30 protein-coding genes and 1 pseudogene (1 of these 31 running past the window's edge) are annotated in these 57,671 nt (G+C 73.5%); 17 read left to right on the forward strand and 14 right to left on the reverse strand.

Going from position 1 to position 57,671, the window contains the following annotated elements; all coding sequences use genetic code 11:
• The 4 genes from AB0927_RS09875 to AB0927_RS09890 all read left to right on the forward strand — a co-directional run.
• A protein-coding gene (locus AB0927_RS09875) for an amino acid adenylation domain-containing protein (protein ID WP_366667024.1) crosses the window boundary here: on the forward strand, positions 1-5,459 show its 3' portion. It extends 3,202 nt beyond the left edge of the window; only the last 5,459 of its 8,661 coding nucleotides appear in the window; its start codon lies off the left edge, out of view; it ends in the stop codon at positions 5,457-5,459.
• A 109-nt stretch (positions 5,460-5,568) separates the two neighbouring features.
• Positions 5,569-11,169, forward strand: coding sequence for an SDR family NAD(P)-dependent oxidoreductase (locus tag AB0927_RS09880; protein WP_366667025.1), 5,601 nt, complete (start codon positions 5,569-5,571; stop codon positions 11,167-11,169).
• Entirely contained in the window at positions 11,166-14,288 is a 3,123-nt protein-coding gene (locus tag AB0927_RS09885; RefSeq protein WP_366667026.1) for an amino acid adenylation domain-containing protein, read from the forward strand. Before AB0927_RS09880 ends, AB0927_RS09885 begins: the two co-directional genes overlap by 4 nt.
• Positions 14,289-14,309: 21 nt before the next feature.
• Complete coding sequence (locus AB0927_RS09890; protein ID WP_366667027.1) at positions 14,310-16,121, forward strand: non-ribosomal peptide synthetase; 1,812 nt, start codon at positions 14,310-14,312, stop codon at positions 16,119-16,121.
• 135 nt (positions 16,122-16,256) lie between these two features.
• Here AB0927_RS09890 and AB0927_RS09895 read toward each other — a convergent pair whose 3' ends face one another.
• From AB0927_RS09895 to AB0927_RS09905, 3 genes are all read right to left on the reverse strand, one after another.
• A complete protein-coding gene (locus tag AB0927_RS09895; protein WP_366667028.1) occupies positions 16,257-17,651 on the reverse strand; it encodes an acyl-CoA reductase in 1,395 nt (464 codons plus the stop codon).
• Complete coding sequence (locus tag AB0927_RS09900; RefSeq protein WP_366667029.1) at positions 17,648-18,856, reverse strand: acyl-protein synthase; 1,209 nt, start codon at positions 18,854-18,856, stop codon at positions 17,648-17,650. The genes AB0927_RS09895 and AB0927_RS09900 overlap by 4 nt, the downstream gene beginning before the upstream one ends.
• Before the next feature lie 244 nt (positions 18,857-19,100).
• Positions 19,101-20,327 carry an MFS transporter gene (locus AB0927_RS09905; RefSeq protein ID WP_366667030.1) on the reverse strand — a complete coding sequence of 409 codons (1,227 nt, stop codon included), beginning with the start codon at positions 20,325-20,327 and terminating at the stop codon, positions 19,101-19,103.
• Between the two features lie 199 nt (positions 20,328-20,526).
• On the opposite strand from AB0927_RS09905, the gene AB0927_RS09910 reads away from it, so the two are divergent.
• Positions 20,527-20,688 carry a hypothetical protein gene (locus AB0927_RS09910; protein ID WP_366667031.1) on the forward strand — a complete coding sequence of 54 codons (162 nt, stop codon included), beginning with the start codon at positions 20,527-20,529 and terminating at the stop codon, positions 20,686-20,688.
• Positions 20,689-20,776: 88 nt separating this feature from the next.
• Positions 20,777-22,018: a helix-turn-helix domain-containing protein gene (locus AB0927_RS09915; RefSeq protein WP_366667032.1), complete on the forward strand. Its 1,242-nt coding sequence runs from the start codon at positions 20,777-20,779 to the stop codon at positions 22,016-22,018.
• A gap of 45 nt (positions 22,019-22,063) precedes the next feature.
• On the opposite strand, the gene AB0927_RS09920 is transcribed toward AB0927_RS09915, so the two are convergent.
• The 7 genes from AB0927_RS09920 to dpgA are packed head-to-tail and all read right to left on the reverse strand — an operon-like array spanning position 22,064 to position 29,114.
• Complete coding sequence (locus AB0927_RS09920) at positions 22,064-23,203, reverse strand: glycine amidinotransferase (protein ID WP_366667033.1); 1,140 nt, start codon at positions 23,201-23,203, stop codon at positions 22,064-22,066.
• A 34-nt stretch (positions 23,204-23,237) separates the two neighbouring features.
• Positions 23,238-23,447 (reverse strand): ferredoxin, encoded by a 210-nt coding sequence (locus AB0927_RS09925; protein ID WP_366667034.1) that lies wholly within the window; start codon positions 23,445-23,447, stop codon positions 23,238-23,240.
• A gap of 12 nt (positions 23,448-23,459) precedes the next feature.
• Complete coding sequence (locus AB0927_RS09930; protein ID WP_366667035.1) at positions 23,460-24,644, reverse strand: cytochrome P450; 1,185 nt, start codon at positions 24,642-24,644, stop codon at positions 23,460-23,462.
• Complete coding sequence (locus AB0927_RS09935) at positions 24,641-25,939, reverse strand: PLP-dependent aminotransferase family protein (protein ID WP_366667036.1); 1,299 nt, start codon at positions 25,937-25,939, stop codon at positions 24,641-24,643. Before AB0927_RS09935 ends, AB0927_RS09930 begins: the two co-directional genes overlap by 4 nt.
• Before the next feature lie 6 nt (positions 25,940-25,945).
• Positions 25,946-27,298, reverse strand: coding sequence for a (3,5-dihydroxyphenyl)acetyl-CoA 1,2-dioxygenase DpgC (gene dpgC / locus AB0927_RS09940; protein ID WP_366667037.1), 1,353 nt, complete (start codon positions 27,296-27,298; stop codon positions 25,946-25,948).
• Entirely contained in the window at positions 27,295-27,969 is a 675-nt protein-coding gene (gene dpgB, locus AB0927_RS09945; protein WP_366667038.1) for an enoyl-CoA-hydratase DpgB, read from the reverse strand. Before dpgB ends, dpgC begins: the two co-directional genes overlap by 4 nt.
• A gap of 20 nt (positions 27,970-27,989) precedes the next feature.
• Positions 27,990-29,114: a 3,5-dihydroxyphenylacetyl-CoA synthase DpgA gene (gene dpgA / locus AB0927_RS09950; RefSeq protein WP_366667112.1), complete on the reverse strand. Its 1,125-nt coding sequence runs from the start codon at positions 29,112-29,114 to the stop codon at positions 27,990-27,992.
• Positions 29,115-29,160: 46 nt separating this feature from the next.
• Here dpgA and dpgD point away from each other — a divergent pair, with 46 nt between their 5' ends.
• Positions 29,161-29,964 carry an enoyl-CoA-hydratase DpgD gene (gene dpgD, locus AB0927_RS09955; RefSeq protein WP_366667039.1) on the forward strand — a complete coding sequence of 268 codons (804 nt, stop codon included), beginning with the start codon at positions 29,161-29,163 and terminating at the stop codon, positions 29,962-29,964.
• A 36-nt stretch (positions 29,965-30,000) separates the two neighbouring features.
• Here dpgD and AB0927_RS09960 read toward each other — a convergent pair whose 3' ends face one another.
• Entirely contained in the window at positions 30,001-31,161 is a 1,161-nt protein-coding gene (locus AB0927_RS09960) for a glycine amidinotransferase (protein WP_366667040.1), read from the reverse strand.
• 198 nt (positions 31,162-31,359) lie between these two features.
• Between AB0927_RS09960 and AB0927_RS09965 the strand changes: the two genes are divergently transcribed.
• The 8 genes from AB0927_RS09965 (at position 31,360) to AB0927_RS10000 (ending at position 53,807) form a co-directional block, all read left to right on the forward strand.
• The gene (locus AB0927_RS09965) at positions 31,360-32,397 is read left to right on the forward strand and encodes a methyltransferase (RefSeq protein ID WP_366667041.1); all 1,038 of its coding nucleotides are present in this window, start codon (positions 31,360-31,362) and stop codon (positions 32,395-32,397) included.
• A gap of 50 nt (positions 32,398-32,447) precedes the next feature.
• The gene (locus AB0927_RS09970; RefSeq protein ID WP_366667042.1) at positions 32,448-32,663 is read left to right on the forward strand and encodes an MbtH family protein; all 216 of its coding nucleotides are present in this window, start codon (positions 32,448-32,450) and stop codon (positions 32,661-32,663) included.
• 58 nt (positions 32,664-32,721) lie between these two features.
• Positions 32,722-47,943, forward strand: coding sequence for a non-ribosomal peptide synthase/polyketide synthase (locus tag AB0927_RS09975; RefSeq protein ID WP_366667113.1), 15,222 nt, complete (start codon positions 32,722-32,724; stop codon positions 47,941-47,943).
• A 69-nt stretch (positions 47,944-48,012) separates the two neighbouring features.
• Positions 48,013-49,092: a glutamate 5-kinase gene (proB, locus tag AB0927_RS09980; RefSeq protein WP_366667043.1), complete on the forward strand. Its 1,080-nt coding sequence runs from the start codon at positions 48,013-48,015 to the stop codon at positions 49,090-49,092.
• Between the two features lies 1 nt (position 49,093).
• Positions 49,094-50,368 (forward strand): glutamate-5-semialdehyde dehydrogenase, encoded by a 1,275-nt coding sequence (locus AB0927_RS09985; RefSeq protein ID WP_366667044.1) that lies wholly within the window; start codon positions 49,094-49,096, stop codon positions 50,366-50,368.
• 73 nt (positions 50,369-50,441) lie between these two features.
• Entirely contained in the window at positions 50,442-51,602 is a 1,161-nt protein-coding gene (locus AB0927_RS09990; RefSeq protein WP_366667045.1) for a pyridoxal phosphate-dependent aminotransferase, read from the forward strand.
• Positions 51,599-52,408, forward strand: coding sequence for a pyrroline-5-carboxylate reductase dimerization domain-containing protein (locus AB0927_RS09995; RefSeq protein ID WP_366667047.1), 810 nt, complete (start codon positions 51,599-51,601; stop codon positions 52,406-52,408). The genes AB0927_RS09990 and AB0927_RS09995 overlap by 4 nt, the downstream gene beginning before the upstream one ends.
• Before the next feature lie 82 nt (positions 52,409-52,490).
• The gene (locus AB0927_RS10000; protein ID WP_366667048.1) at positions 52,491-53,807 is read left to right on the forward strand and encodes an MFS transporter; all 1,317 of its coding nucleotides are present in this window, start codon (positions 52,491-52,493) and stop codon (positions 53,805-53,807) included.
• 65 nt (positions 53,808-53,872) lie between these two features.
• On the opposite strand, the gene AB0927_RS10005 is transcribed toward AB0927_RS10000, so the two are convergent.
• On the reverse strand, positions 53,873-54,526 hold the full coding sequence (locus tag AB0927_RS10005) for a hypothetical protein (RefSeq protein WP_366667050.1): 654 nt from the start codon (positions 54,524-54,526) through the stop codon (positions 53,873-53,875).
• 229 nt (positions 54,527-54,755) lie between these two features.
• Between AB0927_RS10005 and AB0927_RS10010 the strand changes: the two genes are divergently transcribed.
• Complete coding sequence (locus tag AB0927_RS10010; protein ID WP_366667051.1) at positions 54,756-56,012, forward strand: helix-turn-helix transcriptional regulator; 1,257 nt, start codon at positions 54,756-54,758, stop codon at positions 56,010-56,012.
• Between the two features lie 74 nt (positions 56,013-56,086).
• Here the strand turns inward: AB0927_RS10010 and AB0927_RS10015 are convergent, their stop codons facing one another.
• Entirely contained in the window at positions 56,087-57,124 is a 1,038-nt protein-coding gene (locus tag AB0927_RS10015; protein ID WP_366667052.1) for a hypothetical protein, read from the reverse strand.
• Positions 57,125-57,164: 40 nt separating this feature from the next.
• On the opposite strand from AB0927_RS10015, the gene AB0927_RS10020 reads away from it, so the two are divergent.
• Complete coding sequence (locus AB0927_RS10020; protein WP_366667053.1) at positions 57,165-57,515, forward strand: DUF6882 domain-containing protein; 351 nt, start codon at positions 57,165-57,167, stop codon at positions 57,513-57,515.
• Between the two features lie 61 nt (positions 57,516-57,576).
• On the opposite strand, the pseudogene AB0927_RS10025 reads toward AB0927_RS10020, so the two are convergent.
• Positions 57,577-57,671, reverse strand: a pseudogene (locus tag AB0927_RS10025).

Genomic DNA, 57,671 nt, shown 5'->3' on the forward strand with positions numbered 1-57,671 from the left:
TCGTCCGGCGCCTGACCGAGGCGGGCGTGGACGAACTCGCCTGCCTGGTCGACTTCGGCGTCGACGCGGACGCCGCCGCGGCGGCCTGGCCCGCGCTGGCGGAACTGAGGTCCCGCGCCGCCACGGAGCCCGGCACCCCGGCGGATGCGGACCCCTCCAGGGCGGCCACGGGCCTCACCGCCCTGATCCGCGCGCACGGCGTGACCCACCTCCAGTGCACGCCCTCCCAGGCCCGGACCCTCCTCGACGAGGAGGACACCGCCGCCCTCGGCACCCTGCGCGAACTGCTCCTCGGCGGCGAACCCCTCGACGCCGACCTCGTGCGCGCCCTCGCCGGGCACCTGCGCGGCACGCTCCGCAACATGTACGGGCCGACCGAGACCACGGTGTGGTCCACCACCGACACCGTCGACCCGGCCGAGGGCACCGTCACCATCGGCCGGCCCATCGCCGGCACCACCGTCCGCGTCCTGGACCCGCACGGACGCCGCGTCCCCCGCGGCGTCCCCGGCGAACTGCACATCAGCGGCGCCGGGGTGAGCGCCGGCTACCTCGGCCGGCCCGAACTGACCGCCGAACGCTTCGTCACCGCGGACGGAGGCGAACTCCTCTACCGCACCGGCGACATCGTGCGGGTCCGCCCCGACGGCAGGCTCCAGTACCTCTCCCGCAACGACAACCAGCTCAAGATCCGGGGCTTCCGCATCGAGGCCGGGGAGGTCGAGGCCGCGCTCACCGCGCTGCCGTCCGTGCGCCAGTGCGTCGTCACCGCCCATGCGCCGGGCACCTCCCGGGCCGCGCTCGCCGCCTACGTCGTACCCGCCGAACCCGGACAGCCGCCTGTGCCCGCCGAGTTGCGCGCCGAACTGGCCCGCCGTCTGCCCGGGTTCCTCGTCCCCTCGCACTACGTGCTGCTCGACGCGCTGCCGCTGACCGGCAACGGCAAGATCGACCGCGGCGCACTGCCCGCACCCGGCCCGCTCGGACGCGCGGACGGCGCCGACTTCACGGCCCCCGCCACGCCCACCGAGGAAGCGATCGCACAGGTGTGGCGCGAGGCGCTGGACGCCGAACGCGTGGGCGTGCACGACGACTTCTTCGAGCTGGGCGGCCACTCGCTGCTCGCCACCCAGGTCGTCGCCGGCATCCGCCGCGCCCTCGGGGTCCGGCTGCCGCTGCGCACCCTCTTCGAGGCACCCACCGTCGCGGCCCTCGCCCGCGCCGTGGACGGCACCGTTGCCGCCGGCGCCGTGCGGCAGGACACCGGGGCCTCGGCCGGGCTCCGCCCCGATCCCGGGCACCGCCACGACCCGTTCCCGCTCACCGAGGTGCAGCGCGCCTACTGGATCGGCCGCAGCGGCGCCGTCGGCGGCGACGTCTCCTGCCATCTCTATGTCGAACTCGACATCGACGACGTCGACTTGAACCGCCTGGAGACCTCCTGGCAGTCGCTCGTCCGGCGCCACGACGCGCTGCGCATCGTGGTGGACGAGGACGGCGAACAGCGCGTCCTCGCGGACGTCCCCGCCTACCGGATCGACGCCGAGGACCTGCGCGACCTGGCCGCGGCCGAACGGGAACGGCGCCTGGCGGCGACCCGCCAGGCCATGTCCCACCAGGTGCTGCCCTCCGACACCTGGCCCCTGTTCGACATCCGCGCCAGCCGCACCACCGGCAGCGCCGTCCGCCTGCACCTCGGCATCGACACCCTGATCGCCGACGGCGGCAGCGTGCAGATCCTGCTGCGCGAACTCCTCTCCGTCTACCGGGGCGAACTCGACCCGCAGCCACTGGAGTTGTCGTTCCGGGACTACGTCGTCGCCGAGCGCGCCCGCCGCGAGGGACCGGAACGCGAACGCGACCTCGCCTACTGGCGCGACCGCCTCGACACCCTGCCGCCCGCACCGCCGCTGCCGCTGGCCCAGCGCCCCGACCAGCTCACCGAGACCCGCTTCCGGCGCCGCGAGGCCCACCTCGACGCCGGCCTGTGGGCCCGGCTGAAGGAACGGGCCGCCGCGGCCCGCATCACCCCGTCCGCGCTCGCCCTGGCCGCCTACGCCACCGTCCTCGGCGCCTGGTCCGGCACCGACCGCTTCACCCTCAACCTCACCCTCTTCAACCGCGTCGGCGACCACTCCGAACTCGCCTCGCTCGTCGGCGACTTCACGGCGCTGACCATGCTGGAGATCGACGGCGCCACCGCGGACGCGTTCGAGGCACGGGCCCGCCGCATCCAGGACCGGCTCTGGAACGACCTCGACCACCAACTCGTCAGCGGCGTATGGGTCGCCGGTGAACTCGCCCGCCGCCGCGGCGTGGCCGAGGCCGTCATGCCCGTCGTCTTCACCAGCGAACTCGGCGCAGCCGACGCCGGCGCGACACCCCCGGCCGGGCTCGGCGCGCGGGTCGCCTACACCATCACCCAGACGCCCCAGGTCTGGCTCGACCACCAGATCGCCGAGGACGGCGGCCGGCTCCGGCTCACCTGGGACGCCGTGGAGGCGCTCTTCGCGCCCGGCACGCTCGACGACATGTTCGACGCGTACACGGCCCTGCTCACCGCGCTCGCGCAGGAGCCCGTCGCCTGGTCCGACCCGCACCGCGAGATCCTGCCGCCGAAGCAGGCCGCCCGCTACGCCGCGCTCAACGCCACCGACGGCCCGCTCCCGGCCGGACTGCTGCACGAGCCGTTCCTGGAGCGCGCCCGGCGCACCCCGGACAGCACCGCCGTCGTCTCCGCCACCGGCACCGTCACCTACGGCGAACTGGACCGGGCCTCCCTGGCTGTCGCCCGCACCCTGTGCGAGAAGGGCGTCCGGGGCGGCGAACTCGTCGGAGTCCTCGCCCACCGGGGCTGGGAACAGGTCGCCTCCGCCCTCGGCGTGCTGCGCGCCGGCGCCGCCTACCTGCCGCTCGACAGCGGACTGCCGCCCGCCCGGGTGGCCCGCTCCCTCGAACACGCCGGGGCGGTCGCCCTGCTCGTGCCGGAGGCCGCGCCCGCCGAGCACGCGGCCCCCGAGGGCGTCGCCGTGCTGCGGTTCGCCGAGGCCGTCGCCCACGGCACCGCCCTCGGCGCGCAGCACGACCCGCGCCCCGCCACCGCCCCCGGCGACCTGGCGTACGTCATCTACACCTCCGGCTCCACCGGCGACCCCAAGGGCGTGATGACCGATCACCGGGGCGCCCTCAACACCGTCATCGACATCAACGAACGCTTCGAAGTCCACGCCAAGGACCGGGTGTTCGCCCTCTCCTCGCTCGGCTTCGACCTGTCCGTGTACGACATCTTCGGCACCCTCGCGGCAGGCGCCGCGCTCGTCCTGCCCGGCCCGGGAGAGGAACGCGACCCGGTCCGCTGGGCCCGGCTCCTCGCCGACCACGGGGTCACCGTGTGGAACTCCGTGCCGGCCCTGATGGAGATCCTGCTCGTGCACGCCGCCGGCAACCCGGCCGTCGACGTGAGCGGACTGCGCCTGGTCATGCTCAGCGGCGACTGGATCCCCGTCAGCCTGCCCGACCGCATCCGCGCGATCGCCCCCAAGGCCGACGTGATCAGCCTCGGCGGCGCCACGGAGGCGTCGATCTGGTCGGTGCTGCACCCGATCGGCACCGTCGACCCGGAGCGGCCGAGCATCCCGTACGGCCGCCCCATGCGCAACCAGCGCATGTACGTCCTCGACGACGCCCTCCGGCTGCGCCCCACCGGCGTGCCCGGCGCCCTGTTCATCGGGGGAGCGGGCCTCGCCGTCGGCTACCGCAACGCACCCGACCTCACCGACCGCGCCTTCCCCGTCCACCCCGGCACCGGCGAACGCCTCTACCGCACCGGCGACCTGGCCCGCCTCATGCCGGACGGCGACCTGGAGTTCCTCGGCCGCGCCGACTCCCAGGTCAAGGTGCGCGGCATGCGCATCGAACTGGGCGAGATCGAGGCGACGTTGCTCCGCGCGGAGGGCGTGCGCGCGGCGGCCGCCCTGGTCGAGGGCTCGGGGATGACCGCGCAGTTGACGGCGTACGTGGTGCGGGACGCGGCCTCCGGCCGGGCGGACACGGCCCCGGCCACGTCACATCCGGCAGCCATGGGAACGGCGGCCCCCGCCGCCCTCGACGCCACGCGGGTGCGCCGGCTGGAGACCCGGCTGCGCCAGCCCGGCCGCCGCACGGATCTCGTCGGCCGAGAGATCGTCCCCATCGCCCTGCCCGCCGACAGCGGACAGCTGCGCGCCACGTCCGCGGCGTGGAGCGCCGCGACCGGCTTCGGCACGGGGGCGGTCACCGCCGCCGACCTGTACGCGCTGCTCACCGTGCTCGCCCGGCAGGACGACGACGGCGTCCCCCGTTACGCCTACGGCTCGGCCGGGGGCCTCTACCCCGTCCAGACGTACGTCGCGGTCGCGCCGGGTGGTATCGACGACATCCCCGCCGGCACCTACTACCTCGACCCGGCCGGCCCCGCCCTGGTCGCGCTGGACGGTCCCGACGGCGCCGGACGCGCCCTGGAGCCGCTGCTGTTCGACGAGTCCAACCGGGCCCTGGCGGGCGCGGCGGGCTTCGCCGTCCACCTCGTGGCCCGGAACGCGGCCGTGACCCCGGTCTACGGCGAACTCGCGGGGAAGTTCGGGCTGTTGGAGGCCGGAGCCATGGCCCAACTGCTGCGGCAGCGCGCCGGCGCCTGCCGGATCGGCCTGTGCCCGATCGGGGACGTGTACCCCGAGCCGCTGCACGAGGCGCTGCGCCTGGAGGACGACCAGACGGTGCTGCACACCCTCCTGGGCGGCCCCCTCGCGGGCACGGTCACCGACGCCGGTCCGACGCCGTGGGAGGAGACGCTGCGCGCCGGACTGGCCCGGCAGCTCCCCGCCTACATGGTCCCCCGGCACATCCGGGTCGCCGACGCGTTGCCGCTGTCGGCCAACGGCAAGGTGGACCGCAAGGCGCTGGCCCGCCTGGGCGAGCCCGCCCAGGCCGCCCCGGTGACGGCCGCCGCCCCGGTGACGGCCCCTGACCCCGGGCCGGTCGCGGCTTCTGTGCCCGCCGCGCCCGCCCCGTCCGGGTCCGCCGTGGAACGGCTCACCGCCCTCTGGCGGGAGGTGATGGACGGCCGGGAACTCGCCCTCGACACGAACTTCTTCGACGCGGGCGCCACCTCCCTCCACCTCGTGCGGGTCCAGCGACGGATCACCGAGGAGTTCGGCACCGAACTGTCCGTCGTGGACATGTTCGACCGCCCGACGCTGCGACGCCTCGCCGAGCTGCTCGACGGCACCGCCCCCGCCCCGGCCGCTCCCGCCCCGGCCGCCCCCGTCACCCCGGCCACTGCCGTCACCCCGGCCGCGGCCCCCGAGCCCGGGGACGCGCCGTCCCAGGGCACGGCAGCGGCCGCGGACCGGCGCAGGCACCACGAGCGGCGGCGCGCCGTGCGCCGCTCCGGCGGCCCCGGAGCCCCGTCCGCCGACTGAGGCCACCGCGCGGGCGGGACGGCGTACCGCCCGCCCGCGCGGACCTCGACCCGCGGCCCGCATCGCCGTGCCCCGCGGCCTGTACCGCCCCGATAGGAGAAAGACTTCGATGACCAGTCAGGACACCGGGTACGGTCCCGACGCCTCGGCGGACCTGCCGGACGCGATCGCCGTGACCGGGCTCGCCTGCCGGTTCCCCGGCGCGCCCGACGCCACGGCCTTCTGGGACAACCTGCTGGCCGGCCGCGACAGCATCACCTTCCGCGACCACGACGAGCTGGCCGCCCTCGGCGTGAGCGCCGAACGCCTCGCGGACCCCCGGTTCGTGCCCGCCGGGGGAGTGCTGGAGGGCATCGACGAGTTCGACGCCGAGTACTTCGGCATCACTCCCGCCGACGCCGCGCTGATGGACCCCCAGCAGCGGCTGTTCCTCCAGTGCGCCGTGACCGCGCTGGAGGACGCCGGGCAGCGCACCCGCAACATGGCGGGCGACGTGGCGGTCTACGCGTCGGCCGGCTTCAACTCGTACCTGACCCACCATCTGCTGCCGCACGCCGCGCAGCTCGGCCACCGCGCCGACGTGCAGTGGCTGGCCGGGGGCGACAAGGACTACCTGGCCACGCAGACCTCGTACCGGCTCGGTCTGACCGGTCCGAGCCTCAGCGTGCAGACCGCCTGCTCCTCCGCGCTGGTGGCGGTCCATCTCGCCGCGGAGGCGCTGCTCAGCGGCGAGTGCGACCTCGCCCTCGCGGGAGCGGTGTCCGCGGGCGTCGCCCAGGGGCTCGGCTATCTGCACACCGAGGGCGGCATCCTGTCGGCGGACGGCCACTGCCGCCCCTTCGACGCCGCCGCGACCGGCACGGTCTTCGGCAGCGGCGTCGGCGTCGTCGTCCTCAAGCGGCTCGCGGACGCCGTGCGCGACGGCGACACGGTACGGGCCGTACTGCTCGGCTCCGCGCTCAACAACGACGGCGACCGCAAGGTTGGCTTCACCGCGCCCGGCCTGGACGGGCAGGTCCGGGTCATCACCGCGGCGCAGGCCGTCGCCGGGGTGGAACCCGCCGACATCTCCTGCGTCGAGGCGCACGGCACCGGCACGGCCCTGGGCGACCGCATCGAACTCGCCGCACTGAACCGGGTGTTCGCCAACGCCCCGGACGACCGCCGCGTCCTCGGCGCGGTCAAGTCCAACGTCGGCCACCTGGACACCTGCGCGGGGATGGCCGCACTCGTCAAGACGGTGCTCGCCCTCCACCACCGCACGCTGCTGCCCACCGCGCACTTCGAGAAGCCGAGCCAGGACCTGGACCCGCGACGCTTCCGCGTCCTCACCGAACCCGAACCCTGGCCCGGTGCGGACGGCACCCGCACCGCGGGCGTCAGCTCCTTCGGCATCGGCGGTACGAACGCCCACGTGATCCTCCAGGACGCCCCGCCGGCCGCCCGCCCCGCCCCGCGCGCCGACCGTACGGGCACCTGGCAGGTGCTGCCCCTGTCCGCCCGCGCCCCCGAGGCCCTGGACCGCCTCACCGACCGCTTCCGGGAGACACTGGCCGGCTCCGGCGCCCCCGACCTGGCCGACGCCGCCCACACCGTGCAGACGGGCCGCGAGCCGCACCCGTGGCGCCGGGCTCTCGTGGTCGGGGCCGGTTCCGCGGCGCCGAGTACGACGGACGCGCTCGGCGCCGACCGGTCCGGCGCGCCCGTACGCGCGGCGGACACCTTCCCCGGGGTGGCCCTGCTCTACCCCGGCCAGGGGGCCGGAAGCCCCGGCATGGCCGCCGAACCGTACGCCCACGAACCGGTCTTCCGCGCGGCCCTCGACCGCTGCCTGGACGCCCTGCGGCCCTGGACCGACGCCCCGCTGCGCGAGATCCTGCTGGACCCCGCGCACCCCGGCGGCCTCGAACGCACCGAGGTGGCCCAGCCCGCCCTGTTCGCCGTCGGGCACGCGCTGACCGAGTGGTGGACTGCGCTGGGCCTGCGCCCCGCCGTACTGGCCGGGCACAGCGTCGGCGAACTCGCCGCGGCCTGCGCCGCGGGGGTGTTCACCCTGCCGGACGCGGCCCGGCTGGTGGCCCGGCGCGGCGCGCTGATGGCCACGATGCCCGAGGGCGCCATGCTCGCCATACCGCTGCCCGAGGCCGAACTGCGCGCCCTCCTCGCCGACGCGGACTGGGAGCGGTACGGGACGGCCGCGCCCGAGATCTCCGCCGTCAACGCGCCCGACCGCTGTACGGCGGCCGGTGACCCCGCGGCGATCGCCCGCCTCGCCGGCCTGCTCGCCGACGCGGGCGTGCCGGCCCGTCCCCTGTCCGTGCGGCACGCGTTCCACACCCGCCACGCCGACGGCCTGCCGGACGACTTCGCCGCGCTGGTCGCCGCCACGCCGACGCGGCCGCCCGTCGTCCCCCTCGTCTCCTCCCTGTACGGGCGGCCCCTCAGCGCCGAAGAGGCGATGTCGCCGGGCTACTGGGCGCGGCAGCTACGCGAACCGGTCCGCTTCGCCGACGCCCTGCGCGCCCTGCCCGACGGCGCCGTCCTGCTGGAGGCCGGACCCGGCACCGCGCTCACCGGCTTCGCCCGCCGCACGCTCGGCACCGGCCGCACCGCCCTCCCGGGCCTCGGCCGCCCCGGCGTCGAGCCCCCGGCCCGCCTCACCACCGTGGCCCGGCTGTGGGAGCACGGAGCCGGCCTCGACTGGTCGGCGCTGGGGGAGCGGACCGGCCGCCGCCGGGTCCCCCTGCCGACGTACCCGTTCGCCCGGACCCGCCACTGGTTCGAACCGGCCGCCGCCTCCGCCCCGGCCCCGCTCGCCCCCTCCGCCCCGGCTCCCGTCCAGCCGGACCCCGCGCCCGCCACCGGCGCCCCGCTCGACGACTGGCTCCACGTCCTCACCTGGTCGCCCACCCTGCCGCCGGCCCCGACCGCCGTACCCGGCACGGTCCTCCTCCTCGCCGACCGCTCCGGCCTCGCCGACGAGGTCGCCGCCCGCCTCACCCGCGACGGCGCGCGCGTCCACCGGGTGAATTCCGGAGACCCGGGGTGCGGTCTGGCGGCCGACGGCGACGGCCACCGCATCGACCCCGACGACCCCGAGTCCTTCCCCGCCCTGGCCGCCGCGCTCGCGGCCACCGGCGCCGCGCCCGACGCCGTCCTCTCCTGCTGGGCCCTGGACGACCTCCCCGTCGACCAGGCGAGCCCCGACGACATGGCACGGTCCGCGCTGCGGGCCGTGACCGTCCCCGCCGCGCTGTGCCGGGCCCTCGGCGACCGGTTCCCGGACCGCCCGCCGCGCCTGCTCCTGGTCAGCGAGGAGGCCCTCGCCGTGGGCGGGCAACGCCCCCGCACCCCCCAGGCCGCCGCGGCCACCGGCCCCGCCCGCGTCCTGCCCCGCGAAGTGCCCGGCTGCGCGGTGCGCGTCCTGGACCTCGGCCACTTCCCCCGCTCGGGTCCCGGCCTCACCCGCGCGGCCGAAGCCGTGGCCGCCGAACTGTCCGCGCTCGGCGGCGTCGACCCCGATCCGTCGGCCCCCGTCATCGCCCTGCGCGGACGCTCCCGGCTGGCCCCCGAACCGTCCCGCCCCGTCCTCGCCCCCCGGGACGAGCCCTCGGCGCACCTGCCCACCGGCACCTGGCTGATCACCGGTGGTCTGGGCGGGATCGGCGCCGCCGTCGCCGACCGGCTGGCCGAGCCGGGCCGCACCCTCGTCCTGCTGACCCGCCGCCCGGTGCCGGACGGACCGGCCTGGCGGGTGATCCGCCCCGGGAGCGCCGCCCCCGCGGCGGAAGGTCCGCCCGCCCTCGCCGCGTTCCTGACCCGGCTCGCCGGACAGGGCGCCGAGGTCTGCGTCGTCCAGTGCGACGTCTGCGACGAGGCGGGCCTCGCCACCGCCCTGGACGAGGTCCGCGCGCGGTACGGCCGTATCGCCGCGGTCGTGCACGCCGCCGGAGTCCCGGGCGGCAACGTCATGGCCCTGCGCGCCCCCGAGGACATCGCCCGCGTCCTGGAACCGAAGGTCCGCGGCACCGTGCTGCTGCACCGGCTGACCGAACCGGACCACCCCGTCATGGTGCTGTGCTCCTCGGTCCTCGCCGTCGCCGGCGCCCCCGGCCAGGGTGACTACGCCGCGGCCAACGCCTTCCTCGACAGTTACGCGCACACCACCGACACGGCCGTCTCGATCGGCTGGGACCGGTGGTCCGAGACGGGAATGGCGGTGCGCCACACGACCCTCGGCTGGCCGGCCGGCGAGGGCGAACCGCTGGACCATCCGCTGTTCGCGGCCCGCCGCGTGACGTCCGACGGCTGGCACGAACTCCTGCTGCGCAACGGCCCCCAGACCTCCTGGCCGGCCGAGGAACACCGCCTGTCCGGCGAACCGGTGCTGCCCGGAACGGCCCTCCTCGACCTGGCCGTCGCCGCCCACCGCCTCCTGCCGGACACCGGGACCGCCCGTCACCAACCGGTCGTGCTCGACGCGGTGTTCACCAGCCCCCTGCACATGCCCGCGGAACACGTCGTCGTACGGCTGCGCCCCCGCCCGGGAAGCGGTCACGACTGGGAGGTATGGTCCTCCGCCGCGCCCACCCGGCCCCACGCGCAGGGCCGCATCCGGCACGAGGACACCCCCCGCCCCGGGCGCCTCGACCTCACACCCCTCCTCCCGGCCGACGCCCCCGGCACCGAGCCGCCGGCGCGCGCGTCCGGGGGCCTCCTGGAGACGGGACCCCGCTGGGCGTGCGTGGCACGTGCCGTACCCGGCGGCCAGGAGGACGAGCGGCACCTGCTGCTGACCCTGCGCCTGCCCGAGCGCTACCACGAGGACACCGAGGCGCACCCGCTGCACCCGGCACTGCTGGACGCGGCGACCGGTGCCGTCGCCCAGGCAACCGGACGCCATCTCCCGGTCGCCTACCATAAGTTGACGCTCCATCAGGACATCGGGGCGCTGACGCACGCGCGGATCGTGCTGCGCTCGGGTGACCCGGCCGCCGAGGCCGACACCCTCGTGGCCGACGTCACGCTGACCGACCCGGACGGTCAACCCACCGTGACCGTCGAGGGGTTCGTCCTGCGCCCCGCCGCCTCCGCCCCGGAGCCCGCCCCCGCCGCCCGGCCCGCCGCCGAGGACCCCGGAGCGGGCATCCCCACCGGCGAGGGTCTGCGCGCCCTGGAACGCGTCCTGGAAAACCCGCACTTGGCGCATGTCCTGGTCACCCCCAGGGCCAACCGGCCCCAGCCCGCCGCCCCGACGCGCCCCGCCCCCTCGCACGAAGGCGGCAACGGGCTGAGCACGGACGACATCCCCGCCCGGATCGCCGGCATCTGGGCCCACATGCTCGGCCTGCCCGCCGTCACCGCCGGGGACAACCTGTTCGAGCTGGGCGCCGACTCGCTCACCATCGTGCAGATCGCCGACGAGATGGGCCGCGCCGGCCTGCCGGTCTCACCCGGCGACATCTTCACCCACCCCACCCCCGGCGCCCTCGCCGCCCGGCTCGCGGCGACCGAACCGTCCCCGCCCGCCGAACCCGCCCAGTCCGCCGTACCCGCCCGGTCCGACGCGCCCGCAGCCACCCCCGCCCACGACCCAGCCCCCAACTCCAACCCCAACCCCGACCCGGATCCCTTCCCGGACGCGGACCTCAGCACCGAGGACCTGGCCCAGGTCATGAACCTGTTCCGGTCCGGAGAGGACACCCAGTGAACGACATCGAGGACATCTACCCCCTCTCGCCGGCCCAGGAAGGGATGCTCTTCCACACCACCACCTCCCCGGACCAGGCCCTCTACGTCGAGACCACGACGTTCCGCCTCCTCGGCCCGCTCGACCTCGACGCCCTGACGGCGGCCTGGCGCTCCGCGGTCGCCCGGCACCCCGTGCTGCGCACCGCCTTCGTCCACGAACGCATCAGCGCCCCCCGCCAGGTCGTCCTGCCGGGCGCGGACGTCCGCATCGACGTCCACGACCTCACGGACCTGGACGGCGCGGCCCGCGACCGGGCCGTGGACGAGGAGATCGCCCGCCGCCGCGCCGAGCCGTTCGACCTCACCCGGGCGCCGTTGATGCGGCTGCTCGCCCTGCGGCTGGGCTCCGACGAGCACCTGATGGTGTGGACCTACCACCACATGATCCTCGACGGCTGGTCGGCCGCCCTGCTGCTCGCGGACGTCACCGCCCGCCTCGCCCGCCCCGACGCCGCCAGCCCGCCCCCGCCGCCCGCCTTCCGGGAGTACATCGCCTGGCTGCGCCGCCAGGACCCCGCACGGGACCGCGCGTTCTGGACCGCCTACCTGGACGGCTACACCGAACCGGCCGTGTTCACCCTGCCGCGCGTGCGGCCCGGAGCGAAGCCGTCCGGCGAGTTCCGCACCGTCCGCGCCACCCTGCCCGCCGCGCTCGCGGGGAGGCTGCGCGCCCTCGCCGCCGCCCGCTCCACCACCCTCGGCAGCCTGGTCGAGGCCGCCTGGGCCGGCACGGTCGCCCGCTACTGCGGCCGCGACGACGTGGTGTTCGGCGTCACCGTCGCGGGCCGCCCCCCGCTGCCGGGGGCCGACGCCATGATCGGCATGTTCATCAACACCGTGCCCGTACGCGCCCGCGTCGACCAGGACCTGCCCGCCGAGGAGTGGCTGACCCGCTACGCGGCCTCCCGTCACCCCGTCCTCGAACACCAGCACACGCCGCTGACCGACGTGCAGCGCTGGGCGGGAACGGCGCGCGGCGCGCAACTCTTCGACACCGTCGTCGTGTTCGAGAACTACCCGGACGCCTCCGAGGCCGTCCTCGCCGACGGCGCGCTGCGCACCACCGACGTCCGCTACGAGACCCGTACCAACTACCGCGCCACCCTCGTGGTCCGCGCCGCGGGCGACCTGCACGTCCAACTGATCGTGGACTCGGCCGTGTTCGACGAGGACGAGGCACGGGGCGTGCTCCGCCAGTTCACCGCCGTACTGGAACGCCTCGCCGACCGCCCCGGCCGGCCCGTCCGGGAACTCCTCGCCGTGCCCGAGGAGACGCGTGCCCTGCTCCTCGACCGCTGGAACGGCGCGGACGTCGACCGCACCCCGCCGCGCGCCCTGCTCGCGGACCTCATCGCCGAGGCGGTCCGCACCCGTCCCGGCCACCCCGCCGTCGTCGGCGCCGACGCCACCTACAGTTACCGCCAACTGGACGAGCGTGCGACGGCGTTGGCGCTCCGGCTGACCGAGCACCAGGTGGGCCCCGGTGACCGGGTGGCCGTCTGCCTGAGCCGCGGCGCCGACCTCGTCACCGCCCTGCTGGCGATCGCCCGGGCCGGCGCCGCGTTCGTCCCCCTCGACCCCGCGCACCCGGCCGACCGGATCGCCTACGTCCTCGCCGACGCGGCCCCCGCGGTGCTGCTCACCGACGCCACGGCGGCCCTGCGCCCCGACGGCTGGGACGGCACCGTCCTCGACCTCTCGAACGAGCCCCTCGCGCCCGCCGACCCGGCGGCCGCCGCCGCGCTGCCCGGCTGCGCACCGGACCGGCTCGCCTACGTCATCCACACCTCCGGCTCCACCGGCCGCCCCAAGGGCGTCGCCGTGAGCCACCGCGCGCTCGCCAACCTGGTGGACAGCCTGGCCCTGCGCCACCCCGGACTCACCGCCGACGACCGGTTCCTGGCCCTGACCACCCTCACCTTCGACACCTCCCTGGCCGAACTCCTCGTACCGCTCGCCGTCGGGGCCACCGTCCACATCGGCGGCGGCACCCTCGGACTCAGCGGTCGCGACGTGGACGCCTACCTCACCCGGCACGGCATCACCGCCCTCCAGGCCACCCCCTCCCGCTACCGGGCCCTGCTCGACTCCGGCTGGCAGGGCCACGGCAGGCCCCGGCTGTACAGCTGCGGGGAGGCGTTCCCGCCCGACCTGGCCGAACCGCTGGCCAAGCGCGGCCAGTCGGTGTGGAACATGTACGGCCCGACCGAGACCACCGTCTACTCCAGCGTCGAGGAGATCCACGCCGAGACCACCCGGGTCACCGTCGGCCGGCCCCTGTCCAACACCACCCTGCGCGTCCTGGACCGCGACGGCGCGCTGGTCCCCGTCGGCTGCGTCGGCGAACTGTGCATCGGCGGCGACGGCGTCGCCGAGGGCTACTGGAACCTCCCCGACCTCACCGCCGAACGGTTCGTCACCGACCCCTACGCCCCCGGCTCCCGGATGTTCCGCACCGGCGACCACGCCCGGGTGCTGCCGGACGGCCGCGTCGAGGTCCTCGGCCGCATCGACCGCCAGCTCAAGCTCCGCGGCTACCGCATCGAGCCCGGCGAGATCGAACAGGTGCTCCTCGACATGCCCGGCATCGCGGCCGCCGTCGTCGCCGCCCGCGACGACCGCCTCGTCGCCTGGACCGTACCCGCGGAAGTCGGGGCGCCGGTCACCCCGGAACGGCTGCGCGAACGGCTGCGGCTGCGGCTGCCCTCGTACATGATCCCCGAAGTCCTCGTCACCCTGGACGAACTGCCCCTGACCCCCGCGGGCAAGACCGACCTCCTCGCGCTCACCGTCCCCGCCGACGAGCCCGCCCCGATCGCCCGCCCGGACGCCGAGGTCACCCCGCACGACCTGGAGGAACTGGTCGCCCGCCTCTTCCGGGAGGCGCTCGCCCTGCCCGAGGTCGGGCCCGACGACGACTTCTTCGACCTGGGCGGCGACTCGCTGCGCGCCATGCGCCTGGCCGCGCGCATCCAGTCCGAACTGGGCACCGACTTCGACGTCGAGGTGCTCTTCGACTACTCCACGGTGCGCGAACTCGCGGCCGGCATCGCCCGGATCACGGCCGCCGAGAACTGACCCAGAAAGGTGCCCCACACCATGGAAACGCCCCCCGACGCCGCCCACCGCCTCGACACCGCCCTGCTCGCCCGCTGGGCCGCCCACCCCACGCACCAGGCCGTCGTGGACGGCGGCGACGTCCTCCTCGCCGGCGAGGTCCGCGACCGCGCCGTACACACCGCCACCCTGCTGCGCGCACACGGGGTCCGGCCCGGTGACCGGGTGGCCGTCCTGCTGGAGCGCTCGGCGGACTTCGTCATCGCGGTCACCGCCGTGGTCCTCGCCGGCGGCGCCCACGTGGCCATCGACACCGCCAACCCGCGCGAGCGCGTCCAGTTCCTGCTGGACGACAGCGAGCCCCGGCTGCTCCTGACGTCCGCCGCGCTCCGCGCCACCCTGCCCGACGACCTCGGCACCCCCGTTTTGACCGTGGAGGAGTGCGCCGGAGCACCGGTGGAGGCCGGGGACTTCACGCCCGCGCCGGACCTCGCCGACAGCCCCGCGGTGATCATCTACACCTCCGGCTCGACCGGCCGCCCCAAGGGCTCGCTGCTCAGCCACCGCGGTGTCAGCGCCCGGCTGCGCTCCCTGCAGAACAGCCACCCGATCGACGACACCGACCGGGTCCTGCACCACACCGCCTGCACGTTCGACATGTTCCTCGTGGAGGTGTACTGGCCCCTCCTGCACGGCGCCGCCATCGTCGTCGCGGCCCCCGGCCGCCAGCGCGACCCCGACCACCTGGCCCGGCTCATCCGCGACCACCGCGTCACCACCGTGTGGTGGGTCGTCTCCCTGCTGGAACTGTTCCTGCTGGCCCTGCGCCCCGGCGAACGCGTCGACGGCCTGCGCCAGGCCCTGACCGGCGGCGAGGCCCTCGGCCCCGAGCTGGTACGGCGCTTCCACAGCCGCTCGAACGCCACCCTCAGCAACCTCTACGGCCCCAGCGAGTGCACCATGTACTGCACCGCCTGGGTGTGCCCGCGCGACCCCGACCCCCAGACGGTGCTGATCGGCTCCGCCATCGACGACACCACGCTGCGCGTCCTGGACGAACAGGGGCGGCCCGTCGCGCCGGGCGAGCCCGGTGAGCTGTACATCGGCGGCGTCGGCGTCTCGCTCGGCTACCACAACCGCCCCGAACTCACCGCCGAGCGCTTCGTCAAGGACCCGGTGGACCCGTCCGCCGGCCTCCTCTACCGCTCCGGCGACCTGGTCCGCGAGCACACGCCGGGCCAACTGGAGTACCTGGGCCGGGTGGACCGCCAGATCAAGGTCCGCGGCTTCCGGATCGAGCCCGGCGAGATAGAGAGCACCGCGCTCGCCGCCCCCGGGGTGCGCCAGGCCGCCGTCATCGCCCACGGCACCGGCCACGAGACCCGGCTGGTCGGCTTCCTCGTCCTGGAGAAGGGCGACGCGGACCCCGGACAAGGACTGGAAGGGGTGCGCGCCTTCATCGCGGACCGTCTCCCGGCCCACATGGTGCCCGCCGCGCTGGTCTCCCTGGACCACTTCCCGCTGACCCCGAACGGCAAGCTGGACCACGCCGTCCTCACCGCGCGCGCCGGCGAGGCCCTTCCGGCGACCAGCGGCTCCGCCCCGTCACCGGACGGCCCCGATCTGGAAGCCGTGGTCGCGGAGATCTGGGCCGAGGTCCTGGGCGCCGGGCCGCTCGGCCCGACGGACGACTTCTTCGCGCTCGGCGGTGATTCGTTCCGCGCCATCCGCGCCGTGCGCGAGCTGGAGCGGCGCACCGGCCTCCAGGTCCCCATGCACCTGGTCTTCGAGGTCTCCGAGGTCGCCGAGTTCGCCTCAGCCATCAGCGGGAACGCCCAGGCCGGAGGCGAGTAGGGGAGAGGGCAGGGGGCAGCGGCGGGGGCGGCGGCACCCCCGTAGCCGCAGCCCCCGCCGCATGATCGTGCTATGGACGGACACGGACTGTCAACGATCGTTTTCGGCTAGTCAAGCGATCGTTGAACCCCCATGTCAGCGCTCGTTGTGCCCCTGGAGCCCGGGGCGCCCGGAGACCCCCGCCGTCGCGACGCTGACCCTGCGGCTGTAGCGCTGGAGCGCCAGCTGCCCGTCATGCGGCTCGCCCGGGTAGCTGTCCAGCATGGACCCCAGCCGTGTGACCCGCAGCGCGCCCGCCCGGAAGAACTCGGTGGCGAGCGGCAGGGCGTGGTCGTCCGCGGCGTGCAGTCCCACGGTCTGGAGATACCGGCGCATCGGGTGGAGCACCCGCACGATCTCCTCGCGCGGCAGCGGCTTGACCCAGACGGTCGCGAACAGGGGAGAGGCGGCGAGGCCGGGCCGCTTGTCGGCGAGCACGTGCCAGCGGCCGCCGGGCCCGCTGAACGTCCGGGTCAGGCCCAGGTGTTCCTCCAGGCGGGCGACCGTGACGACGTTCGTGACCTCCGCCTGTTCGGCCGTCTCCCTCGGGAACTCGGGAAATCCGTCCGCCTCGGCCGCCAACGCGTCCGCGACGGCGCGGGCCTCGGCGAACAGCACCTCCGCGTCGTCCGTGTCGACATAGACGACCTGGGGGCTCGTGCAGGTGCGCTGACCGTTGCGCAGGATGTCCCGCGCCAGCGCCCGCAGCGCCTCCCCGTCCCGGCGCCCGCCCGTCCGGTCGAGATAGGCGAGGGAGATCTTGGGCCCCCATTCGACCAGCCGGCACCCGGACGGCAGGAACCGCGCGACCCCCTCGACCGCCTCCTCGGTCCCCCAGACCGCCACCGCGTCGGCCGGGCGGCACAGCTGACGCAGCCACTCGGTGTCGCGGGAGGAGAACCGCAGCACGACCAGCCGGTCGCGTACCTGCCCCGACGGATCGGCGTCGGCCAGCGCCGCCAGCGCGTGCTGGGTGAACAGACCTTCCCCGCCACTGGTCTTGACGACGTTGACGTTGCCGGCGAGCAGCCCCTCGACGACGCTGAGCACCCCGGCGACGGCCACGTTCCGCGGGGCGATGTGCACCAGGGTCCCGATCGGCTGCCACAGTTCCGCCGCACCGCTCGCGAAGGCCGCCGGAACGGGCCGGTGCGGAGCAGGGCCGCCGAGTTCGGCGGTCAACTGGGCGGTCAGCAGCCCGCGGTCGAGGGCCGCGGCGAGGCCCGCGAGGGCGGCTTCCGCGTCGGCGGCGGGGAGAGCGGTGGTGGCCGGGTCGGTCAGATCGGTGAACAGCCGGCGGTACTCGGCGCCGTCCCGGTCGGTGAGCGCGCCGGCGAACCTCTCGCACGCGTCGAGGACTTGGCCGACGTCCAGCGGCCCGGCGAGGGCGGGCAGAATGCCGCCGAGCCCACCGAGCCGACGGCTCGCCTCCTCCTCGTCGACCCATTCCCCCTGCCAGTAATACGGCGTGGTCTGCGCGACGGTTGTCATCGAACCTCCAGAAGCTCCGCCGCGGCGACGGCGCAGGTACGGTTACGGCGGACTCCGGCCCGCCCGTGGACCTCGAACCACGGTGTGGCGATCCCGCAGTCGCCCGGCGGGTGCAGGGTCCCCAGATCGGCCATCAGGATGCTGTGGGCGGGCAGCGCCGTGATGAACGGCGACACGAACTGCAGATAGCCCAGGTCGCCGTATCCCACCGGATCCAGGGTGCGCACGTCCCGCACGACACAGCGGGCCCACACCGGCACATGGAAGTGGTGCGCCGCGCACTCGATGTACGGCAGGCAGTGTTCGACCGAGCCGTAACAGTCCCGGATCCGCTCGCCCGGGATGCCGAGCTGCCGCTCGATCGCCGCCCGGAACTCCCCGCGCCCGATGGCCCGGTCGGCATGGCTCTTCCAGCCGCCGCCGGTCAGCACCAGGGAGCCTTCGGGCAGCCGCAGCGGGGGAACGCCCATCGTGGCCATCCGCTCCAGCACGGCGTGCAGCAGCGCGGGGAACCCGACGATCCGCACCGGCTCCGCGCGCTCCGCGAAGTCCAGCAGGGCGTCGACACAGCCCATGGGGTCGAACTCATGGCCGTCGCCGGTGTTGCGCAGCGCGTGCACGACGGAGGCGACGGGCGCGAAGTCGCACAGCTCGCTGAGGCCGTGGGCGGCACCGACGGTGAGCCGCGGATCCGGCTCGTATCCGAAGACGAGGTAGTTGGCGGGACGTTCGACGTCGATCAGCCCCAGCGCCTTGACGGTCCAGGCGTCCATGCGCTGGGCGGCCCCGATGGACCAGGCGTCGAAGCCGATCTCGGTCTTCTCGCCGCCCGTGCCCGACGAGGTCAGGCGCAGGCGCACGGCGTCGTCCGCGATGGAGGCCAGCGCGTGCCGCTTGAACAGGTTCACGTGTACGAACGGCAGGTCCGCTATCTGCTCGGCACCGGCGAGGTCCGGCGACCCCGCCTCCTTCCACAGGGCCCCGTACAGCGGATTGCGCAGGGCGTGCCAGGCATTGATCTCCCGCATGGCCGCGACGAACAGGGCGTCGGTGGACTCGTCGGCGCGGAAGGGGTCGGAGAGGTCGCACAGCTCCTGGACCCGGGGCAGTTCCTCGGGCTCCGGCACCGTCAGGGGCTGGAAGTACTTGGCGAGGGAGGGGAGTTGGCGTGCGAGGTCGTCGTCAGAGGGCAAGTCGGTTGTCATGGCGCTCCTTTTCGATCACTACGTATATGGATCTCTTCGGGACCCGTGAGGTTGAGTCCGGTGACGCGCCTGAACCATGTGGTGACGCGCCGCGCGGTCCTCGGGGAGCCGTCGGCGCGTGGCGGGGCAGGCGGGCACGCCGGGCGGTGTCCCCTGGCGAGCAGGGCGACGCAGGCGGCACAGCACAGGAGTTCGCCGAGCCGCGCCCCGCGGTCGCCGGGCGGGGGAGTGGCCGCCGGGTCCGTCATCGGGGATCACCGGCCCGGGTCCGTTCGGCCCAGCGGACGGCGTAGGGCATGACCAGTCCCACGGTCACGAAGATCCCTCCCAGGGTCAGCCAGCCGGGGGCTCCCCAGCCGAGGCAGAAGAGGCTGAGCAGAGATGGTGCCAGGGCGTTCGCGAAGCCGCGCCCCATGCCGAAGAGTCCGGAGTACTGGCCCTGCGCGTGCTCGGGGGCCAGGGCGAAGCCCAGCTCCAGGGAAGCCGCCTCGTGCCAGAGCTCGCCGACCGTGTGCACGACGACACCGGTCAGGACCAGCGCGGTGGCCGGCGCCGCGGGCAGGCCTCCCGCCGCGGCGATGACGGCCATGCCCAGCAGGAAGGCGGGGCCGGAGCGGCGCACGGCCCGGCTCGCCCCGGCGCTGGAGTCGACGCCTCGGCTCGCCCTGACCTGGAGTGCCACCACGATCAGGGTGTTGAGCACCGCGCACACGCCCACGAGCCAGCGCGGCGCCTCGTGGTGGGCGACGATCCACAGCGGCAGCGCGAAGACCAGCACCTGGCCCTGGATCGACATGACGCTGTCGAGCAGGGTCACCGTCATGAACGGCCCGTCCCTCAGCGCGGTCCAGCGGCCGGCCGTCGGGGGCACCGGCACGGGGGCGAGGCGCGGCAGCCGCCCGAGCACGACCGCGGCGAGGGCGAAGGTGAGGGCGGTGCCGAGGATCAGGGCCGTGTACGCGGCCCGGGTGTCCAGTTGCACCACGACCCCGGCCGCCAGGGCGCCGCAGCTGCCCGCGAGGTTTCCGGCCGCGCGCAGGTACGAGCGGTACGCGGCGGAGTGCTTCCCGGCCAGTCCCCGGACGAGCGGGCCGCGTGCCGCGAGGCTCGCCGAGTTGGCGAGCTGGGCCACGCAGATGACCGCCAGGAACCGCCAGAAGGTGTGGACGGACAGCAGTGCCGCCACCCCGGCCGCCTGTACGGCGAGTGTCACGAGGTAGGTCTCCTTCGGGCCCCGCCGGTCGGCGAGCCGTCCGGCCGGGACTCCCGCGAGCAGCCCGGCCAGGGATGCGGCACCCATGCCGAGGCCGACCTGGGAGACGGACAGGCCTGCCGAACGGGTGAAGAAGAGGGCGGCACCCGTCAGGTAGAGGCCGTTTCCGACCATGCTCACGAAGAAGGCGATCGCCAGGGTGCGCCGGGGCCCGCGCTCGGGGACCAGGCCTATGCCGGGCTTGTCGTCCGAATCCATCCAGCCCCGTTCATCGCGCGGTAACCGCGGGGTTGCGGGGAGCAACCCCGGACATGGAGACTAAAGATCATCTTCGCTGCTTGTCAAGGAATTGACAACACTTGTCATATGCCAATCGGCGTGGTTGGCTTGGGCCAGCTGAACGCCCCTCTGGACCTGCCGAACCGGCGGGCAGGCGACAGCACGGACTGGGGGAAAAATGAAGCACCGCGTCGCACGGATGGTTGCTCTTGCCGGGTTTGCCGTGATCTTCACGCTCGGTGCCATCGGCGCTGGCAAGGCCCCCGCGAGCACTGAGTTCGTGCATGGCCGGCACCAGGTCCAGCTCTCCTCGACCAACGGCGAGATCGAGTGGCCGTAACCGCTTGGGGGCCCATCAAGTCAACTACATGACAGATCGACGGCGCTCGCATTGACGGTTTGCCGCCACAGGCGGCAAACTGTCGGTCATGTCCAGCGCGGTCGACCAAATCCAATTCCAGCAGCCCTTCTTCGGGCGTCGGCTTCGAGCGCTGCGCGTCGCTCAGGGCCTCTCACAGGTGCAGGTCGCCGGCGCGGAGATCTCCCCGGCGTACCTCTCACGGCTGGAATCGGGCGCCCGCCCGCCCACGGGCCGCGTGGTCGCCTACCTCTGCGAGAGGCTCGGCGTCACGCCCGAGTCGTTCCTCCCCACCGCGAGCAGCTCGCTGACCCGGGCGCTCGCCACCGTCATGAGCGTCGGCGAGTCGCCCGCCATGACCGCCCTGCTGGAGGAAGCCCTCCTCCAGGAGCAGGACGCCGACGTCGTGCTGCGCTGGCAGGCCCAGTGGGCGCTCGCCCGCTGTTACCAGACGCAGGGCAGGGCGGCCGAGGAACTCGACCTGCTGCACCGGATGACCGAACTCGGCGACCAGAGCGGGCTGCCGGAACTGCGCGCCCGCTCCCGGGTCAGGCTCGCGCGGCGCCTGCGCGCCTCGGGCGACTCCGCCGGGGCCCGCGCACGCGTGGAGGAAGGGCTCGCGCTCGCCGAGGAGAACGGCCTGCCGCACCGCGACGTCGTCGAGGCGTCGCTGACCCTTATCTCGATCGAGGCCGAGAGCGGACAGCTCGACCGCGCGCGGTCGGACGCCGACCGGATGGTCGACACCCTCGACGACGACATCCCGCCGGGCCTCCAGGTCGAGGTGCTGTGGACGGCCTCGATCGTGTGCGCGCGCCAGGGCGACCAGCACGCCGCCGTCGAGGCGATGACGCGCGCGCTGAAGGCCCTGCCCGGCAGCGAGGACCCGGTGCTGTGGATGCGGCTGCGGCTCGCCGCAGCCTCTTTGTACCTGCGCATGGACCCGCGCGACACGCGCGAGGCGCAACTGCGCCTGGCGGAGGCGGAAGCCGTCGCCGACCTCGTGGGAATCCCCCTGCACCAGCGCGAGTTGCTCCTTCTGCAATGCCAGCTCGCCTTCTACGAGGGCAGGTTCGATGATGCCCGCGCCCTCAGCGACCGGCTCGGCGAACACCCCGACGGCCTCGCCGTGCGCGACCAGCTCCGCCTCGACGTGCTGCGCAACCAGATCGAGATCGTCGCGGGCGACCACTCCACCGCCGTGGCCAGACTGGAGGGCATCGCCAAGGAAGCGCAGAGGTCCGTCAACGTCGAACTGGCCGCGGAGGTCTGGCGCGCCCTCGCCGAGGCACTGAAGCTGGCCGAGAACTGACGAGCGGCCCCGGTACCGCCGGGGCCGCTCGTCCGGCTCAGGGCGTCAGTCCAGGTAGTTCTCGGCGCCGCCGGCGCGCACCGTGTCCAGGGTGAAGCAGTGGAAACCGCCGCCGAAGAGCCTGCGGTGCCGGTGCCGGACCGGCACGACGGTGAACTTGTTCTCCTCCAGCGTCCTGATCAGCGTCTTGCATGCGTCGTTGACCATGACCGTGTCCTCGTCGACGGACAGCAGGTTCAGGTCGATGTACGGGCTGGGCGGGATCGGGTCGCCGTTCTCGTACTGCGGGTAGTCCTCCAGCGCCGGCGTGGGCGCCACGATCACGTCCCACTTGCGCAGCGCCTCGGGCAGGAACTCCCGCACTCCTTCCGAACGCAGCAGGAGCAGGCCGGGCCGCAGCGCGACGATGACGCTGTCGATGTGGCTCTGGGTGAGCCGGTCCATGCGGTGGACCCGGAAGCGGCCCTCCAGGTGGCGCTCCAGCCAGTCCACGGCCAGCGCGTGGTTGGCGTTGGACACGTTGACGATCAGATCGCGGCCGAAACGAAGGGCGTTGGCGCCGTCAATGAGCATTTCCAGACCGACGTCGTACGGCGAGTCCCGCGGTTCCAGCGGGACCTCGATGTTGGGCGCCGCGTTGACGACGTTGCCGGGGTCGAACGAGTGGTCCGTCAGCATCGGGCGCGGCATCGTCGTCCAGCGGGCGCCCTGCCGGAAGTACTCCTGGAAGACGGGCGCCAGGAACTTGGTCTCGAAGTACCGCGCGCGCAGCATCGGCGGCGTCTCGATGATCTCGTCACCGAGGATCAGGGTGTTGTCGCGGACGTTCAGCGGCGGGGTGACCGGAGCCGACCAGGCGGGGGTGGTCACCCCGCGGTCCACGGTCTCCGGCTCCAGCGGGCGCAGCACCTTGACGCCGAGCGAGGCCAGGGTGGCGGCCATGCCCTCGACGTCCTCGACGAGTTCGTCGGCCAGCCGCTGCCGGAAGGCGACGCGCTCCGGCGACTCGGTGCTCGCCTCCTCCCGCGAGGTGCGGATGGAGGGGTAGTAGCCGCGGGCGCCGGTGAGGTTGTCGCTGATGAACATGTCGAAGGACAGATCACGGACGCGGGCGGCGTAGTTGGTGGCGGAGCCGACGACGACCTCCTTGAGGGAGGACCATTCGTCGTAGCTGTTCAGGCGCATGAGTGGGTTCCTTAGGGTCCGTGCCGCGGGCACGTCAGAGGGAGCCGGCCGGGGAGCCGGCGAGGATCGCCTGCACCGGGCAGAGCGCGGCGGCCTCCCGTACGGCGTCGTGCAGTTCGGGCTGGGGGCGGTCGTCGAGGAGGACGACGGTGCCGTCCTCGTCGTCCTGGTCGAAGACCTCGGGTACGGCGAGGGCGCACTGCCCGGATCCGACACAGACGCCGGGATCGATCGAAAGACGCATGGGGTGGGGTTCCTACCAGGTGACGGGCAGACGGTGGACGCCGTAGACGCTCATGTCGGAGGCGAGGGGTACCTCCTCGGGCGGCACGGCGAGGGCGAGGGTGGGGAAGCGGCGCAGGAGCGCGGGCAGCGCCGTCCGCATCTCCATGCGGACCAGGTTCTGGCCGAGGCACTGGTGGATGCCGTAGCCGAAGGCCATGTGCCCGGAGGTCTTGCGGGTGAAGTCGAGACGGTCGGGATCGGCGAACCAGCCGGGGTCCCGGTTGGCCGCCGGGATCGAGAGGGTCACCGACTCGCCCGCCCTCATCAGGTGCCCCTCGAACTCCACGTCCTCCAGCGGGGTACGGGGCACGCCGAAGTGGAAGACGGAGAGGTAGCGCAGGAGTTCCTCGACCGCGTTGTCCGTGATCGACGGGTCGTCGCGGAAGGCCGCGAGCTCCTGCGGGTGGGCGAGCAGGGCCAAGGTGCTCAGGGCGAGCGAACTCGACGTCGACTCGTGCCCGGCGGTCAGCAGCAGGACCCCGACGCCGGCGATCTCCTCGGCGTCGAGGGTGCCGTCGGCGGCGAGCGTGCTCAGCAGGCCGTCGCCGTCACCGCCCCCCTCGGAGATGGCGCGCAGGAACCCGTAGAGCCGGTCCATCGCCTGGGACGCCTCGGCGGCCGTCGCCCGGAGGCTGAAGATGATCTCGCTGTTGCGCTGGAACTCGGCCCGGTCCGCGTAGGGAACCCCGAGGAGTTCACAGATGACCAGCGAGGGCACGGGCAGCGCGAAGGACTGCACGAGGTCGACCGGGCCGCCCTGCTCGGCCATCGCCGACAGCAGCTCGTCCACGATGGCCTCGACCCGCGGACGCATCTCCCGGATCCGGCGGGCGGTGAACTTGCCCGCCAACTGCTGGCGCAGCCGGGTGTGTTCGGGCGCGTCCATGTCCACGAGCCAGCCCGGCAGGGCCGGTGCCCCGTAGAAGGGATCGGCGCCGGGGCGCGAGACGGGCGCCCGCTTGTACTCCGACCGCGCGCTGAAGCGCGCGTCGGTGAGCAGCCTGCGGGCCAGCGCGTGGCTGGTCACCAGCCAGCCGGTGTGGCCGTCGGGGTAGCGCATCCGCCGGACGGGCTCGTCCTGGCGGTACTTCGCCAGTTCCGGCGGGGGATCGAAGGGGTTCAGCCGCACGGTGGGGTGCGGATCGATTCGGGTCATCGTCCCGTCTCCTTGGTGAGGAACAAGGCGAGTCTGCGTACGCCCTCCTCGATCTCGTCGGGATCGAGGTAGCTGCACGAGAGCCGGAGCTGGTGGTCGCCGGTGCCGTCGAGGTAGAACTGCCGCATGGGCGTCCACAGCACGCCGTAGTCGGCCGCGGACACTTCGAGCAGTGCGGTGTCCGCGGGGACGGGCAGCCGGACGCGGACGAAGAAGCCGCCGTCGGGACGGTTCCAGCGGATCCCCGCCGGCGCCGCCTCGCCCAGATGCCGGTCGAGCGCCGCCAGCAGGAGCCGCAGATTGCGCTGGTACAGCGCGGACTTGGCGCGGCTCAGCGCGTCGAGCGATCCGCCGTGCTCCAGCAGCATCCCGCCGATCACCGCCTGGGAGAGCGGCGAGGTGTTCACCGTGACCATCGACTTGAGCGTGGCCAGGACGTCGGCGAGACGCTCCGGGCCCTCGCCCGGCGCCGAGCCGCCCACCCGCTGGTCGGCGACGACGAAGCCGACCCGCGCCCCGGGGAACGCGGTCTTGGCGAAGGTGCCGATGTGGATCACCCGGCGTTCGGTGTCCAGCGCCTTCAGGGACGGCAGCGCGGCGCCGGCCGCGGCGGTGAACCCGTAGGCGTTGTCCTCCAGGATCAGCAGGTCCTCGCGGGCGGCGAGGGCGAGCAGCCGGCGACGGCAGTCGAGGCTCATCCGGCTGCCGCCGGGGTTGGAGTAGTCCGGCGCCACGTAGAGGGCGCGCAGGGTGCGTCCGGCCGCGCGGGCCTGTCCGCAGGCCCGTTCGAGGGCGTCGAGGTCGAGACCGTCCGCGGTCTCGGCCACCCCGACGACGTCGATGTCCAGCAGGCGGGCGGCGCCGGTGATGCCCACGAAGCAGGGATGGGCGACCGCCAGCACGTCCTCGGACGAGCGGAACAGGGCGCGCAGGACCAGCAGCATCGCCTCCTGGGCCCCGACGGTGATCACATACGACTCGGGCGGGACGTCGACACCGTGATCACGGCGGAGCGCCTCGGCCACGATGTCGTTGATCAGACCGCGGCTGGGGCCGTACTCGAACAGCAGACGGCGCGCCTGCTCCGGGCTCGACCCCCGCGCCACGACGTGGTCGAGGAAGCGGTCGGTGTGGCGCTGGATGTCGGCCTCGGGCAGGGTGTCCGGGTGCGGGGCCCCGGGCGCGAAGGAGATCGCCCCGGGGTGCCGTCCCATCACCTCGTTCAGGAAGCTGATCGAGCCGAGCACCGGCGCCTGGACGGAGCCGTGCAGTCGGTCGATGTGCACAGTGACCATGGCCGTTCAGCTCCGGCGCTGGGACTGCTGCCAGCGCCGCTCCACCTTGGCGAGCACGTCCTCGCTGTACGAGCGGGCCACCTGGACGACGGCGAACTCGGCGAGGTACTCGCGGTAGAGGTCGAGCGGCTCCTCCACGAGGCCCAGCATGTGCCGGTTGGCGGTCACGGCCGGCGCGGCGAGTTCGCCGACCGCCCGCTCCACGGCCTCGTCCATCCCCGCGGCCGGGACGACCTCGTCGCACAGGAGCCGGAAGTCCGGGTCGTCCGTGCCGATGCGGCGCCCGCCCAGGACGATCTGCCGGGCGGTCCTGGCCCCGGTGAGCCGGTTCAGGCGGAGGTTGCCGAGCCCGGGGACGATGCCCTCCTCGGCGGCCGGGAGACTGAAGTAGGCACCCTCCTCGGCGATGACCCGGTCGAGCACCAGCAGCAGCTGCATGCCGCCGCCGATGGCGAAGGTGTCGACGGCGCCCACCCAGGGCTTCTGGACGGTGCGCTCGCCCCATGAGGCGGCACCGGGGTCCATGACCAGCCCGCGGTACATCTTGTTGATGTAGCCCAGCTCGCGGCCGAGCAGGAAGCCGACGAACGAGATGTCGCCGTTGCGCAGGTCCTTGAGGTTGATGCCGGCGCTGAACACCCGGCGTCCCCGGTAGCGGGGGTGGTCCACCTCGCCGCCGCGCAGCACGCCGACCGCGCTGGCGTCGTCCAGCAGCACCAGGTCGACGGCGGTCTCCATGTCGCCGATCAGCTCGTTGGTCTCGGCGTTGAGACAGTGCGTGTTGCGGAAGGTGACGTGCGTGGCCCGCCCGCGGCGTTCCACCAGCACGCTGGACAGCTCGACACGGCCCGTCTCGCGATAGGCCGGCAGCAGCTCCAGCGCGCGGGGCGTGGGCCGGAGCATCGCCTCGACGAGGTGACGACCCGAGGTGGCCGAGCGCAGGACGGCGCCGCAGAAGATCGCCTGGTCGACCTCCCGGCCGTCCTTGTCCGCCTGGACGAGGGCGTTCTCCGCCGCCATCTGCCCGGCGGTGGGCACCAGGCCCGGGAAGCGGTCCGCCGCGGCCGACAGCAGCTCCGGCAGGCGCAGATACCGGGTGCGCCGCTCGGTCAGCTCGTCGTACACGGCGTCGGTGTGCAGCGCGAGGAAGGCCCGCCGGGCGTCGCGCGCGCCGTCGTGCAGGCGGGCGGCGGCCTCCTGCTGGGCGGGGGTGCGCTGCGGCCGGGCCGGGAGCGCGGCGAGCCGTCGCTCCGCCTCGGCGGTGTGCGCGGCCAGGGCGGCGCCGTCCGCCGCCAGGTCGCCGGAGAGGAGCGGTGTCGAGGGCGCGAGGTCCGGCCCCGCGAGTACGGCGGCGCTCATGCGGCCCTCCCGGTGGACTCGTCGGCGGCGCGCAGCCTGCGCAGTTCGCGGTCGCAGGCGGCCAGGTGGATCCCGAGCGCCTCGTCGTACTCGGTGGTCTCCGCCTCGTCGATGAGCTGGCGGCGCAACGCGGTCTCGCGGTCGGCGAGATGGCCGGTCAGCAGGCCCGCGGCGTGCTCCGCCGCCTCGGCGTCCGCGGCGCTGCGGTCGACCAGACCGAGCTCCACGGCCCGCGCCAGGGAGACGTCCGTGTCCCACAGCAGCAACTGCCGGGTCCGGTGCGCGCCGAGGCGGCGCACCAGGCGGTACAGGGCCATGCCCGGCCAGAAGTGACCGTCGTTGAGGGGCAGGCCGAGGGTCAGGCCCGAGACGCCGATGCAGACGTCGGCGGCCAGGAGCAGCTCCAGCGCCGGTCCCGCGCAGTGGCCCTCGGCGATGACGACGGTGGTCGCGTCGAGCTTCTCCAGGCGGCGTACCGCCCGCTCCCAGCGGTTGACCGCGGAGACGCCGGTCTCGCCCGGCCACCGCGCGGGCACGGACGGGACGTTCAGCCGCAGGACGAGCGCCGTGCCGTGGCGCTCGCTCTCCGCCTCGTCGCACAGGGAGTTGAGGGCGGCGGTCAGCTCGGCGAGCGGGCGCGTCGCGTCGAACTCGGTTGATGTGCTGTTCACGGAATTTTCCTTTTCTTTCGTCACCATGCGACAAGGGCCATTTCGATGGTCGATCCCGGTCCCATGGTCATGAAGACACCGAATTCCCCGGGAGTGGCCACGCCTTCGGCGCGCAGTCGTTCGTAGGAGAACAGGAACGAGCCGCTGGAGATGTTTCCGTGGTCCCGCAGGACCCCGGTGGTGTGCCGTACGTCGTGGCGGCTGAGGCCGAGATTCGCCCGGACCGAGTCGATGACCTTCTTCCCGCCCGAGTGGATGACCCAGTGGGAAATGTCGGAGAGACGCAGACCGGTGTCGTCGAGGAGCCGGTCGAGCGCCTTTTCGGCGTGCGCGCCCACCACATAGGGGACTTCCGGGTCCAGATAGAAGCTGAACTTCCCGTGGGAGTCGTCCCAGTCGTAGCGCATGGCGCCGACGGCGTCGGGAATGATGCAGCTGGAGAACTTCAGCAGGGCCGGGCCCGGGGCCGGGGTGCCGGCGCCCGCGACGTCGGCGGTGCCCACCGTGCCGGAGGTCACCGCGATGGCGGCGCTGCCGTCACCGAACAGGCTGTTGACCACCGACGAGCGCATCGTGCCGTCGAAGACGTAGGCGGCGGAGCAGGCCTCGACACAGACCATCAGGGCCAGCTCGCCCGGGTGTGCCTTCGCCCAACCCGCGACCGCCGTCAGGGCGTTGAGACCGGCGTTGCAGCCCATGCCGACGACGTCGAGGCGCGAGCAGTGCACGTCGATGCCCAGCTCCTTGATGAGGAGCGCGGAGAAGCCGGGGGTGAGCAGGCCGGTGGTGGTGACGCAGCACAGGTAGCGGACGTCCGCCAGGTCGAGGCCGCCGTCCTTCAGGCAGGCCTCGATGGCCTCCCTGGCCATGGCCACACCGGTGGTGGCGTGCTTGCGCAGCAGCTCGCCCTGGGTCTCCGTGGCCCGCGTGCCGTCCGGGCGCAGCGGCGGCAGTGTCAGCCCCCGGCGCTCGATCGCACTGTTCAGGAATATGGAGCGGATACGCGGATCGGTGATGTGGAACTCGTCCAGCATCTCCTCTTGTGTATACGAGGTCTTCGGCACCGCGGTGCCGATTCCGATGATGCGCGGCGGCGCCGAGTTCTGCCCGGTGAAAAGCCGTTGCGTATCGCTTTCCTGGGGCATTTCGGTCACTGTCACGAGTGGTCTCCCTTACGTTACAATCATTTCCATGTCTCAACTGTCAACGGTGCGTTACGAGAAGAGCGGCCATGTCGCCCGGATCACCCTCGACCGGCCCGAGGTCCTGAATGCGATGAATCTGCGCATGCACGCGGAACTCGCGGAGATCTGGGACGATTTCGAGGCGGACGACGACATGTGGGTGGCGGTGCTCTCGGGCGCCGGGGACCGGTCCTTCTCGGTCGGCCAGGACCTCAAGGAACTGGCCGGCCGCGAACAGGCCGGCACCGCGGCCCCGTCCTCGTTCGGCAGCCGGGGCAAGCCGGGCTGGCCGCGGCTGACCGAGCGGTTCGACATGGTCAAACCGGTGGTGGCCCGGGTCCAGGGGTACGCGCTGGGCGGCGGGTTCGAACTCGCCCTGGCGTGCGACATCGTCATAGCCTCCGAGGACGCGACGTTCGCCCTGCCCGAGGTCAGGCTGGGCTTGATCGCCGGGGCCGGCGGGGTGTTCCGGCTGACCCGGCAGGTGCCGTGGAAGACGGCCATGGGCCACCTGCTGACGGGCCGTCCGATGGCGGCCCGGCGGGCTCATGAACTCGGCCTGGTCAACGAGGTGGTACCGGCCGCCGGGCTCGACGCGTGCGTCGAGGAATGGGTGGCGGACATCGTGCGCTGCGCGCCCCTGTCGGTGCGGGCGATCAAGGAGGCGGCGGTCAGGGCGTCGACGCTGCCGTACGACGAGGCGTTCGCCGCGCACTACCCCGCCGAGGAACGGCGGATGCACAGCAGGGACGCCGTCGAGGGACCGGTCGCCTTCGCCGAGAAGCGCGCCCCGAACTGGCAGGGCCGCTGAGGAGGCCGGCTCCCGGGGGCGGGAGCGGCCCGCCCCTCAGCCGAGGTAGTCCTCGCAGCCGCCGTCGCGGACCGTGTCCAGAGTGAAGCAGTGGAAGCCGCCGCCGAACAGCCTGCGGTGCCGGTGCCGGACCGGCACCACGGTGAACCCGTGCTTCTCCAGCGTGCGCATCAGCTCCGGGCACGCCTCGTTCACCAGCACCGTGTCGGGGCTCACCGACAGGACGTTGAGGTCGATGAAGGGGCTGGTCAGGATGAGGTCGTCGTCGTCGTACTGCGGGAAGTTGTCGCCCTCCGGCCGCGGCGGCACGATGAGGTCCCAGCCGCGCAGCGCCTTGGGCAACCGCTCCGCCACCTTCTCCGAACGCACGAGCAGCGTGCCGGGACGCAGGGCGAGCACCATGCTGTCGATGTGGCTGTCGCTGATCCCGTGCACCCGGTGGATCCGGAACCGGCCCTCCAGGTGCCGCTCCAGCCAGTCGACCGCCAGCGCGTGGTTGGCCGTCGAGACGTTGACGACGAGATCCCGGCCGAGCCGCAGGCACTGCGCCCCGTCGAACATCATCTCCAGGCCGAGGTCGTAGCGCGAGGGCGCCGGGTCCCCGATGGGCTCGGTGGGCCCGCCCGCCGTGCTGGAGCGCGCGTACGACAGGTCGAAGGAGGCGTCCGTCATCACCGGCCGCGGCATCACCGTCCAGCGCGCCCCCTGGCGGAAGTAGTGCTGGAACACCGGCTTGAGCAACTGCGTCTCGAAGTACCGTGAGCGGATCATCGGCGGAGTCTCGATGATCTCGTCACCGAGGATCAGCGTGTTGTCACGGACGTTCAGCGGCGGGATCACCGAGGCGGACCAGGCCGGCGTCGTCACGTCCCCGGTCTCGGCCGCCACGTCCAGCGGACGCAGCACCCGGACCGACAGCGACCGCAGCGTCTCGGCGATCTCCTCCAGATCCTCGTTCAGTTCCTCGACGTAGCGCTGCTTGATGTGCACACGAGCGCCGCCGGGCTCCTTCTCGCCGGCCCGGCGCGACGACACCCGCGGGTAGTACCACTCCGAGCGCGCGGAATTGTCCTGGGCGATGTTGTCGTGGAAGAAGAGGTCGAACGAAAGCTCACGCTCATGCGACACATAGTTCTTCGCGGAGCCGACGACCACCTCCCTCAACGGTGACCATTCGTCAAAGCTGTTCAGCTGCATGGTTCTGGTTCCTCGTTTTCCGTCCCGTACTCGCACAGCCGCTCTTCTACGAACGCTAAGGCCCTGGCATGACCTTTCCCATCGCATGGCAACTAATTGCCAACGCCGCCTGCGGGGCCCGTCCGGCGGGCTACGTTGGCACCCGCCTCGGGGCCCGGCCCCCGTGGCACACCAGACCCGCGGAGAGTGAGAGGGACCATGGACAACCACGACGGCGACCCGGTACTTGAGCGTTTTCATTTCCTGATGAACGCGCCCGCGCTCTTCAACGCGGTCGCCACGGCGGTGGAAGTGCGTATCTTCCACTTCCTCGCGGAGCACCCGCGGGCCGGATTCGAGGAGATCCGCGCCTTCACCGGGCTGCCGGCGCACCAACTGCGCGTGCTGCTCCAGGCGGTGTGCACCACCGGCCTGCTGCGCCGCGAGGACGGCCGCTACCTGAACTCCGACGTCGCGGGCGACCTGCTCGCCTCCGACGCCGAGGACAGCTGGAGCCACATCGTGGTGGGCTGGAAGGAGGTCTACTACCCGGCGTTCGTGCACATGACCAAGGCGCTCAAGGCAGGCACCAACCTCGCCCTGGACACCTACCCCGGCGACGAGCCCACCCTCTACCAGCGGCTCTCCCGCAATCCGAAGCTGGAGGCGGTCTTCCACCGCGCCATGAGCTCCTTCACCCTCCAGTCCGTCGACGCGCTGGTGGAACGCGAGGAGTTCGCCTCCGTGCGCCGGCTCCTCGACATCGGCGGCGGCGACGGCACCACCTCCGCCCGCCTGGTGGCCCGCCACCCCGACCTGGTCTCCACCGTCTTCGACATGCCGAGCGTCTCCAAGCTGGGCGAGGACAAGGCCGCCGCCGACTACCCGGACCGGGTGGAGCTGCACCCCGGCGACATCTTCAACGACGCCTTCCCGCTGGGCGCCGACGCCGTCCTCTTCAGCCACGTCCTGGAGATCTTCTCCGAGGACCAGATCCTCGGCCTGATGAAGAAGGCGTACGACAGCCTGCCCGAGGGCGGAAAGGTCTTCGTCTACGGCTACAACGTCTCCGACGACGAGACCAGCGGAATCTACGGCGCCCGCCTCGGCCTGTATTTCAACGTCCTCGCCAGCGGCCAGGGAATGGCCTACCCCGCCCGCGACTACGAGAACTGGCTGAGCAAGGCCGGATTCGGCGAGGTGCGGACCGTCAGCGGCCTTCCCTACGAGCACGGCCTCACGCTCGGCGTGAAGTGACCGCATTCCGAAATCCCCGGCATTCGGCATCCGCCGTTTAGGAGACAACCATGGCCAATCCGTTCGACGACCCCGACGGCAGTTTCCTCGTGCTGGTGAACGACGAGGGCCAGCATTCCCTGTGGCCCGAGTTCGCCGAGGTCCCCGCCGGCTGGACCCGGACCCTCGGCCCCGCCGACCGCGCCTCGTGCGTCGACCACATCAACGAGAACTGGACCGACATGCGGCCGCGCAGCCTCGCCGCGCAGCTCGACCAGGCCTCCTGACCACCCTGAGTACGCCCGCCGCCCGAGCGGCGGCAACCTTCCCGAGGAGCGAGTGACGATGTTCGTGGGTTCGGTGCCGGAGGCCTTCGGCGCGCAGGCAGCTCGTACCCCCGAGGCCGTGGCGGTGCGGTGCGCCGGGCGCAGCCTCACCTACCGGGAGCTGGACGACCGGTCGGAACGCCTGGCCGGGCTGCTGGCCGTCGAGGGCGCCGGTGCGGAGCGCCCCGTGCTGGTGCTCATGGACCGCACCGTCGACCTCGTCGTCGCGCTCCTCGCGGTGCTCAAGACGGGGGCGCACTACCTCCCGCTGCACCCGGCCCACCCGCGCGAGCGGATGCAGTGGACCGCGGACCGCAGCGGGGCCCCGGTGCTGCTGACCGACTCCGTCATGGCCGACCGGGCCCCGCGGGTCCCGGCCACCGTCCTGGCCGACCTGCCCGGGGCCGGGGCCCCGGCGCGCCCCCGGCAGGCGGCGCGCCCGCTGCCCGGGCAACTCGCCTACGTCATGCACACCTCGGGCTCCACCGGCACACCCAAGGGCGTCGCCGTCACCCACCGCAACGTCCTGGACCTGGTGGGCGACGCCATGTTCGCCGCGCCGGGCGCCCACGAACGCGTCCTGCTCGTCGCCTCGTACGCGTTCGACCCCGCCACCTACTCGGTCTGGTACCCGCTGCTGAACGGCGGCACCGTGGTGCTCGCCACCGAGCAGGAACTCACCGTGGACCGGCTCGCGGAGCTGATCGGCCGGGAGCGGATCACCGCCGCGGAGATCCCGGCCGGCCTGTTCCGCGTGATGGCCGAGGAGCACCCGGAGTGCTTCGCCGGCATGCGCGAGGTGCTCACCGGCGGCGACGTCGTCCCGGCCACCGCGGTGCGCACGGTCCTGGAGCGCTGCCCCGGCATCGTCGTCCGGGGCACCTACGGCCCCACCGAGACCACGCTGTACGCCGCCCAGCACCCCTGGACCCGGGCGGTGGACGTCCCCGACCAGGTCCCCCTCGGCGATCCGCTCGACGGCATGCGCGCCTACGTCCTCGACACCGCCCTGCGTCCCGTCGCCGACGGCGAGACCGGCGAGCTGTACCTCGCCGGCGCGGGTCTGGCCCGCGGCTACGCCCAGCGCCCCGACCTGACGGCGGAACGATTCGTCGCCGACCCGTTCGCGGCGGACGGCTCGCGCATGTACCGCTCCGGCGACCTCGCGCGCCGCACCGCCGGCGGACTGCTGGAGTTCGCGGGCCGCGCCGACGACCAGGTGAAGATCCGCGGGTACCGCATCGAACCGGGCGAGGTCCAGGCGGCCCTCGCCGACTGCCCCGCCCTGCGCCAGTGCGTCGTCACGGCCCGCGAGGACACCCCCGGAGACAAGCGGCTCGTCGCCTACCTCGTGCCCGGGACGGGGGCCGACGCGGCCGACGCGACCGCCGCCGCCCGCGCCCACCTGGAACATCGCGTGCCGGCGTACGCGCTGCCCGCGGCCTACGTCGTCCTCGACCGGCTGCCGCTCACCGCGAACCACAAGGTCGACTACCACGCCCTGCCCGCCCCCACCACGGGCGGCACCGGCCGCACCCCGCGCACCGACCGGGAAGCGCTGCTGTGCCAGCTCTTCGACACCACCCTCGGCGTGACCGGTTCCGGCATCGACGACGACTTCTTCGCCCTCGGCGGCGACTCGCTGCACGCCATCCGCCTGGTCAGCCGGATCCGCGGCGAACTCGGCGTCGACCTCTCCCTCACCGCCGTCTTCGACCACCCCACGGTCGCGGACCTGGCCGAGGCGACCCGGCAGGCGCCCGCCGCCCGCCCCGCCCTCGTACCGGCCGCCCGACCCGAGGTGATCCCGCTTTCCCCCGCCCAGTACCGCATGTGGTTCCACAGCCGCCTGGACGGCGGATCCGCGGCCTACGTGCTGCCCGTCGCCGTACACCTCACCGGCACCCTCGACCCGGCCGCCCTCGAAGCGGCCCTCGGCGACCTCTTCGACCGGCACGAGGCACTGCGCACCGTGTTCCCCGAGCGGGACGGCGAGCCCCACCAGGTCATCCTGCCCGTCGGCCGGGTCCGCCCCGGCCTGCCCGTGGAACACGTACCGGACCTGACGGCACAGCTCGCCGCCGCGGCGTACGTCCCGTTCGACCCGACCACCGAAGTGCCGCTGCGCGCCCGCCTGTTCGCGGCCGGACCCGACGAACACGTACTGCTGCTGACGCTCAACCACATCGGCACCGACGGCTGGTCGATGCAGCCGCTGACCCGTGAACTCGAACAGGCCTACACCGCGCGCCTGGCCGGCGAGGCACCGCGCTTCGCACCCCTGCCGGCCCAGTACGCGGACTACACCCTGTGGCAGCGCGAACTCCTCGGCGACGGCCACGACCCGGCCCATCTGGCCGCCCTGCAACTGGAGTTCTGGCGCCGGACGCTCGCGGGCACCCCCGCGGAACTGGAACTGCCCACCGACTTCCCCCGGCCGAAGGCCGCCGGGACCCGCGGCGGAGTGGTCCCCCTCGACCTCGGACCCGAACTGCACACCGCCCTGACCCGGTTGGCCCGCACCACCCGCACCAGTGTGCCGATGGTCCTCCAGGCGGCCGTGGCCACCCTGCTCACCCGCGTCGGCGCGGGCACGGACATCCCGCTGGGCACCACGGTCGCCGGCCGCACCGACGCGGCCCTCGACGGCCTGATCGGCTTCTTCGTCAACACGCTGGTCCTGCGCACCGACACCTCGGGCGACCCCGCCTTCCGCACCCTCCTGGAGCGGGTGCGCGAGGGCGCGCTGGCCGCCTACGAGCACCAGGACGTGCCGTTCGACCAGGTCGTGGAGGCGGTCAACCCGGACCGCTCGCTCTCCCGCCACCCCCTGTTCCAGACCATGCTCACCATGGAGAACGCGGGCGGCTACGGCTTCGCACTGCCCGGACTCACCGCGCGGACCGAGGAACTGCCCGCCACCACCGCCAAGTTCGACCTCCTCTTCGGCTTCACCGAGCGCTACGACGACCACGGCATGCCCGGCGGACTCACCGGCCGCCTGGAGTACGCGGCCGACCTGTTCCGGCCCGCCACGGCCGAACTCCTCGCCCGCCGCTTCGCCGCCCTGCTCACCCGGGCCCTCGCCGACCCCGAGCGGCCGATCGGCGACCTCGACCTGTTCCTCGACGGCGAACGGGAGCGGGAACTCACCACCGCCGACGCCACCCGCGTCGCCCTGCCCCCCGCCTCCCTTGCCGACCAGCTGCACGCGCAGGCCACCCGCACCCCCGGCGCCCTCGCCGTCAGCGCCCCCGACGGCGAACTGACCTACGCGGAACTGGACGAACGCGCCAACCGGCTCGCCCGGCTGCTGCTGGCGCACGGCGCCGGCCCGGGCAGCTACGTCGGCGTGCTGCTGCCGCGCGGCGCCCGGCTGACCGTCGCCTTCGCCGCCGTCCTCAAGGCCGGCGCCGCCTATCTGCCGCTCGACCCCCAATACCCGCAGGAACGCACCGAGTTCGTCCTCGACGACGCCCGGCCCACGCTCTGCCTGACCGACCACGCGGGCACGGACCGGCTCACCGGCCCCGTGCTCGACCTGGACGACGCCGACGTCGCGGCGCGGCTCGCGGCACAGAGCGCGGACGCCCCCACCGACGCGGACCGCCCCGCCCCGCTGACCCCCGAGACGCCCGGCTACATCGTCTACACCTCGGGCTCCACCGGCCGCCCCAAGGGCGTCGTCCTGCCCGCCCGCGTGCTGCTCAACCTGCTGGCCTGGAACGCCACCGTCTTCCCGTACACACCCGGCGCCCGGGTCTCCCAGTTCTCCGCGGTCGGCTTCGACGTGTCCGAGCACGAGATCCTGATGGCGCTGCTCAACGGCAAGACGCTGTGCGTGCCCGACGAGGAGACCCGGCTCGACGCGGCCCGGCTCGCCGCCTGGCTGGACACTGAGCGCATCACCGAGTTCTTCGCCCCCGACCTGGTGATCGCCGCCGTGTACGAGGCCGCCGCCGAGCGCGGACTGCGACTCGACGCGCTGCGGCACGTCGCCCAGGCGGGCGAGGCCCTGCAACTGACCGGACCCGTCCGCGCCTTCCACACGGCCCGTCCGGACCTGCGCCTGCACAACCACTACGGCCCCTCCGAGACCCACCTGGTCACCAGCGCCACCCTGCCCGCCGAGGTGGCCGACTGGCCGCTCACCGCCCCCCTCGGCGACGGCATCTGGAACACCAGGCTGTACATCCTCGACGAGCGCCTGCGGCCCGTGCCCACCGGCGTCCCGGGCGAGCTCCACCTCGCCGGCGACGTCCTCGCCCACGGCTACCTGCGCCGGCCCGGCCTGACCGCCGAACGCTTCGTGGCCGACCCCTTCGGCGCCCCCGGCGAGCGCATGTACCGCAGCGGCGACCTGGTGCGCCGGCGGACCGACGGCACCCTGGCCTTCCTCGGCCGGGCCGACGACCAGGTCAAGATCCGCGGGGTCCGCGTCGAACTCGGCGAACACAACGCCCTGGTCGGCGCCGTGCCCGGCGTGGCGCACGCCGCCACCGTGCTGCGCGAGGACACCCCCGGCGACAAGCGACTGGTGTCCTACGTCGTCCCCGAGCCCGACGCCGCCCCCTCCGCCGACGCGCTGCGCCGCGCGGTCGCCGCGGCCGTGCCGCCCGCCGCGGTCCCCTCCGCGTTCGTGGTCGTGGCGTCCCTGCCGCTGACGGCCAACGGCAAGCTCGACCGCCGGGCACTGCCCGCGCCGGTCTACGCGGGCACCTCGGACCGCCTTCCGGCCACCGCCGAGGAGCGGGTGCTGTGCGACCTGTTCGCGGAGGTCCTGGGCGCCGAGACGGTGGGTCTGGACGACGACTTCTTCGCCCTCGGCGGTCACTCCCTGCTGGTGACACGCCTGGTCAACCGGGTGCGCGGCGCGCTCGGCCGCGAGCTGCCCGTGCGGGACGTCTTCGAGGCGCCCACGCCCGGCGGCCTGGCCGCGCTGCTGACGGCCGCGGCCACGGCGCGCCCGGTCCTGGCGGCCACGGACCGCCCGCGGCCGCTGCCCGCCTCGGCGGCCCAGCAGCGCCTGTGGTTCCTCGACCGGCTCGAAGGCTCCGGCACCACCTACAACCTGGCGACCACCTACCGGGTGCGGGGTGCGCTGGACGTGTCCGCGCTGGAGTCGGCGCTCGGTGACGTGGTGGCGCGGCACGAGAGTCTGCGGACGGTGTTCCGTGAGGTCGCCGGCGAGGTGGTCCAGGTGGTCACCGAGCGGGCGGACGTGGTGGTGCACCGTGTTGCCTGCGCCGAGGACGACTTGGATGGTGTGCTGGGTGAACTTGGTGCGTATGTCTTCGACTTGAGCCGTGACCTGCCGTTGCGGGCGACTCTGGTCCGGCTGGGCGAGGACGATCACGTTCTGATGCTTCTGCTGCACCACATCGCGGCCGACGCGGCGTCGATGGCGCCGCTGGGCGCGGATCTGTCGGCGGCCTACCGGGCCCGGCTGGCCGGTCACGCCCCCGCGTGGGAGCCGTTGGCGGTCCAGTACGCCGACTACACGCTGTGGCAGCGGCGGTTGCTCGACTCGGTCGAGGAACCCCAGCTCGCGTTCTGGCGGGAGGCCCTCGCAGGTCTCCCGGTGGAACTCGACCTCCCCACCGACCGGCCCCGCCCCGTCTCGCCCTCGTTCCGCGGCGCAGCCCTGGAAACCGAGCTGAGCCCCGAACTGCACGGGCGCCTGGCCGAGTTGGCGCGGTTGACGGGGACGACGCTCACCATGGTGGCGCACGCGGCGCTGGCCACTCTCCTCACCCGTCTGGGCGCGGGCACCGACATCCCGCTCGGCACCCCGGTCGCCGGCCGCATGGACGAGGCACTCGACAACCTCGTCGGCTTCTTCGTCAACTCCCTGGTCATCCGCACCGACACGGCGGGGGATCCGGAGTTCCGTGACCTGCTGGCGCGGGTCCGGGAGGCGAGCCTGGCCGCCTACAGCCACCAGGACGTCCCCTTCGAGCGGGTCGTGGAGACCCTCAACCCGCCCCGCTCCACCGCCCGCCACCCCCTCTTCCAGATCATGCTCCAGGTCACCGACGAGACGGGTGCCGACCTGGACCTGTGCGGTACCCCGGTGGAGGGGCACGCGGCCAACCGCGACGGCGCCAAGTTCGACCTGTCACTGAACCTGCGGACCACCACGGACGCGGACGGCCGCCCCGGCCCGCTCCGGCTCGCCACCGGCTACAGCGCCGACCTGTTCGACAAGGACACCGTGGCCGGTCTCCTCGACCGCTTCACCCGCGTCCTGGACGCCGTCGCCGCCGACCCCGGCGCCCGCATCGGCTCCCTCGACATCCTCGATGCCGAGGAGCGCGCGGCCCTGCTGACCGCGCCGGCACCCGTCACCGGACCGGAAGCCACCCTGCCCGAACTGTTCGCCGCGCAGGCCGCCCGCACGCCGGACAACGTCGCGGTGGTCCACGACGGCGAGCACACCACCTACGCCGAACTCGAAGCCCGCGCCAACCGGTTGGCCCACCTCCTGGCGGCGGAGGGCGCCGGCCCCGACCGCCTCGTCGCGGTCGCCCTGCCCCGGTCCACCGACCTGGTGGTGGCCCTGCTCGCCGTGCTGAAGGCGGGCGCCGCCTATCTGCCGGTCGACCCCGACTACCCGGCCGACCGGATCGCGTACATGCTCCAGGACGGTGCCCCCGTCCTCCTGGTGACGGCCGGGGACCTCGCGGAGCGGCTGCCGGGCGACACCCCTGTCCTGCCGCTCGACACGCCCGAAACGGCGCGACGCCTGGCACAGGCACCGGCGACCGCCCCGGACCCCGGCGGCCTGCTGCCCGGGCACACGGCCTACGTCATCTACACCTCGGGTTCCACGGGCCGCCCCAAGGGCGTCGTCGTACCGCACCAGAACGTCACCCGCCTGTTCGCGGCCACCCGCCCGTGGTTCGGCTTCGACGCCGACGACGTGTGGACGCTCTTCCACTCGTACGCCTTCGACTTCTCCGTCTGGGAACTGTGGGGCCCGCTGCTGTACGGCGGCCGGCTCGTCGTCGTCCCGCACACGGTCAGCCGAACCCCGGCGGACTTCCTGCGACTGCTGGCCGACGAGCGCGTCACGGTGCTCAACCAGACGCCGTCCGCCTTCTACCAGCTCGTCCGGGCCGACGCCGAGAACCCGGCCGTCGGGGACCGGCTCGCGCTGCGCACCGTGGTGTTCGGCGGCGAGGCGCTCGACCTGCGCCGGCTCGGCGACTGGTACGAGCGCCACGCCGACGACGCCCCCGTCCTGGTGAACATGTACGGGATCACCGAGACCACGGTGCACGTCACCTACCAGGCCCTCGACCGCGAGAGCGCGGCCGCGCTGCCCGGCAGCGCCATCGGCGAGGCCATCCCCGACCTCGGCCTGTACGTCCTGGACGACCGGCTGCGCCCGGTTCCCGCCGGGGTCCCAGGAGAGCTCTACGTCTGCGGCGACGGCCTCGCGCGCGGCTATCTGGGCCGGCCCGGCCTGACCGCGGACCGCTTCGTCGCCTGTCCCTTCGGGGGGCCGGGGGAGCGGATGTACCGCACCGGAGACGTCGTGCGGTGGACGTCCGCCGGCCGCCTGGAGTACGTGGGGCGTGCCGACGACCAGGTCAAGGTACGTGGTTTCCGTATCGAACTGGGCGAGGTCGAGGCCGCGTTGGGCGGTTTCGCTTCGGTGGCTCAGTCGGCGGTGGTGGTCCGTGAGGACCAGCCCGGTGACAAGCGGCTGGTGGGGTACGTGGTGCCCCGGGCCGGTGCGGAGGTCGACCTCGTCGGCCTGCGCGGCCACCTCGCCGACGCGCTGCCTTCGTACATGGTTCCTTCGGCGTTCGTGGTCGTGGAGCGCCTGCCGCTGACGGCCAACGGCAAGCTCGACCGCAAGGCGCTGCCCGCGCCGGTCTACGTCGGTACTTCGGCCCGTGTTGCGGCCACCGCCGAGGAACGGGCGCTGTGCGACCTGTTCGCGGAGGTCCTCGGCGCGGACACGGTGGGTGTGGACGACGACTTCTTCGCCCTGGGCGGTCACTCGCTGCTCGTCACCCGCCTCATCGGCCGGATCCGCGCCCACCTCGGCTACGACCTCTCCGTGCGCGCGGTCTTCGAGGCGCCCACGCCCGGCGCACTGGCCGCGCGCCTGACGGCCCGGGACGCGACCCGTCCGGCCCTGACCGTGACGGACCGTCCGCAGCCGGCGCCCGCCTCGGCCGCCCAGCAACGCCTCTGGTTCCTCGACCGGTTGGAGGAGCGAAGCACCACGTACAACCTGCCCACCGTCCACCGGGTGCGGGGTGCGTTGGACGTGTCCGCGCTGGAGTCGGCGCTCGGTGACGTGGTGGCGCGGCACGAGAGTCTGCGGACGGTGTTCCGTGAGGTCGCCGGCGAGGTGGTGCAGGTGGTCACCGAGCGGGCGGACGTGGTGGTGCACCGTGTCGCCTGCGCCGAGGAAGACCTGGACGGTGTGCTCGGTGAACTGGGCGCTCACGTCTTCGACTTGAGCCGTGACCTGCCGTTGCGGGCGACTCTGGTCCGGCTGGGCGAGGACGATCACGTTCTGATGCTTCTGCTGCACCACATCGCGGCCGACGCGGCGTCGATGGCGCCGCTGGGCGCGGATCTGTCGGCGGCCTACCGGGCGCGGCTGTCCGGCCGGGCGCCCGCTTGGGAGCCGTTGGCGGTGCAGTACGCCGACTACACGCTGTGGCAGCGGCGGTTGCTCGACTCGGTGGAGGAGCCCCAGCTCGCGTTCTGGCGGGAGTCGCTTGCCGGTCTGCCGGTGGAACTCGACCTCCCCACCGACCGGCCGCGTCCTGCCGCGCCGACCAACCGCGGCGCAGCCCTGGAAACCGAGCTGAGCCCCGAACTGCACGGGCGCTTGGCCGAGTTGGCGCGGTTGACGGGTACGACGCTCACCATGGTGGCGCACGCGGCGCTGGCCACTCTCCTCACCCGTCTGGGCGCGGGCACCGACATCCCGCTCGGCACCCCGGTCGCCGGCCGCGGCGACGAAGCCCTGGACGGCCTCATCGGCTTCTTCATCAACACCCTCGTCATCCGCACCGACACCTCCGGCGACCCGGAGTTCCACGATCTGCTGGCGCGGGTCAGGGAGGCGAGCCTGGCCGCCTACAGCCACCAGGACGTCCCCTTCGAGCGGGTCGTGGAGACCCTCAACCCGCCCCGCTCCACCGCCCGCCACCCCCTCTTCCAGATCATGCTCCAGGTGGAGCTGGACGACGCGCCGGGACTCGCGCTGCCGGACGCCGAGGTGGAAAGCCTCGAAGGCACCCTGGACCAGGCGAAGTTCGACCTCCATCTCACCCTGCGGGCGCACACGGACGCCGACGGCCGCCCCGGCGCCGTCCGCGCCACCCTCGACTACGCCACCGACCTCTACGACGCGGCCACCGTGGCCCGCCTGCTGGACCGCCTCACCCGCCTCCTGGACGCCGTCGCCACCGACCCAGGCGCCCGCATCGGCTCCCTCGACATCCTCGGCGGCGACGAGCGCGAGCAGCTCGCCGCGTGGAACGACACCGCCGAGCCGGTGGCGCCCACCACCCTGGCCCGGCTGTTCCAGGCGCAGGCCGAGCGGACCCCCGACGCCCCCGCCCTGATCGCGGACGGCACCACGCTCACCTACGCGCAACTCGGCGCCCGGGTGAGCCGCCTGGCCCGGCTGCTGATCGAGCGGGGCGCGGGCCCCGAGCGGCTGGTGGCGGTGGCTCTGCCCCGCTCCGCCGACCTGGTCGTCGCGATCCTGGCCGTCGTACAGGCGGGAGCGGCATACCTGCCGGTGGACCCCGACTACCCGGCCGAGCGCATCGCGTACATGCTCCAGGACGCCGCCCCCGCCGTGGTGATCAGCGACCGCGGCGTCGCCCCGAGCCTGCCGCAGGGCGTGGCGCCGCTCCTGCTGGACAGCCCGCTGACCGTCGCGGCACTGGCCGCCCAGGAAGCGGGACCGCTGGACGACGCGGAACGAGCACGGCCCCTGTCGCCCGCCCACCCCGCCTACGTGATCTACACGTCCGGTTCCACCGGGCGCCCCAAGGGCGTCATGGTGCCGCACCAGGGCATCGTCAACCGGCTGCGGTGGATGCAGGCGGAGTACGCGCTGAAGGCCGACGACCGGGTGCTGCAGAAGACGCCCGCCAGCTTCGACGTCTCGGTCTGGGAGTTCTTCTGGCCGCTCCTCGAAGGCGCGACCCTCGTGGTGGCCAAGCCACAGGGCCACAAGGACCCCGCCTACCTCGCCGAACTGATCCAGCGTCAGAAGGTCACGACCGTACACTTCGTGCCGTCCATGCTGGCGGTGTTCCTCCAGGAGCCGGCCGCGGCCGAGTGCACCGGGCTGCGCCGGGTCATCTGCAGCGGTGAGGCCCTCCCGGCCGAACTCGCCCGGCGGTTCCGGGATGTCCTGGACGCGGGCCTGCACAACCTCTACGGGCCCACCGAGGCATCCGTCGACGTCACGTACTGCGCGTACCAGCCGGACACCACCACGGCGACGGTCCCGATCGGCCGGCCGGTGTGGAACACGCGCCTGCACGTGCTGGACGCGACCCTGCGTCCGGTGCCGGTGGGCGTCCAGGGCGAGCTGTACCTGGCGGGCGCCCCACTCGCCCGCTGCTACGTCAACCGTCCCGCGCTCACGGCCGAGCGGTTCGTGGCCGACCCCTTCGGGGGGCCGGGGGAGCGGATGTACCGCACCGGAGACGTCGTGCGCCGGCTCGCGGACGGCAGCCTGGAGTACGTGGGGCGTGCCGACGACCAGGTCAAGGTGCGTGGGTTCCGCATCGAACTGGGCGAGGTCGAGGCCGCGTTGGGCGGTTTCGCTTCGGTGGCGCAGTCGGCGGTGGTGGTCCGTGAGGACCGGCCCGGTGACAAGCGGCTGGTGGGGTACGTGGTGCCCCGGGCCGGTGCGGAGGTCGACCTCGTCGGCCTGCGTGGCCACCTCGCCGACGCGCTGCCTTCGTACATGGTTCCTTCGGCGGTCGTGGTCGTGGAGCGCCTGCCGCTGACGGCCAACGGCAAGCTCGACCGCAAGGCGCTGCCCGCGCCCGTCTACGCCGGCACTTCGGACCGTCTCCCGGCCACCGCCGAGGAACGGGCGCTGTGCGACCTGTTCGCGGAGGTCCTCGGCGCGGACACGGTGGGTGTGGACGACGACTTCTTCGCCCTGGGCGGTCACTCGCTGCTCGTCACCCGCCTCATCGGCCGGATCCGCGCCCACCTCGGCTACGAGGTCCCGGTCCGGACCGTCTTCGACGCCCCCACGCCGGGCGCACTGGCCGCACACCTGAACACGGCGGACGCCGGCCGCCCGGTCCTCGCCGCGACGGACCGTCCGCAGCCGGTGCCCGCCTCGGCCGCCCAGCAGCGCCTCTGGTTCCTCGACCAGCTCGAAGGCCCCGGAACCACCTACAACGCCCCCGTCGCCTGCCGCATACGCGGCGCGCTGGACACGTCCGCGCTGGAGCACGCGCTGCGTGACGTCGTCACCCGGCACGAGAGCCTGCGCACCGTGTTCCGCGAGGTCGCAGGCGAGGTCGTCCAGGTGATCCGCCCGGACGCGGACCTCCCCCTGCGCCACGTCACCTGCCCCGCACACGATCTGCACACGGTGCTCGACTCGCTCGGCGGACACGTCTTCGACCTGAGCCGGGACCTTCCGCTGCGCGCGACCCTCGTCCGGCTCGGCGAGGAGGACCACGTCCTGCACCTGCTCTTCCACCACATCGCCCACGACGGCGCCTCCATGCGCCCGCTGCACGAGGACCTCTCGGCGGCCTACCGCGCCCGCCTGGCCGGTCACGCCCCCGCGTGGGAGCCGTTGGCGGTCCAGTACGCCGACTACACGCTGTGGCAGCGGCGGTTGCTCGACTCGGTCGAGGAACCCCAGCTCGCGTACTGGCGGGAGGCCCTCGCCGGTCTCCCCGTGGAACTCGACCTCCTCACCGACCGGTCCCGCCCCGCCACCCCGACCTACCGCGGCGAGGTGTTCGAGGCCGAGCTGAGCCCCGAACTGCACGGCCGCCTCGCCGAGTTGGCGCGGGCGACGGGTACGACCCTCACCATGGTGGCGCACGCCGCGCTCGCCACCCTCCTCACCCGTCTGGGCGCGGGCACCGACATCCCGCTCGGCACCCCGGTCGCCGGCCGCGGCGACGAAGCCCTGGACGGCCTCATCGGCTTCTTCATCAACACCCTCGTCATCCGCACCGACACCTCCGGCGACCCGGAGTTCCACGATCTGCTGGCGCGGGTCAGGGAGGCGAGCCTGGCCGCCTACAGCCATCAGGACGTCCCCTTCGAGCGGGTCGTCGAGGCCCTCAACCCGCCCCGCTCCACCGCCCGCCACCCCCTCTTCCAGATCATGCTGGAGGTGGCCACCGGTTCCGGCGCGCCCGTCGACCTGCCCGGCGCCGAGGTGGAAAGCCTCGAAGGCGCCCTGGACCAGGCGAAGTTCGACCTGAACCTCACCCTGCGGGCGCACACGGACGCCGACGGCCGCCCCGGCCCCGTCCGCGCCACCGTCGGCTACGCGACCGACCTCTACGACGAGAGCACGGCACGGCGGCTCTTCGACCGCCTCGCCCGCGTCCTGGACGCGGTCGCCACCGACCCCACCGTCCGCCTCGGCGCCATCGACATCCTCGGCGGCGACGAACGCGACGCGCTGGCCCTGCTGGCGGCGGGCCCGCGCCCCGCCGACCGGTTCCAGGAGGACTCGCTCCAGGAGGCCTTCCGGCACCAGGCACTGCGCACCCCGGACGCCGTGGCGGTGCGCTGCGCCGGCCGCAGCCTCACCTACGCCGAACTCGACGCCCGCGCCAACCGCCTGGCGCACCGGCTCATCGCCGCCGGCGCGGGCCCCGAGCGGCCGGTCGCCGTCCTGATGAGCCGCACCGTCGAGCTGGTGGTCGCCCTGACGGCCATCCTCAAGGCCGGTTCCTACTACGTGCCGCTGCACCACGCCTCACCGCTCGACCGCATGCAGGTGGTCCTCGCCGAGTGCGGTGCCGAGGTCCTGCTCACCGACGAGGTGATGCGCGAGCGTGGCCTGCCCCGGGCGGGCACCGTCGTCATGGTCGAGGAGACCGGCGCGGACACCTCCACGCCGGCGACCGACCCGGCGGTGGCGGGCTTCCGGCAGCAACTGGCCTACGTGATGTACACCTCCGGCTCCACCGGCAAGCCCAAGGGCGTGGCCGTCACCCACCAGAACGTGTTCGAGCTGGTCAACGACTCGATCTTCGTCCCCGGCGACCACGACCGGGTGCTGCTCCTGACGCCGTACGAGTTCGACCCGTCCACCTACTCCTTCTGGTACCCGCTGCTGCACGGCGGCACCAGCGTCATCGCGCCGGAGGAGGACCTCACGGTCGAACGGCTGGCGCGGCTGATGCAGTCGGAGCGGATCACGGGGGTCGATGTGACCGCGGGCCTGTTCCGCGTCATGGCCGAGGAGTACCCCGAGTGCTTCGCCGGGGTCCGGGTGGTCATCACCGGCGGCGACATCGTGTCGCCCGTCGCCGTCCGCAAGGTCCTGGAACACTGCCCGGACCTGCTGGTGCGGAGCAACTACGGGCCGACGGAGACGACGCTGTTCGCGACCTCCGCGCCGTGGCGCAAGGCGTCGGACGTGCCGGCGCCCGTCCCCATCGGGCGCCCCCTGGACGGCATGGCCGCGCATGTCCTCGACGACGCGCTGTGCCCGGTACCCGTCGGCGTGACGGGCGAGCTGTACCTGGCGGGCACCGGTCTGGCCCGGGGGTACCTGGACCGGCCGGACCTGACGGCCGACCGCTTCGTCGCCTGCCCCTTCGGGCGGCCGGGGGAGCGGATGTACCGCACGGGCGACCGGGTGCGCTGGACGGCGGACGGGCTGATCGACTTCGTCGGCCGCGCCGACAACCAGGTGAAGATCCGCGGCTTCCGCATCGAACTGCCGGAGATCGAGTCCGTCCTCGCCGCCTTCCCCGGCGTCCGCCAGATCGCCGTCCTCGCCCGCGAGGACCGGCCCGGCGACAAACGGCTCGTCGCCTACGTCGTCGGCGACACCGAGATCGACCTCGACGCACTGGACCGGCACGCCCGCCAGGCCCTGCCCGAGTACATGGTCCCGGCCGCCGTCCTCGTCCTGGAGCGGCTGCCGCTCACCCCGAACAACAAGGTCGACTACCGGGCGCTGCCGGCCCCGGCACTCCCGCCGCGCGACGGACGCCCGCCGCGCACCCGCACCGAGGCGGTGCTGTGCGATCTGTTCGCCGATGTGCTCGGCACGGACGGCATCGGCATCGACGACGACTTCTTCGGCCTCGGCGGCCACTCCCTGCTGGCCACCCGGCTCATCAGCCGCATCCGCGGCCGCTTCGGCAGCGAACTGTCGGTGCGCGCCCTCTTCGAGGCGCCGACGGTGGCCCTGCTGGCCGGCCGGCTCGACGGGGACGAGGCCGGCGACGGACTCGGAGTCCTGCTGCCCCTGCGCACCCAGGGCACCCGCCGCCCGCTGTTCTGCGTCCACCCGGCCATCGGGCTGAGCTGGTGCTACAGCGGACTGCCCAGCCGACTGGGCCTGGACCAGCCGGTCTACGGGCTCCAGTCCCCGGGCTTCGGCGAGCCGGACGGCACCCCGCCGGCCTTCGAGGCGCTGCTCGACCGGTACGTGGCGGAGATCCGCACCGTGCAGCCCGAGGGGCCGTACGCGCTGCTCGGCTGGTCCTTCGGCGGCACCGCGGCGCACGCGCTGGCGGTACGGCTGCGGGAGCTGGGCGAGGAGGTCGCCTTCCTCGGGATCCTCGACGGCTTCCCCGGGCACGCCGACCGCACGGCGCGGCCGGTCGGCCACGACGACCCCGAGGTGTGGCCGGCGATCAGGGACTCGGTGGGCCACGACCCGGCCCACCCGGACAGCCCGCTGGCCGCCCTCGGACCGGCCGGACTCGACGCCCTGGCCCGGGTGTTCGTGGACGTCACCAACCTGCGCGGCACCTTCGACTCGGCGGTGTTCGACGGGGACCTGGTCCTCTTCACCGCCACCGAAGGCGCCACCGTGCGGGAGCCGGCCCAGGCCTGGCGGCCGCACGTCACGGGACGCATCGAGGTCCATCCCGTCGACTGCGCCCACGGTGAGATGACCGCGCCCGGACCGCTCACGGCCATCGGCCGGGTCGTCGCCGGCCACCTCGACGCCCTCGCCGGCACCGAGGACCCCGGCACCGAGGACCCCGGCACCGAGGACCCCGGCGCCTGACCACCCGCCCGTACCCCTCGCCACCACTCCACGACCCTCACGAACCCCTCACAGGAACCGAGGCAGCCCATGTCATCCGGCCCTCACCGGGAACGCGTCGTCATCAAGATCGGCACCTCCTCGCTCGTCTCCGACGGGCGGCCCGACCCCGGCAAGCTCGCCGCGCTGGCCGACGCCGTCGTACGGCTGCGCGGCGAGGGCATCCAGCCGGTCGTCATCGGCTCCGGCGCCATCGCCGTCGGCAACGCCCTGCTGGCCGAGGCCGGCACCGCCGCGGACGGGCCGGCCGCCCGGCAGGTCGCGGCGGCCGTCGGACAGGGGCTGCTCTTCGAGGCGTTCCGCGTGGCCCTCGCCGCCCGTGGCCTGGTGGCGGCGCAGATCCTGCTCACCCCGCCCGACCTCACCGGGCCCGAGCACCGCGAGGCCGCCAGGGCGGTCCTCGAAGGCGCCCTCGACGCCGGTCTCGTACCCGTGGTGAACGAGAACGACGCGGTCATGGTGCGCAACAACGACGTACTGGCCGCCCTGCTCGCCGGCGCCCTGGGGGCCGGCCGGCTGCTGCTCCTGACCGACGTGCCCGGCCTGTACGAGAGCGACCCCCGCCGGGACCGGCACGCCCGCCGCGTACCGGAGATCGCCGTCATGACACCCGAGGTCGAGCGGCTGGCCGGTGCCGCGGCCCGCGGCCTCGGCACCGGCGGCATGGCCGCCAAGCTGTGCGCGGCCTGGATCGCCACGCTCGCCGGCGTCCCCGTCGTCATCGCGGGCGCCGACACCGAGGACGCGGTCGTGCGGGCGATGGCCGGCGACGACATCGGCACCCTCGTCCATCCCCGGGTGCCGGAGAAGGACCTGGACCTCGGCCGGCTGTGGCGGTCGCTGTCCGAGCCGCCCGCGGGCCGGCTCCTCTGCGCCCCCGAGGGCGCCGCCGTCCTCGCCGACGGCGGCGTACTGACCATCCGTCACATCAAGTCACACGAAGGCCAGTTCGGGCCCGGCGCCGTCGTCGACGCGGTCGGCGACGACTGGCGGGTCATCGTCCGCGGCCGGACCCGCCTCGGCTCCGGCGAACTGGCCGGACCCATCGGGCCGGACAGCGGCCCCACCGTGCTCCACCCCACCGATTACGTCACCATCCCGGAGGCCTGACATGACCACTGTTCCCACTGCCACCGCGTCCGTCACGGACGTCTGCCGCCGCGCCCGCGAGGCCTCCTACGCGGTCCGCGAGCTGACCACCGCGGTCAAGGACCGGGTGATCGCCGAGATGGCGGACGCCATCGACGCCGCGGGCGAGCGGCTGAAGGAGGCCAACGCCCTCGACCTGGCCGCGGCCCGCGAGAGCGGCACCTCCACCACCCTGATCGACCGCCTCACCCTCACCGACAAGCGCATCGCCGGCATGACCCAGGCGATGCGTACGATCATCGATCTGCCGGACCCCGTCGGCCAGGTGGTCGAGGGCCGCACCCGCCCCAACGGCATCCAGATCGAGCAGGTCCGCGAGCCCCTCGGCGTCGTCGCCGTCATCTACGAGGCCCGCCCCAACGTCACCGCCGATGTCGCCGCCCTGTGCCTGAAGTCCGGCAACACCGCCGTGCTGCGCGGCTCCTCGATCGCCCAGCACACCAACGCGGCCATCGCCGACGTGCTCACCGAGGTGCTCGCCCGCCAGGCGGACGTGCCCACCGACGCCGTCCAGCTCATCCGCGACTCCTCCCGGGAGGCCGCCCTCGAACTGCTCAAGGCCGAGGGGTACATCGACCTCCTCGTGCCGCGCGGCGGACCGGGCCTCATCAAGACCGTGAAGGACAACGCCACCGTCCCCACCGTCATCGACGGCGACGGCAACTGCCACGTCTACGTCGACGCCACCGCCGACCCGGCCATGGCCACCGACATCGTCGTCAACGGCAAGACCTCCCGGCCCAGCGTCTGCAACGCCGTCGAGACCCTGCTCGTCCACCGGGACCTCGCCGACAGCTGGCTGCCGGGCGTCCTCGACGAGCTGAAGGGCCTCGGCGTCGAGGTACGCGGCGACGAGCACACCCGCGCGGTGTGGCCCGACGCCGCCCCCGCCGAGGACAGCGACTGGGAGACCGAGTACCTGGACCTGGTGCTCGCCGTGAAGGTCGTCGACGACCTCGACGCCGCGCTGCGCCACATCAACCGCTACGGCACCCGCAACGCCGAGGCGATCGTGGCCCAGGACATCGCGGTGGCCCGCAGGTTCGCCCTCGCCATCGACTCCGGCAGCGTGTTCGTCAACACCTCCACCCGCTTCTCGGACGGCGGCGAGTTCGGCTACGGCGTCGAGATCGGCGTCTCCACCCAGAAGCTGCACGCGCGCGGACCCATGGGGCTCGCGTCGCTCACCTGCGTCAAGAACGTCGTGTGGGGAAGCGGGCAGATCCGTGTTCTGTGACACCCCCCGTCCACCCCTGCGGCCCCTGCCGCCGACTGCCACCGGCCTGTACCCAACGGAGAACGACACCACCATGACCGTGCAGACACTGCGGCACTCCAGTCTTATGGACTCCCTGTCGGAGGCCTCGTCGATCAGGACGAACAACCGGATCTACGAACTGCGCGCGGCCGGCGTGGACATCGTCACGCTGTCGCTCGGCGAGGCCTTCTTCGACCTGCCCACCCCCTCCTTCGAGGGCATGTCCGGCGCGCAGATCCACCACTACTCGCACTCCCGCGGCGTCCCCCTGCTCCGCCAGAAGCTGGCCAAGTACCACGAGACCTGCTCCGGCGCGCCCGTCGACCCCGAGACCGAGATCATGGTCACGGCCGGCTCCAAGGCCGCCATCTTCATGGCGCTGACCGCCCTCCTCGAACCCGGCGACGAGGTGATCATCCCCGAGCCGCTGTGGGTCAGCTACCCGGACCAGGTGCGCCTCGCCCGCGGCGTGCCGGTCATGACCCCGTGGTACGAGTCGGTCGGCGATCTGGAGCCGTACATCACGCCCCGCACCCGGGCCATCGTCGTCAACAACCCGCACAACCCCACCGGCCGGCGGCTCGGCGCGGCCGAACTGGCGGCGCTGCACGAACTGGCCGAGAAGTACGGCCTGTTCCTCGTGTCCGACGAGGCGTACCACGAGTTCGTGCCGGAGGGCGAGGTCTTCGTCTCCGCCCTGGAGCACGACCCGGACAAGCGCCACACCATCGTGTGCAACTCGATGTCGAAGAACTACGGCATCTCCGGCTGGCGCATCGGATACCTCATCGCCGACCGGTACTTCATGAACCAGGTGATCAAGCTCCAGCAGCACATGGTGACCTGCGCGCCGACCATCCTCAGCCACTACCTGGCCGAGCACTTCGAGACGATCCTCGACCACACCCGCCCGCAGATCCGCCGGGTCGTGGCCACACGCAACCGGATGGCCGGCCTGCTCGCGGACCGCGGCGTGCAGTGCCTGCCCGGCGACGCCACCTTCTACCTCTTCGTCTCGCTGGGCGAGTCACGGCTGAACTCCACCGAATTCGCCGAGCAGTTGCTCACCCGTCACGGCGTCGCCGTGGTTCCGGGCATCGGCTACGGCGCCTCCTGCGACCGGTTCGTCCGCGCGGCGGTGGGCGCGGAGAGCGACGAGCGGCTGGTGCGCGGCATGACCGCGATCGCCGACCTCGTGGCGGCGACCCGATGACGGCCCACGCCGACGGCACCGTCGCCCTCGTCGGCTGCGGACGGATGGCCCGCGCCCTGGTGCGCGGACTGATCGCCGCCGGACACCCCCCACAGCGGCTGACCGGGGTGTCCCGGACCGGCCGCGGGGCCCGGGCGCTGGCCGAGGAGTACGGCATCCGGACGGCCGGCACCGTGGCGGCGGCGGTGCGGGACGCCTCCGTCGTCGTCCTGGCCGTCCACCCGCACGAAACCGCCGACGCGCTCGCCGAGTTGGCCGGCGCAACGACCCCGCGCCACCTGCTGCTCTCGCTCGTCGCCTCCTGGCGCACCGAGGCCATCGCCGCGCGACTGCCGGACGTGCCCGTCGTCCGCGCGGTGCCCAACGTGGCGGTCGCCGAGCGGAACGGCGTGACCGTGCTCGGCGACACCCCCGACGGCACCGCCCTGGCCGCCGCCCGCGGCCTGTTCGACGGGCTCGGCCAGGTCCTCGTGCTCGACGAGGACCTGCTGGAGGCGGTCAGCGCGCTGTCCGGGGCGGGCCCCGCGCTGGTCGCCGGCTTCGCCGAGGCGCTCGCCGCGGCCGGCCGGGCCCAGGGGATACCGGCCGTGACCGCCGACCTGCTCGCCGCACGAGCGGTATGCGGCACGGGCGCCCTGCTGGCCGGGGGTGCGACCCCCGCGGCCGTGATCGACTCGGTAGCCTCCCCGGGAGGCATGACCGAAGCGGCGCTGCGCCGGCTCGACGAGGGCGCCTTGCCCGAGTCCGTACGGCAGGCGGTGGACGCGGCGGTCCGCCTCTCCTACGGACGGCTCGTGACCGCCTGAGCCGCGACCGCACCACCCGGGCCGCTCCGCACCCGCGCCGTCCCGCGCCGCCGCGCGACCCGCACCCAGACCTGGAGAGAAGATGAGCAACGATCCGCCCCTGCCGAAGGCCTTTCGGCGTGTCTGGGCGGCCGCGTCCGTGTCGTCGTTCGGCGACGGCGTCTATCTGACCGCCCTCCCCCTGCTCGCCGCGAGCCTGACCCGTGACCCGCTGCTCCTGTCCGTGATATCCGCGGCCGCCCTGCTGCCCTGGCTGCTGTTCGGGCTGGTGGGCGGCGCGCTGGTGGACCGGTGGGACCGGCGGGACACGATGTGGCTGACCGACGCGGCCCGCGCGCTGCTGCTGCTCGCGGCGGTGGCCGGCGCCGCCGCCGGCCTGCTCAGCGTGCCGCTGCTCATCGCCCTCGCCTTCGTGCTGGGCATCGGGCAGATCCTCTTCGACACGGCCTCCACCGCGTACCTGCCGGAGCTGCTGGACCGGGACCCCGCCAAGCTGAAACCGGCCAACGCGCGGCTGCGCGGCTCGGTCGACGTCCTGGACGGTTTCGTCGGACCACCGTCGGGTTCGCTGCTGTTCACCCTCGGGCGGACCGTGCCGCTGCTCGTGGACGCCGTGTCCTTCCTCTTCAGCTCGCTCGTCATCCGCACCCTGCCGGCCACCGCGCCCCGGCCCCGTCCCGCGCGCCGTCCCCTGCTCAAGGAGGCGGCGGACGGCGGCAGATACCTGCTGGGCAACCCGCTGCTGCTCGGTCTGTCCCTGCGCCCCGCGCTCGGCAACTTCGCCTTCAGCGCGGGCACTTCGGTCTTCGTCCTGTTCGCGCAGGAGAAGCTGCACCTGGGAGCCGCCGGGTACGGCCTCCTGCTCAGCTGCGAGGCGGTGGGCGGTTTCCTCGGCAGCATGCTGTCGGCGCGGATCAGCGACCGGCTGGGCACGGGCGGCGCGCTCATCCTGACGGCGGTGCTGCTCACCGTCGCCCAGACGTCCATCGGGCTGACCAGCAGCGCGGTCCTGGCCGGCATCGCGCTGGCCCTGCGGGCGGCGGCGCTGAGCGGCACGATCGTCCTGTCCGGCGCGGTCCGGCAGACGATCGTGCCGGACGAGCTGATGGGCCGGGTGGCCGCGGCCGGCCGGCTGCTGGGCCTGGGTGCCGCTCCCCTCGGGGCGCTGCTCGGCGGCTGGCTGGCGACGGTCGGCGGCCTGCGCGCCCCCTACCTCGCGGGGGCCGTCTTCCTCGCGGCGAGCACCCTGATCAGCCTGACGATGACCTCCAACCGCAAGGTGGAGGCGGCCCTGGCCGCGGCCGAGCGCGCCCGGGCCGAGTCCGCCGGGCGGGCCGGGGACGAGGAGGTGACGGTGGCCGCCGAGGCGGGGAACCGAGAGGTCAGGGGCGGGGACTGAGAGTCCCGGAGCGGCGGTGGTGGGCGCGGGCCCGGCAGCCCGGCCGGTGCCGGCCGCCCCGCCCGTTACTGGAGCAGCCCGCGCTGGGCCGCCACGAAGCCCGCCTGGAAGCGGCTGCGCGCGTCGAGCGTCCCCATGAGCTGGGCCACGACCCTGCGGTACGAGCGCAGGGCCATGCCCATCTGGCGGGCGGCCGTCTCGTCCTTGGTGCCCAGGGCCAGTTGGCGCAGCACCTCGCGGGAGACGGGCGGCAGTTCGTCCGGCTCCGCCGGCCCGGCCTCCGCCTGTTCCCCGGCCGGCACGGGCATCGTCAGGGAACGAGCGAGCAGGGGAGTGAAGGGCAGTCTGCGCCCGATGAGGGCGCCGTCGCTGTAGTCCTCGCCGTTGCGGGCCAGTACGACGACGGACCGGTCGATGATCGCCATCCGGGGATTCTCCCCGGGCGCGGTGTGGACCTGCATCCCCTCCCTGGCCAGTTCCGCGAGGCCGTGCTCCGGGCGATCGGCCCGGTGGGACGGGGGCGTCGGAGCGTAGATCTTCACACTGACGCCGGTGCTGCCGCTGACGCTGTGCGCGGCGGTGATGTCCACCTGGTCCTGGACGGAGCAGGTCGCCGGCATCGACAGGAGGACCTCCCGCCGCGCGTCATGGATGGCCCGACGCACTTCCGCCGCGCCCGCGTAGTTCATCTGCATGGCATCCCCCTCGATCTTTGTCATGCCCAGTAGAAGGGTCTTGGCAAACTGTTGTCAACCACTTGCCAAGCCGAGGGGTCGTGTGAATTCGCAGGTGGGAAGCCTTTTGGTGACTCCCGACGACTGCGGTCGCCGTAACGGAGCTGGTACCGGGTGTTTTTGGGTGCGCGTTCGATCATTTTCGAGACAACCAAGTGGCAAGATGGTTGCCTTGAGCTTTGACAGGCTTCATGGCCGTACGGGGGTTGGTTTCATGTCCGACAGTCGTGTTCAGGTGACCGGGCAACCGGCGTTCGGCCGAAGACTCCGCGCGCTCCGCGTCGCGCGCGGGCTGTCACAGGCCGAGCTGGCGGGCCCGGAGCTGTCGGCCGCCTATCTGTCACGACTGGAGTCGGGCACCCGTCCGCCCACCGAGCGCGTCCTGTCCCTGCTCTGCGCCCGCCTCGACGTCACGCCCGCGGATTTCTCGCCACCGGTCGGCAGCCCCCTGGCGCGCGCCCTCGCGGCCGTCGCCACGGCGGGCGGGGCACCGCGCACCGCCCGGGAACTGGAGGAAGCCCTGAGCAAGGACGAGGACGGCGACGCCGCCCTGCGCTGGCAGGCGCAATGGCTGCTGGCGGACTACTACCACGCCGAGGGCCGGCACCACGACGAGATGCGGCTGCTGCCGGAACTCATCGCGCTCAGCGACGCGATCGACCTGCCCGACGCCCGGGTGAGGTCCCGGGTCCGGCTCGCCCGTCGACTGCGCGCGATCGGCGACCTGACCGAGGCGCGCGCCGCCGCGGAGGACGCCCACACACTGTCGCTGACCTGCCGACTGCCCGACCAGGACGTCGCCGAGGCGGCGCTCACCCTCATCTCCGTCGACGCGGCGACCGGACAACTGGCCGAGGCGCGACGAAGAGCCGACGAACTCGCCGAGTCGCTGGGCCGGAGCACCGGGGACGGCCCGCACGGCCAGGTCTCGAAGCGGCTGAGGACGGAAGTCCTGTGGACCGCCGCCGCGGTGGCCCTGCGCCAGGGCGACCGGCAGGCCGCCACCGACCGGCTCCGGGCCGCCCTGGACGGCATGCCGAGCAACGAGGACCCCGTGCTGTGGCTGCGCCTGCGGCTGGCGGCGGCCTCCATGTACCTCCAGATGAACCCGCGCGACACCGAGCAGGCGGCCCGTCACCTGGCGGACGCCGCCGCCTCGGTGGCCGTGATCGGCACCCCCCTCCAGCGCCTGGAACTGCTGCTCCTCCAGTGCCGCCTCGCCTTCCACGAGGGCAGACTCACCGACGCGCGCGCCCTCGACGAGCTCCTGGACCCCTGTCCCGAGGGCATGGCTCACCGGGACCTGGTCACCCTGGCCGTCCTGCGCAACCAGATGGCCCTGCTCGACGGCGACCGCGCCACCGCCGTGGCCGAACTGGAGCGCCTGGCCAAGGAAGCGCACGAGTCCGGCAACGTGGAACTCGCGGGCGAGATCTGGCGCGCCCTCGCGGAATCGCTGGCGGGGGCGTGACGCGGGGGCCGTGACGTGGAGGCGAGGCGCGGGGGCCGTGACGTGGAGGAGAGGCGCGGAGGAGAAGCGCGAAGTCAGCCCTGTCTCCCGGCCCAGTACGCGGCCCGTACCTCCCCCTCCGCGAAGTCCCGGCGCGGCAGACGCAGGCCGAGGGACTCCTCCAGGGCGTGGAAGTACAGGTCGAACGTGCTGGTCAGTTCGGGGTGGTCCAGCTCGGCGCGGCGCACGGCCCGGTTGAGGAAGTCCAGCTCGCCGCCCCGCAGATAGGGAGCGCGGCCGTGCTCGTACCAGATCAGCTCCAGCGCGCCCCAGCCGTCGTCGACGCGGCGGCCGTCCCGGATGTAGTCGAAGGTGTAGATGGCCTTCGCGGAGGTGGCGGTCAGCCACACGCTCTCCTTGATCCCGAGCGCCTCGTACGCCTCCTTGTCGGCGAAGGACCCCGGCGGCGTGTCGTGGTGCAGCAGGAACGTCCACCCGCCGGCCTGCCCGAAACAGCAGCTTTCCCACTGGCGGTCCCAGTGGGCCCGGCCGCCGTCCACGGCCCGCAGGTCCTTCAGCCGGGTGCCGGCCGCGACCTGCGCGGGGTCCGCCCCGTACAGCAGGGCCAGCCGCTCGGCGTCGACACTCGACCCGGGCGCCGCGCGGAAGAAGGCGAGGGTCGTGTACGGGTCCTGCTCACGCCAGGACTCCGCTATCCAGGCCAGCCCCTCCAGCGGGTCACGCCCGCACGCCGCCACCGTCCCCGTGTCCTCCAGGCCGCCACCGCGGAACCGTCTGCCCCACACCGGGTCGATCCGCTCCAGCGCCTCGGCCACCTCCTCCAGGCTGTCTCCGCGCCCGCGCATCGCGGCCTCGGCGATCAGATAAAGCACCTGTTCGAGGTCGCGGGTGGCGAAGACCTCCCGATAGGGGCCGTGTTGGCCGCGCACCGTGCCGTCCGCGTCCAGCAGCAGACACAGCCCGCCGTCCGACGCCTCCGCGGCACGCTCGGTCCACTCGTCCAGTTCGTCGTCCGAGAGGGCCACGGGCGGCAGCCCGACATCCTGGAGCAGGGGGTGTTCGGCGGCCTTCCGCCGCCAGGCCTCCGCGAGTGTCCGCTTGGTGATCTCCATGGCGTGAGCATAGGAAGGGCCACTGACAACGGCGCCCGGCGTGGGCGGGCAGCCCCGCGACCGGCAGGCCCTCATGGTCGAACGCTTCGGACCCTCGGGCGACGTGCGGTATCACTGGTCGATGGACGACGCGCAGATCGCCTGGTCGCGCGACGGCAGGGTGTTCCTCACCGGCCGCCTCACGACGATCGGCAGCGTCAGCACCGTCCAGCAGTCCTGGCTGTGGTCCTGGGCGAACGAGTCCCTGCCCCGCGCGGTCGTGGGTGACATCGAGCGGGTCCGGCGGTTCGGCGAGGAGAACGACTACCCCGTCCTGCCGTGGCCGGGCTTCGACCACCACCTCGAACTCGTCGCCGAGGCCCGGCTGGTCACGTACAACTCCACTTCCTGATCCACGACTTGGCGCGCACCGCCGAATGACGGCGACGGGCGCCCACGCCAGTGGTCGTTCGCGGAGAGGGCAGGATTCGAACCTGCGTGGACCCCTGGGGGTCCGACCGTGAGGCGTGCTCAGTGGTCCCCGATCAGCCGCTCCGGGCACCTCTCC

The sequence above is a fragment of the Streptomyces sp. NPDC048106 genome (assembly GCF_040706415.1).
GTDB lineage: Bacteria > Actinomycetota > Actinomycetes > Streptomycetales > Streptomycetaceae > Streptomyces.

Excerpts from the sequence above, each read along its gene's own strand:
- AB0927_RS09880 (WP_366667025.1), top strand. The coding sequence starts at position 5,569 with ATGACCAGTCAGGACACCGGGTACGGTCCCGACGCCTCGGCGGACCTG.
- AB0927_RS09890 (WP_366667027.1), top strand. The coding sequence starts at position 14,310 with ATGGAAACGCCCCCCGACGCCGCCCACCGCCTCGACACCGCCCTGCTC.
- AB0927_RS09895 (WP_366667028.1), bottom strand. The coding sequence starts at position 17,651 with ATGACAACCGTCGCGCAGACCACGCCGTATTACTGGCAGGGGGAATGG.
- AB0927_RS09900 (WP_366667029.1), bottom strand. The coding sequence starts at position 18,856 with ATGACAACCGACTTGCCCTCTGACGACGACCTCGCACGCCAACTCCCC.
- AB0927_RS09905 (WP_366667030.1), bottom strand. The coding sequence starts at position 20,327 with ATGGATTCGGACGACAAGCCCGGCATAGGCCTGGTCCCCGAGCGCGGG.
- AB0927_RS09910 (WP_366667031.1), top strand. The coding sequence starts at position 20,527 with ATGAAGCACCGCGTCGCACGGATGGTTGCTCTTGCCGGGTTTGCCGTG.
- AB0927_RS09915 (WP_366667032.1), top strand. The coding sequence starts at position 20,777 with ATGTCCAGCGCGGTCGACCAAATCCAATTCCAGCAGCCCTTCTTCGGG.
- AB0927_RS09920 (WP_366667033.1), bottom strand. The coding sequence starts at position 23,203 with ATGCGCCTGAACAGCTACGACGAATGGTCCTCCCTCAAGGAGGTCGTC.
- AB0927_RS09925 (WP_366667034.1), bottom strand. The coding sequence starts at position 23,447 with ATGCGTCTTTCGATCGATCCCGGCGTCTGTGTCGGATCCGGGCAGTGC.
- AB0927_RS09930 (WP_366667035.1), bottom strand. The coding sequence starts at position 24,644 with ATGACCCGAATCGATCCGCACCCCACCGTGCGGCTGAACCCCTTCGAT.
- AB0927_RS09935 (WP_366667036.1), bottom strand. The coding sequence starts at position 25,939 with ATGGTCACTGTGCACATCGACCGACTGCACGGCTCCGTCCAGGCGCCG.
- dpgC (WP_366667037.1), bottom strand. The coding sequence starts at position 27,298 with ATGAGCGCCGCCGTACTCGCGGGGCCGGACCTCGCGCCCTCGACACCG.
- dpgA (WP_366667112.1), bottom strand. The coding sequence starts at position 29,114 with ATGCCCCAGGAAAGCGATACGCAACGGCTTTTCACCGGGCAGAACTCG.
- dpgD (WP_366667039.1), top strand. The coding sequence starts at position 29,161 with ATGTCTCAACTGTCAACGGTGCGTTACGAGAAGAGCGGCCATGTCGCC.
- AB0927_RS09960 (WP_366667040.1), bottom strand. The coding sequence starts at position 31,161 with ATGCAGCTGAACAGCTTTGACGAATGGTCACCGTTGAGGGAGGTGGTC.
- AB0927_RS09965 (WP_366667041.1), top strand. The coding sequence starts at position 31,360 with ATGGACAACCACGACGGCGACCCGGTACTTGAGCGTTTTCATTTCCTG.
- AB0927_RS09970 (WP_366667042.1), top strand. The coding sequence starts at position 32,448 with ATGGCCAATCCGTTCGACGACCCCGACGGCAGTTTCCTCGTGCTGGTG.
- AB0927_RS09975 (WP_366667113.1), top strand. The coding sequence starts at position 32,722 with ATGTTCGTGGGTTCGGTGCCGGAGGCCTTCGGCGCGCAGGCAGCTCGT.
- proB (WP_366667043.1), top strand. The coding sequence starts at position 48,013 with ATGTCATCCGGCCCTCACCGGGAACGCGTCGTCATCAAGATCGGCACC.
- AB0927_RS09985 (WP_366667044.1), top strand. The coding sequence starts at position 49,094 with ATGACCACTGTTCCCACTGCCACCGCGTCCGTCACGGACGTCTGCCGC.
- AB0927_RS09990 (WP_366667045.1), top strand. The coding sequence starts at position 50,442 with ATGACCGTGCAGACACTGCGGCACTCCAGTCTTATGGACTCCCTGTCG.
- AB0927_RS09995 (WP_366667047.1), top strand. The coding sequence starts at position 51,599 with ATGACGGCCCACGCCGACGGCACCGTCGCCCTCGTCGGCTGCGGACGG.
- AB0927_RS10000 (WP_366667048.1), top strand. The coding sequence starts at position 52,491 with ATGAGCAACGATCCGCCCCTGCCGAAGGCCTTTCGGCGTGTCTGGGCG.
- AB0927_RS10005 (WP_366667050.1), bottom strand. The coding sequence starts at position 54,526 with ATGACAAAGATCGAGGGGGATGCCATGCAGATGAACTACGCGGGCGCG.
- AB0927_RS10010 (WP_366667051.1), top strand. The coding sequence starts at position 54,756 with ATGTCCGACAGTCGTGTTCAGGTGACCGGGCAACCGGCGTTCGGCCGA.
- AB0927_RS10015 (WP_366667052.1), bottom strand. The coding sequence starts at position 57,124 with ATGGAGATCACCAAGCGGACACTCGCGGAGGCCTGGCGGCGGAAGGCC.